This window comes from Paraburkholderia rhizosphaerae, from assembly GCF_004366595.1.
Lineage (GTDB): Bacteria > Pseudomonadota > Gammaproteobacteria > Burkholderiales > Burkholderiaceae > Paraburkholderia > Paraburkholderia rhizosphaerae.
The window spans coordinates 173,015-230,397 of record NZ_SORE01000001.1 but is presented as its reverse complement, the minus strand read 5'-3'; the positions used below and the strand labels follow the sequence as shown (position 1 = coordinate 230,397).

General features: G+C 62.3%; 49 protein-coding genes and 1 pseudogene (2 of these 50 running past the window's edge). 35 read left to right on the top strand and 15 right to left on the bottom strand.

Annotated elements, in window-relative coordinates:
* On the top strand, window positions 1–1,353 hold the 3' portion of the coding sequence (locus BX592_RS00955; protein ID WP_166676283.1) for a GAF domain-containing sensor histidine kinase. Its footprint begins 249 nt before the window's first position; 1,353 of the gene's 1,602 nt are visible here — the last part of the coding sequence; its start codon lies beyond the left edge, outside the window; the stop codon is at window positions 1,351–1,353.
* Between the two features lie 48 nt (window positions 1,354–1,401).
* Window positions 1,402–1,524: pseudogene (locus BX592_RS35095) on the top strand (helix-turn-helix transcriptional regulator); the annotation flags it as partial.
* Between the two features lie 41 nt (window positions 1,525–1,565).
* Here the strand turns inward: BX592_RS35095 and BX592_RS00945 are convergent.
* Window positions 1,566–3,155, bottom strand: a complete 1,590-nt coding sequence (locus BX592_RS00945; RefSeq protein WP_134189764.1) for a phospholipase D family protein — start codon at window positions 3,153–3,155, stop codon at window positions 1,566–1,568.
* Window positions 3,156–3,482: 327 nt separating this feature from the next.
* Between BX592_RS00945 and BX592_RS00940 the strand changes: the two genes are divergently transcribed.
* The 5 genes from BX592_RS00940 (at window position 3,483) to BX592_RS00920 (ending at window position 5,574) form a co-directional block, all read left to right on the top strand.
* Complete coding sequence (locus BX592_RS00940; protein ID WP_134189763.1) at window positions 3,483–3,680, top strand: YqaE/Pmp3 family membrane protein; 198 nt, start codon at window positions 3,483–3,485, stop codon at window positions 3,678–3,680.
* Between the two features lie 144 nt (window positions 3,681–3,824).
* Window positions 3,825–4,100, top strand: a complete 276-nt coding sequence (locus tag BX592_RS00935; RefSeq protein ID WP_134189762.1) for a DUF4148 domain-containing protein — start codon at window positions 3,825–3,827, stop codon at window positions 4,098–4,100.
* 185 nt (window positions 4,101–4,285) lie between these two features.
* The gene (locus BX592_RS00930) at window positions 4,286–4,489 is read left to right on the top strand and encodes a DUF2970 domain-containing protein (RefSeq protein WP_134189761.1); all 204 of its coding nucleotides are present in this window, start codon (window positions 4,286–4,288) and stop codon (window positions 4,487–4,489) included.
* A gap of 71 nt (window positions 4,490–4,560) precedes the next feature.
* The gene (locus BX592_RS00925; RefSeq protein ID WP_134189760.1) at window positions 4,561–5,064 is read left to right on the top strand and encodes a hypothetical protein; all 504 of its coding nucleotides are present in this window, start codon (window positions 4,561–4,563) and stop codon (window positions 5,062–5,064) included.
* A 54-nt stretch (window positions 5,065–5,118) separates the two neighbouring features.
* Window positions 5,119–5,574 carry an MgtC/SapB family protein gene (locus tag BX592_RS00920; protein ID WP_134189994.1) on the top strand — a complete coding sequence of 152 codons (456 nt, stop codon included), beginning with the start codon at window positions 5,119–5,121 and terminating at the stop codon, window positions 5,572–5,574.
* A 58-nt stretch (window positions 5,575–5,632) separates the two neighbouring features.
* Here BX592_RS00920 and BX592_RS00915 read toward each other — a convergent pair whose 3' ends face one another.
* A complete protein-coding gene (locus BX592_RS00915) occupies window positions 5,633–7,405 on the bottom strand; it encodes a phospholipase D-like domain-containing protein (RefSeq protein WP_134189759.1) in 1,773 nt (590 codons plus the stop codon).
* Between the two features lie 158 nt (window positions 7,406–7,563).
* The gene (locus tag BX592_RS00910; RefSeq protein ID WP_134189993.1) at window positions 7,564–8,610 is read right to left on the bottom strand and encodes a transporter; all 1,047 of its coding nucleotides are present in this window, start codon (window positions 8,608–8,610) and stop codon (window positions 7,564–7,566) included.
* A 304-nt stretch (window positions 8,611–8,914) separates the two neighbouring features.
* Between BX592_RS00910 and BX592_RS00905 the strand changes: the two genes are divergently transcribed.
* From BX592_RS00905 to BX592_RS00885, 5 genes are all read left to right on the top strand, one after another.
* Entirely contained in the window at window positions 8,915–11,353 is a 2,439-nt protein-coding gene (locus tag BX592_RS00905; protein ID WP_134189758.1) for a HAMP domain-containing protein, read from the top strand.
* A gap of 19 nt (window positions 11,354–11,372) precedes the next feature.
* Complete coding sequence (locus BX592_RS00900; protein ID WP_208327830.1) at window positions 11,373–12,095, top strand: methyl-accepting chemotaxis protein; 723 nt, start codon at window positions 11,373–11,375, stop codon at window positions 12,093–12,095.
* 9 nt (window positions 12,096–12,104) lie between these two features.
* Window positions 12,105–12,650 (top strand): hypothetical protein, encoded by a 546-nt coding sequence (locus BX592_RS00895; protein WP_134189756.1) that lies wholly within the window; start codon window positions 12,105–12,107, stop codon window positions 12,648–12,650.
* 117 nt (window positions 12,651–12,767) lie between these two features.
* Window positions 12,768–13,727, top strand: a complete 960-nt coding sequence (locus BX592_RS00890; RefSeq protein WP_134189755.1) for a chemotaxis protein CheX — start codon at window positions 12,768–12,770, stop codon at window positions 13,725–13,727.
* Window positions 13,728–13,749: 22 nt separating this feature from the next.
* A complete protein-coding gene (locus BX592_RS00885; protein WP_075159281.1) occupies window positions 13,750–14,115 on the top strand; it encodes a response regulator in 366 nt (121 codons plus the stop codon).
* Window positions 14,116–14,200: 85 nt separating this feature from the next.
* Here BX592_RS00885 and BX592_RS00880 read toward each other — a convergent pair whose 3' ends face one another.
* Window positions 14,201–14,656 (bottom strand): hypothetical protein, encoded by a 456-nt coding sequence (locus BX592_RS00880; protein WP_134189754.1) that lies wholly within the window; start codon window positions 14,654–14,656, stop codon window positions 14,201–14,203.
* A 468-nt stretch (window positions 14,657–15,124) separates the two neighbouring features.
* On the opposite strand from BX592_RS00880, the gene BX592_RS00875 reads away from it, so the two are divergent.
* Window positions 15,125–15,958, top strand: a complete 834-nt coding sequence (locus tag BX592_RS00875) for a hypothetical protein (protein ID WP_134189753.1) — start codon at window positions 15,125–15,127, stop codon at window positions 15,956–15,958.
* 81 nt (window positions 15,959–16,039) lie between these two features.
* Window positions 16,040–17,149, top strand: coding sequence for a glycosyltransferase family protein (locus BX592_RS00870; protein ID WP_134189752.1), 1,110 nt, complete (start codon window positions 16,040–16,042; stop codon window positions 17,147–17,149).
* Window positions 17,150–17,279: 130 nt separating this feature from the next.
* Here the strand turns inward: BX592_RS00870 and BX592_RS00865 are convergent, their stop codons facing one another.
* Window positions 17,280–17,948, bottom strand: a complete 669-nt coding sequence (locus BX592_RS00865) for a hypothetical protein (RefSeq protein WP_134189751.1) — start codon at window positions 17,946–17,948, stop codon at window positions 17,280–17,282.
* Window positions 17,949–17,976: 28 nt separating this feature from the next.
* Complete coding sequence (locus BX592_RS00860) at window positions 17,977–19,371, bottom strand: selenium-binding family protein (protein WP_134189750.1); 1,395 nt, start codon at window positions 19,369–19,371, stop codon at window positions 17,977–17,979.
* Between the two features lie 488 nt (window positions 19,372–19,859).
* Between BX592_RS00860 and BX592_RS00855 the strand changes: the two genes are divergently transcribed.
* From BX592_RS00855 to BX592_RS00845, 3 genes are all read left to right on the top strand, one after another.
* Complete coding sequence (locus BX592_RS00855) at window positions 19,860–22,640, top strand: PAS domain S-box protein (protein ID WP_134189749.1); 2,781 nt, start codon at window positions 19,860–19,862, stop codon at window positions 22,638–22,640.
* On the top strand, window positions 22,637–24,514 hold the full coding sequence (locus BX592_RS00850; protein WP_134189748.1) for a sigma-54-dependent Fis family transcriptional regulator: 1,878 nt from the start codon (window positions 22,637–22,639) through the stop codon (window positions 24,512–24,514). Before BX592_RS00855 ends, BX592_RS00850 begins: the two co-directional genes overlap by 4 nt.
* Window positions 24,515–25,181: 667 nt before the next feature.
* Entirely contained in the window at window positions 25,182–25,406 is a 225-nt protein-coding gene (locus tag BX592_RS00845; RefSeq protein WP_134189747.1) for a hypothetical protein, read from the top strand.
* A 39-nt stretch (window positions 25,407–25,445) separates the two neighbouring features.
* Here BX592_RS00845 and BX592_RS00840 read toward each other — a convergent pair whose 3' ends face one another.
* The gene (locus BX592_RS00840; RefSeq protein WP_134189746.1) at window positions 25,446–26,162 is read right to left on the bottom strand and encodes a hypothetical protein; all 717 of its coding nucleotides are present in this window, start codon (window positions 26,160–26,162) and stop codon (window positions 25,446–25,448) included.
* A 479-nt stretch (window positions 26,163–26,641) separates the two neighbouring features.
* Between BX592_RS00840 and BX592_RS00835 the strand changes: the two genes are divergently transcribed.
* Window positions 26,642–27,628, top strand: a complete 987-nt coding sequence (locus BX592_RS00835) for a zinc-dependent alcohol dehydrogenase family protein (RefSeq protein WP_134189745.1) — start codon at window positions 26,642–26,644, stop codon at window positions 27,626–27,628.
* A gap of 56 nt (window positions 27,629–27,684) precedes the next feature.
* Here the strand turns inward: BX592_RS00835 and BX592_RS00830 are convergent, their stop codons facing one another.
* Window positions 27,685–28,797, bottom strand: coding sequence for a hypothetical protein (locus BX592_RS00830; RefSeq protein ID WP_134189744.1), 1,113 nt, complete (start codon window positions 28,795–28,797; stop codon window positions 27,685–27,687).
* 476 nt (window positions 28,798–29,273) lie between these two features.
* On the opposite strand from BX592_RS00830, the gene BX592_RS00825 reads away from it, so the two are divergent.
* Window positions 29,274–31,736, top strand: coding sequence for an EAL domain-containing protein (locus tag BX592_RS00825; protein WP_134189743.1), 2,463 nt, complete (start codon window positions 29,274–29,276; stop codon window positions 31,734–31,736).
* A 103-nt stretch (window positions 31,737–31,839) separates the two neighbouring features.
* On the opposite strand, the gene BX592_RS00820 is transcribed toward BX592_RS00825, so the two are convergent.
* Window positions 31,840–32,715, bottom strand: a complete 876-nt coding sequence (locus BX592_RS00820) for an aldo/keto reductase (protein ID WP_377681580.1) — start codon at window positions 32,713–32,715, stop codon at window positions 31,840–31,842.
* Between the two features lie 185 nt (window positions 32,716–32,900).
* Window positions 32,901–33,302 (bottom strand): RidA family protein, encoded by a 402-nt coding sequence (locus BX592_RS00815; protein ID WP_134189741.1) that lies wholly within the window; start codon window positions 33,300–33,302, stop codon window positions 32,901–32,903.
* Window positions 33,303–33,685: 383 nt separating this feature from the next.
* On the opposite strand from BX592_RS00815, the gene BX592_RS00810 reads away from it, so the two are divergent.
* A complete protein-coding gene (locus tag BX592_RS00810; RefSeq protein WP_134189740.1) occupies window positions 33,686–34,225 on the top strand; it encodes a carboxymuconolactone decarboxylase family protein in 540 nt (179 codons plus the stop codon).
* Between the two features lie 521 nt (window positions 34,226–34,746).
* Entirely contained in the window at window positions 34,747–35,994 is a 1,248-nt protein-coding gene (locus BX592_RS00805) for an MFS transporter (RefSeq protein WP_134189739.1), read from the top strand.
* Window positions 35,995–36,016: 22 nt separating this feature from the next.
* Here the strand turns inward: BX592_RS00805 and BX592_RS00800 are convergent, their stop codons facing one another.
* Entirely contained in the window at window positions 36,017–37,141 is a 1,125-nt protein-coding gene (locus tag BX592_RS00800; protein ID WP_166676282.1) for a lysylphosphatidylglycerol synthase transmembrane domain-containing protein, read from the bottom strand.
* A gap of 481 nt (window positions 37,142–37,622) precedes the next feature.
* Here BX592_RS00800 and BX592_RS00795 point away from each other — a divergent pair, with 481 nt between their 5' ends.
* On the top strand, window positions 37,623–37,928 hold the full coding sequence (locus tag BX592_RS00795; protein ID WP_134189737.1) for a hypothetical protein: 306 nt from the start codon (window positions 37,623–37,625) through the stop codon (window positions 37,926–37,928).
* 245 nt (window positions 37,929–38,173) lie between these two features.
* Here the strand turns inward: BX592_RS00795 and BX592_RS00790 are convergent, their stop codons facing one another.
* Complete coding sequence (locus BX592_RS00790; RefSeq protein ID WP_134189736.1) at window positions 38,174–38,944, bottom strand: DeoR/GlpR family DNA-binding transcription regulator; 771 nt, start codon at window positions 38,942–38,944, stop codon at window positions 38,174–38,176.
* Window positions 38,945–39,331: 387 nt separating this feature from the next.
* Between BX592_RS00790 and BX592_RS00785 the strand changes: the two genes are divergently transcribed.
* The 4 genes from BX592_RS00785 (at window position 39,332) to BX592_RS00770 (ending at window position 44,321) form a co-directional block, all read left to right on the top strand.
* Entirely contained in the window at window positions 39,332–40,318 is a 987-nt protein-coding gene (locus BX592_RS00785) for a 2-keto-3-deoxygluconate permease (protein WP_134189735.1), read from the top strand.
* The gene (locus BX592_RS00780) at window positions 40,315–41,721 is read left to right on the top strand and encodes a four-carbon acid sugar kinase family protein (RefSeq protein WP_134189734.1); all 1,407 of its coding nucleotides are present in this window, start codon (window positions 40,315–40,317) and stop codon (window positions 41,719–41,721) included. Before BX592_RS00785 ends, BX592_RS00780 begins: the two co-directional genes overlap by 4 nt.
* Before the next feature lie 14 nt (window positions 41,722–41,735).
* Window positions 41,736–42,737 (top strand): 4-hydroxythreonine-4-phosphate dehydrogenase PdxA, encoded by a 1,002-nt coding sequence (pdxA, locus tag BX592_RS00775; RefSeq protein WP_134189733.1) that lies wholly within the window; start codon window positions 41,736–41,738, stop codon window positions 42,735–42,737.
* A 291-nt stretch (window positions 42,738–43,028) separates the two neighbouring features.
* On the top strand, window positions 43,029–44,321 hold the full coding sequence (locus tag BX592_RS00770) for an MFS transporter (RefSeq protein ID WP_134189732.1): 1,293 nt from the start codon (window positions 43,029–43,031) through the stop codon (window positions 44,319–44,321).
* A 64-nt stretch (window positions 44,322–44,385) separates the two neighbouring features.
* Here the strand turns inward: BX592_RS00770 and BX592_RS00765 are convergent, their stop codons facing one another.
* Window positions 44,386–45,138 carry an SDR family NAD(P)-dependent oxidoreductase gene (locus tag BX592_RS00765; RefSeq protein WP_134189731.1) on the bottom strand — a complete coding sequence of 251 codons (753 nt, stop codon included), beginning with the start codon at window positions 45,136–45,138 and terminating at the stop codon, window positions 44,386–44,388.
* A 140-nt stretch (window positions 45,139–45,278) separates the two neighbouring features.
* Between BX592_RS00765 and BX592_RS00760 the strand changes: the two genes are divergently transcribed.
* Complete coding sequence (locus BX592_RS00760; RefSeq protein ID WP_134189730.1) at window positions 45,279–45,749, top strand: Lrp/AsnC family transcriptional regulator; 471 nt, start codon at window positions 45,279–45,281, stop codon at window positions 45,747–45,749.
* Window positions 45,750–45,778: 29 nt separating this feature from the next.
* Here BX592_RS00760 and BX592_RS00755 read toward each other — a convergent pair whose 3' ends face one another.
* A complete protein-coding gene (locus tag BX592_RS00755; protein WP_134189729.1) occupies window positions 45,779–47,068 on the bottom strand; it encodes a calcium-binding protein in 1,290 nt (429 codons plus the stop codon).
* Window positions 47,069–47,396: 328 nt separating this feature from the next.
* On the opposite strand from BX592_RS00755, the gene BX592_RS00750 reads away from it, so the two are divergent.
* From BX592_RS00750 to BX592_RS00730, 5 genes are all read left to right on the top strand, one after another.
* Window positions 47,397–48,818, top strand: coding sequence for an MFS transporter (locus BX592_RS00750; RefSeq protein WP_134189728.1), 1,422 nt, complete (start codon window positions 47,397–47,399; stop codon window positions 48,816–48,818).
* An 85-nt stretch (window positions 48,819–48,903) separates the two neighbouring features.
* On the top strand, window positions 48,904–50,019 hold the full coding sequence (locus tag BX592_RS00745; RefSeq protein ID WP_134189727.1) for a succinylglutamate desuccinylase/aspartoacylase family protein: 1,116 nt from the start codon (window positions 48,904–48,906) through the stop codon (window positions 50,017–50,019).
* A 252-nt stretch (window positions 50,020–50,271) separates the two neighbouring features.
* Window positions 50,272–53,220 carry a molybdopterin oxidoreductase family protein gene (locus BX592_RS00740; RefSeq protein ID WP_134189726.1) on the top strand — a complete coding sequence of 983 codons (2,949 nt, stop codon included), beginning with the start codon at window positions 50,272–50,274 and terminating at the stop codon, window positions 53,218–53,220.
* Window positions 53,221–53,230: 10 nt separating this feature from the next.
* Entirely contained in the window at window positions 53,231–53,968 is a 738-nt protein-coding gene (locus tag BX592_RS00735) for a 4Fe-4S dicluster domain-containing protein (RefSeq protein WP_134189725.1), read from the top strand.
* Between the two features lie 56 nt (window positions 53,969–54,024).
* Window positions 54,025–54,975 carry a dimethyl sulfoxide reductase anchor subunit family protein gene (locus BX592_RS00730; RefSeq protein WP_134189724.1) on the top strand — a complete coding sequence of 317 codons (951 nt, stop codon included), beginning with the start codon at window positions 54,025–54,027 and terminating at the stop codon, window positions 54,973–54,975.
* Window positions 54,976–55,089: 114 nt separating this feature from the next.
* Here the strand turns inward: BX592_RS00730 and BX592_RS00725 are convergent, their stop codons facing one another.
* Entirely contained in the window at window positions 55,090–55,344 is a 255-nt protein-coding gene (locus BX592_RS00725) for a hypothetical protein (protein ID WP_134189723.1), read from the bottom strand.
* Window positions 55,345–55,398: 54 nt separating this feature from the next.
* Here BX592_RS00725 and BX592_RS00720 point away from each other — a divergent pair, with 54 nt between their 5' ends.
* The 3 genes from BX592_RS00720 to BX592_RS00710 form a co-directional block, all read left to right on the top strand.
* Window positions 55,399–56,247, top strand: coding sequence for an ATP-binding protein (locus BX592_RS00720; RefSeq protein ID WP_134189722.1), 849 nt, complete (start codon window positions 55,399–55,401; stop codon window positions 56,245–56,247).
* Between the two features lie 133 nt (window positions 56,248–56,380).
* Window positions 56,381–57,124, top strand: a complete 744-nt coding sequence (locus BX592_RS00715) for a succinate dehydrogenase/fumarate reductase iron-sulfur subunit (RefSeq protein ID WP_377681571.1) — start codon at window positions 56,381–56,383, stop codon at window positions 57,122–57,124.
* Window positions 57,121–57,383, top strand: partial view of a succinate dehydrogenase/fumarate reductase transmembrane subunit gene (locus BX592_RS00710; protein WP_134189721.1) — the 5' portion only. The gene runs 79 nt beyond the window's last position; only the first 263 of its 342 coding nucleotides appear in the window; it begins with the start codon at window positions 57,121–57,123; its stop codon lies beyond the right edge, outside the window. Before BX592_RS00715 ends, BX592_RS00710 begins: the two co-directional genes overlap by 4 nt.

The following is a 57,383-nucleotide window of genomic DNA, read 5'->3' as shown; positions in this document are numbered from 1 at the left end:
CTTCAGGATGACGCGTGGAAATCAAACCCCGATATCAAACTGGGGATGATTTCGTATCTTGGCGTTCCGGTCAGCTGGCCTGATGGACAGATCTTCGGCACGATCTGCGTGCTCGACAGCAAACGCAACGCATACAGCGATCTTTTCTTCAGACTTCTGCTTAAATGGCGCGATGTGCTGGAAGCGGACTTGAAGCTGTTTGACATGCTGGACAAACAGCTCAAGGAGCGCGAAGCGAAGATTCAGCGTCTGGTCGACGCCGACATCATTGGCGTCTTCATGTGGACTGGAACTCGCATCATTGACGCCAATGACACGTTTTTGCGCATCCTCGGCTACGAGCGCGATGATCTCGACTCGGGCCGTGTCCGCCTGACTGAATTGACGCCGCCGGAATGGCGCGAGCGCGATGTCGAGCATTGGCTGCTGGAACTCAAACAGACAGGCACCCTGCAGCCCTTCGAGAAGGAATATTTCCGAAAGGACGGTAGCCGGGTGCCGGTGCTGGTCGGCGTCGCGGCCTTCGAAAAAGGCGGCAACGAGGGTGTTTCGTTCGTGCTTGATCTGACGGAGCGTAAGCGCGCGGAGGCCGAAGCGCGCGAAAGCGAGCGGCGTTACGGCGAAATTCAGGCGGCACTCGCGCACGCCAACCGCGTGACGACGATGGGGCAACTCGTCGCGTCTATCAGCCACGAAGTGAAGCAGCCGATCGGCGCGTGCGTGACGAATGCGCAGGCAGGTCTGCGCTGGCTGAGCGCCCGGTCGCCGGACCCGGGTGAGGTCCGCCTGGCATTCGAAAGGATCATTAAGGAAGCCACGCGCGCCTGCGACGTGATGAATCATATTCGCGACCTCGTAAAGCGATCGCCGATGCATACGGAGCGGGTGCAGATCAATGACGCAATTCGCGAAGTCGTGACGCTGACATCTAGCGAGGCCATGAAACACAGCGTCTCGGTGCGAATGGAGCTCGACGACGGTTTACCCCTTGTCCTGGGGGAGCGCGTGCAGCTTCAACAGGTGGTGCTGAATCTGATCATCAACGCGATTGAAGCGATGAGCGACGTCGACGATCGACAAAGAGTGCTTACGATCGAAACGAGCCAAGACGAATCTACCGGCATCCATGTAATGGTGCGCGATTCGGGGCCTGGCATTGCGCCCGACGACATCGCGCGTCTGTTCGAACCGTTCTATACGACCAAGCATGAAGGAATGGGCATGGGGTTGTCGATCTGCCGATCGATCGTCGAAGGGCACAAAGGGCGGCTGACAGTGAGCGTAAACTCGCCGCAGGGGGTTACGTTCCTGATGCAGTTGCCGGGCTGCGAGAAAAACATACCCGGACCTTGAAGCTGTAGGCCTGTTGTGCGCCCGGCAGCATGGTGAGAACTACGCCTCGAACATGCGGCGCGGCAGCTGCGCGCTGACTCGTCGCACGGCGCGGTCAAGGCGATCGCGTTTCAGTGCGGCTTTACGAATCACGCGCACTTCAGCCGTGCATTCAAGTCCCGTTACGATTGACACCGCGCGAGTATGCGGCCAGTCACAAAAGGCTCGCCGCATTACAGGAGCCATTCGATCGGCAGGATGGAGAAGACCGTAACGGTTAGTCGATCGAACCATGTTGAGTTTGGCTCGGTGTCGTAGCGGATGGTCTCGCCGCCGTACTGCCGGGTCCAATACAACTTGTCGTTACTGTCAATTTTCACCTCGTAGGCCAGCTTCGGCACCAGCTGCCAGAATATGGACTCGATGCGTATGGCGAGTTCCGGACTGTCGATCACCAGTCCCAGCTCGGTGTTCAGATTCGCGGAACGCGGATCGAGATTCAGCGAACCGACGAATACACGCTCGGAATCGACAGCAAAGGTCTTCGCGTGGAGGCTTGAGCCGCCTGAACTACCGAAGATGCCGGTGCTGAAATGCTTATGAGCCGTAGCGCCCGCAGTGCGACGCAGTTCGTACAGTTGAACATCCCCGTGAAGCAACGCCACACGTCTTTTGGCGTAACCGGAGTGGACCGGCACGACATCCGTCGCTTCGAGCGAATTGGTCAGCACCCGAACGGTGATTCCCGAGCTAGCGAGCTCCGTCAGGTAGCGTGTGCCGTCTTCACCCGGCACGAAATACGGGGAAATCAGATCGAATTCATGTGTCGGTCTGCCCAGCTTCGCTAGCAGTTGAGGCAACACCAGCGATTCCGGCGGTGCCGTGCCGAGCGCTTTGGTCGGGTCATCGCTGACGAGGCGCGCGCGGGCCCAATCGAGCGGTAGCGTACCATCGACAAGGCGCCGCACGTCGGTCGTCTTCTGGAGTGATTCCACGTAAGCAGCGGCCGCCGGGTCTCGATGTACCGCACGCGCAGACTCATCGAGTTCGTGAAGTTCGTCGGGCTTCGCGCGTGGAAGGATCTGTTCGGCGGGGTAGGCCAATGCACTGGCCCAGTACCGGTCGAAGTCGTTTTCCACCTCTCTCGCCGCGGGGCCGATTGCCAGCACGTCGAGGTCCGCGAACACCACGCCGTCAGTCGCACCGAAATACTCGTCGCCGATATTTCGTCCGCCGATGATGGTTGCGATGCCGTCGGCCGTCATCGACTTGTTGTGCATGCGTCTGTTTAGCCGCGAGAAGTCGGTGACGAAACCGACGAACTTCGGCTTTCGCCAAACAAACGGATTGAACAGGCGCACCTCGATGTTGGGTTGAGCGGCTAGCGCGGCGAGGATATCGTCCATTGACGATGGGATGCCGTTGTCATCCAGCAGGAGCCGTACGCGCACGCCACGACTCGCGGCCTCCTGCAGTTCTTCAAGCAGCAAGGTGCCGGTGAGGTCGTTACGCCATATGTAGTATTGAACATCGAGCGTCCGTTCGGCCGTTCGCGCCAGGTCGACTCGCGCGGCAAAGGACTCTAAGGGATCTGCGAGGGGATCGATGCCGGTGAGCCCCGGATGGTCGTTCAGGTCCTTCTCTGTCACCCGGCCAAGCCGGGTGGTTACCACTTCGTCAGTTGACAGGGCTGTGGACGGCTTCCGGTCGCCGAGCGGCGGAAGACTGCAGGCCACGAGCAAAGTGGCGCTCAGCGCGCAGAACACCGCCGTGCCGCATCGGGTCGCGATACTAGAGGCGATTGAAACGCTCAGGAGTTTCATGATCGACGCATAGGGCAACACATCGTGACGGGTCGGGCGCGCCCGCGCGCGTGCAGGAAGCCACATCCTCCACCAGTTGCGACGGCTGCGCAACAAGGACGCACGCACGTGGCACACCAGTGGTCCGATTGCGTCAGTCAATTCGCATCGGAGTGCATGAAAGTGCTGCCATACCGGGTTGGGTGGGTCGTTTAGCCCGATCAAAAAAGCGGCGGTCATCTCTTGTGTTACCGTCCCGGTGCCGTCAAGTTGGTGTTGACGCGCGCGTGCGCGCCACGCACCGCGCCGGCCGGTTGCCCGGTACACAGCCTGTTTTCGAGGAACTGTATGCGCTTGCTGCTTGCCCTGCTTCTTCCGTGGTTCCAGTTTTTCACGATCGGCCGGCCAATCGCCGGTGTTGTCTGTCTGGTCCTGCAACTCACCATCATCGGTTGGCTGCCGGCTGCAATCTGGTCGGTCTACGCGTTGGGCCAATACAAGACAGACAGGAAAATCGAACGCGCACTCGCGGGTCGCGGCAGCTGAAGCGTTTTCGCTGCCATCGCCCGTTGCATGCCGCGGGAGCCAATCCAGCGAATTTGTCATCCGCCGATCATCGAAACGCACCGTCGGCTGCGCAAACTGAAGACACGATCAGCCACCCCGGCGATCATCTTCAGGAGATTGGCCATGAGTTCCGCAAAACTTTCTCTGCTGGCGGTCACCGCGTCGCTGTGCGCCGCATTCGCCACCGAAGCCGCGCTCGCACAAGGCAAGACGCGCGAACAGGTGCAGCAGGAACTTGCGCAGGCGCGTCATGACGGCATGCTTCCGGTCAGTAAGACCAGCTATCCGCCGACCGACGAGCAGATCGCACGCAACAAGCAACTGCATGCGATCGCGAAGCATCCGGGCGAAGCGAGCCCGAGCGTCGATTACCACGACGGCAAGATCGCCGCGCGCTAATCGCGGCGCTTTCCACCACGCTCGTCACCACGCACGCCGGGAACGGTTCAACGGTCCCGGCGGTGCGCCATGCCGCTGCGACAAATTGCCACCCGTGCTTACCTCATTTCACGCGCATCTGCTGCTGTTTGCGATTCCTGACTGGTTCGATGATGGAGCCAATCTCGTTCGTCAGGAGCATCGCCATGGATTTCCTCCGCCTCGTGCGCATCGTTCTTTCGAGCTTCTTCGGTGTGCGTAAGCGCGCATCGCATGAAGCCGACTTCGCTAACATCAACCTTGTTCTACTGCCGTTTGTCGCCGTATTCATGGCAGCGTGCATTGGTGCAGTGATCTATGGCGTCGTGAGCCTGATCGCGCAATCAACGAGTACGCTGCAGGGGTTCTGATCCGTTGCTTTTCAGGCATCCCGCGTCAGTCGGTCTAAAATGATGGGCCTGACTGACAGGCGGAACATGTGATGAAAGACGCGTTTGAACGTCGGGCACTGCTGTTGCATCTCGGTGCAGTGCTCGATGCGATGGACAAGCTGCTCGCCTACTCAGGCGACAGATCGGTTACGGTGCTCGAGTTGGTGTCCGAGCATCGCGCCCTCGCCAGTTTGCCGCTTTTGCCACTCGCACCTGCCGAAATGACCGTGCATGGATTCACCCAGCGCGTGAGCGCAGCGTTCGCCGTGTGGCCAGCTGAATTGCTCGAAGCCGAACTGAATCGCCAACGTCTCGCAGCTGTGGTGCGCGACGCGTTGTTCGTCGCCGATATCGACGGCTGGCACGCATACGTCGATACGCTGAAACAGGACGTGCACTGGTTCGGCGACGGATTACCGCCATTGCCCACTGAAGCGGCCATAACATCGAAGGCAGCGCATCGCGCCGGCCAGTCGCGTGGCAAGCAAGCCGAAGCAGCATCGTCCGAGTCCGACCCAGGCGGTTTCTACCCGTCCTGGCCGTGGAAGCCATAGAGCCGAGCGCCCGCCGTGCTACCCGATCCAATTTTCAAGGAAGCGTTGTTGCGGATGGCGATCGCGATGCTGCTGGGCTGCATCGTCGGCGTCGATCGCAACATGCGCGGCAAGCCGACCGGCGTGAAAACGCTGGGCCTTGTGGCACTCGGTTCGTGTCTGGTGACGATGGCGGGGGCGGGTTTTGCACTGCATGGCATAGCCGGCAACGATGCGACGTCGCGAGCGATTCAAGGCATCGTGACGGGCATCGGTTTTCTCGGCGCCGGTGTCATCGTGCAGAACGTCGACGGGGACAAGATTCGCGGTCTCACTACCGCGGCGTCAATCTGGGTAACTGCGGCGCTAGGCATTGTGTGTGGCGTAGGCGCATGGTCGGTCGCAGTGATCGCGACGATTCTGTTCATCCTGCTGCTGGTAATTGGCCGCGTCGCCGAGCACGCATTGCATCGGCATTGGCTTGCTAAGCCGCAGGAGCATCGGGATGCGATGCTGGACAACGAAGAGTAGGGCGGGACGCGCATCACCTGTAGCGCGCCCGCGTTGAAGCCTGCACTGGCCGCGTAGATCAGCTCGCGTTATGCGCAAGAGCGACTCGCGCCTTCTCTTCCGGGCTCCCGTCGACAAAATACTTATCAGCCCATTTCCCATCGGGCTGCAGCACCAGCCGCTGATGTTTCTGGCCGCGTTGCTGCTCGCTGATCGCAATAGCCCGCGCGCGATAGTGCTCATACAGACGCAAGAACTCCGCGAGATAAATGCCCGCGATGCGTTTGCCGCGAAGCTCGAGCACATTCTCGTCGTTGAAATGCTCGGAATTGTTGCTCATGTTCGCGGAGCCCGTGTAGACAATCGGGTTATCGCCTTCCGCATCGATCACGAGAAACTTGTGGTGGATGATCACCGGCGCAAAGGGCGGCGCATGCTCGCCGGGGAAGAGCTGCATTTCCGGCACAAAACCTTCGGGCACCGTCGCCGGTGAGAAGAATGCCGCGTCGATCACGTCTTTCTGCTCCTTGCTGCGATGGTACAGCTCGAGGTTCGCAAGCTCGGTGGTGTTGAGCGTCTTGCCATCCTGTTGTGCGTCGTCGGCCGCCTGTGCCGATTTTTCGCTGATGTGATTGACGAGGCCGAACATCATCAGCCCCTTGTCGCCTGCTGCGAAGCACGCGTCGCGCAGCGGCGCGTCGGTCGGCATGAACAGGCAGAACATCACCGAATGTTTCGCAGCGCCAATGGCTTCGACAATCGTGTCGATTTGCGTGCGCGCGCTCTTGGGCTCGGGCGAGAAGCACACGCGCACCTTCGTGTCGCCAACCGTTACCGAGTCTGACCACCCGTCCGCGAGTTTCGCGGTCTCGGCGATCGTCGGATTCTTCGCGAGGCTCGCGGCCCGGTCGTTATATAACTGCGCGAGCGCGGACGACTCGAACAGATGCAGCACGTTCGCCTGCTCGGTGAGGCCTTCGGTCGTGAAGTTCGCCGAACCCGTCAGCAGTCGCGCGGGACGTGTGTGGCCGTTGCCTTCGTCGGCAACGATGAACTTGTCGTGCATGATGTGCGTTTTGTCGCGCGGCGATAGCATTGCGAAGCCCTCCAGCGCATTGACGGCCGGCTGGTTCGGCGACGGCAGCGTCTTGCCCTTTTCGCGTACCTGATGCGAGTCGTACACGAGCGCAAGCGCTGCCTTGCCTTGCGCTTTACCGAACGCGACGAATGCCGGTAGCGCCCACAGCGTATCGGTCAGGTGATACACCGCGGCGGCGGCGCGTCGCGCGTCCGCGAAGATCGTCTTGAAGGTATCTTCGATGTCGTTCGCAAGCCACGTTCTGAGCCGCAGCGCCTGTTGCGGCGATGGCGCTTCGCCCGGTTGCAGATGCAACGCGTTGACCATCCGCGCAAACGCTTGCGAACTGACCACTGCGCGATTGAACCAGCTGCCGAACCCGTGCTCGATATGAGCCGGCAACGTGATGCGGCAAGTGCCGACCTCAGCTTCCTGCAATTGAGGCGACGCGGGCGTACCGGTGACCGGATACACCTGATACTCGAAGTGCTGCTGACGGTCCGGCGGGTCGATGCGCGCATCCCACCACATGAACTTCTGGATCGGCGCGACATTGGAAGGCGCGTCGCGCTGCGTATCGGGCACCGGGCCGTCGAACGTGACGCGGTTCGGCAGCCAGCTGCCCGATTCGCGCGTGTCGCCCGAAGCGTCGACAAAACCTGGCGTCCGCTTGATCGCGAAGCCGAGAAAATCATCCCGGCCTTTGCCTTGCGGCCAGTCGAATGCCAGCAGCACGAGCGTGGGGGACAGATAAGCGCGCACGACGACAGCCATGTGAGGCCTCCTCGACGATGAAGTCTGAAAAGGCCAGTCTGGCTAACGCGGCTATTGAATAGATGAATTTTGTATGGCGTTTTCGAGTCAGCGCGCCGACGTGGTGCATGCCGTGCGTAGTCGGTGTGCTTTCAGCGGCGAAGCTCGAGCACGGTGAACTACAAGCGGTCCGACGGCCGACCTCTGCGCCGGAACACCCACCAGCCCGCGAGCGCGGTCGACCCGACGACGGTCAGCACCATTACCCAGAATCCGTGATGATTCTCCGCGAGCGGAATGCCGCCGACGTTCATCCCGAACAGACCCGCGATGATGTTGATCGGCAGCGCGAGCACCGTGACGAGCGTCAGCGTAAACAGCGTGCGGTTAGTTTGTTCGTCGAGGCGTGCGGCAATTTCTTCCTGCAGCAGCTTGATCCGTTCGGCCAGCCCCGACAGATCGCCGAGTACCAGCGAAAATTCTTCGGTCGAATCGCGCAAATGCTGAACGTCCTGTTCCGACAGCCATGCGGGCGGACGCACGAGCAGCCGGAAGATCGACCCCGGTTCCGGCGCGAGCACGCGCTGCAGGCGCACCAGCACGCGCCGCATCGCGCCGAGATCGCGGCGGCTTTCCACCGCGAGCTTCGACAGGAATTGATCTTCGATCCGGTCGACTTCGATACTGCTGCTGCGCACGATCTGCACGAGCAGATCAGCCTGATCGCGCATCAGGTGAATCAGCAATTCCGCCGGCGTGCTGAAAATTTCGCCATCGCGCACCGCGGCGCGCAGGCGGTCCACCGAGCGCAACTGCTTGAGCCGCGCGGTGACCATGATGTTCTTGTGCGTGTAGACCCACAGCGTTGCAATGTCGGACGGCGTCTTCTCGAAGTCGAAGATCACGTCGTTGACCACTGCAAGCAGCGCACCGTGCTGATGCTCGATGCGCGTCGAGTGCGAGCCTTCGCGCAGCGCCTCGTAATATTCATCTGGCAGATTCAGGTTCGCGCGCATCCAGCGCTCGCTGGCGACGTGCGCGAGGTTGAAGTGCAACCAGAGAAACTCGCCGTCTACCCGCGTCGGATTCGCTCGATGTTCGGCGAGCCAGGCATCGACCGACTCGGAGTCGATCGGTGCGCCCGGCTGACCGGACACGAACCGGAAGCTGCAAACCAGACCCAATGGGTCGGCTCCATAAGTGGAAGGCGCCAGGTTCAGTTTCATAGAGAGTGGAAATAGAAAACTGACGGACCGAGCGGGAACGGAATCAAATTCGGAGAACCGTGTTCGGTTACGCCGGATATTTTGACACATCCGTTTCATCGTCTGTGCACGGTCGGCATATATACGGCATTTTAAGGCCCGGTGCGGCGTGCCGCCGTATCCGATGTTGGGGTGATTCATCGTTCAGTCACATTCATCCCCAACAATCGACGCCGCCCGACAATCGGGCCATCGATATAAGGCGAGCAGCCCGCTACCACGATCGCGGGAAAGATACGCCGGCCAGACCTCGGGGAATCGCAACATGACTATCCGTCATCGCATTACGCTTTTAGTGATCTTGATGTTCGTCGCTCTGTCGGCCATCGGCGGTTACGCCGTGTACCAGACCAGAGGGAGCGCAAGCGAAGTCAGGAAGGTGACGGAAGGGGTCGTGCCGAGCGCGCTCGCGTCCGCCGATCTGGTGTCGCAAGTGAAGGACGTGCAGATTGCGACGATGACGCTCGTTTATTCGCCCGATGCGAATATGGTTTCGCAGGCGGAGGACGTGCTGAAGAAAAAGCGCGAAACCCTCAAGCAAGCCCTTGCCTTGCAGGCGAAAGACGCGGCGAGCCAGGCGCAAAAGGGCCTCGTCGTGCAGGCGCAAGATAGCCTCGCAAACTATTTCTCCGCGATCGACGACACGGCGAAGATGAAACTCGCCGGCAAGAACGAGATGGCGCAGGCCTATCTGTTCGCGAACGTCGCCGAGTATCGCGACGAGCTCGAAGGCATCGTCAACACGCTGCGCATCGAGAAGAACCGCCAGAAAGACGAAGCGATCGCCGCGCTGAACAACAAGCTTGCGACCACAACCACCGCGATTGCCGGCGTAACCGGCATTGCGGTGCTGCTGCTGACGGTGATCGGCGCGCTTCTCTACCGCCAGATCACGCGGCCGCTGTCCCGCATGCAGGCGATGATGAGCGAGATCGCCGCGAGCCAGGACTTCACGCGTCGCGTGCCGGTCGGACGCCTCGACGAAATCGGCCGCTCGATCGTCGCGTTCAACGGGATGATCGAAAAGATCCAGGAGAACTCGGCGCTGCTCAAGCAGAAGACCGCGGACATCCAGGCGATGCTGCAAAACATGCAGCAAGGCATTCTGACGGTGGTCGACGGCGCGGTGATCCACGCCGAGTACTCGGCTTATCTCGAAGCCATTTTCGAAACGAACGACATTGCCGGCCGTTCGCTGATGGATCTCGTGTTCGCCGATACTGACCTCGGCGCCGACGATATTTCGCAAATCGACGCGGCGACGCATGCGTGCCTCGGCGAAGATGCGATCAACTTCGAATTCAACCAGCATCTGCTGGTCGGCGAGATTGCGAAGCGCATGCCCGATGGCCGCGTGAAAACGCTCGACCTCAGCTGGTCCGCGATCACCGACGAAAACGACGTGATCGTGCGCCTGATGCTGTGCGTGCGCGACGTGACCGAACTGCGCAAGCTGGCGGCCGAAGCGGGCGAACAGAAGCGCCGTCTCGAGATGATCGGCGAAATTCTCGCCGTCAACGAAGAGAAGTTCCATCACTTCATCGATTCGGCAAGCGGCTTTGTCAGCGAGAACGAACGGATCATTCGCAAACACGATCAGGCAGATGGCCCCGCGATTGCCGAGTTGTTCCGCAATATGCATACGATCAAGGGCAATGCGCGCACGTACAACCTGCAGCATCTGACGAACGTCGTGCATGAAACCGAGCAGCGCTATGAGGAACTGCGCCGCGCCGACGCCGAGCGCGAGTGGGACCAGGAACAGTTGATGACCGAACTGGCCCGCGTGCGTGAAGCGATCGACAGCTACGCGAAGATCAACGAAGTGAACCTCGGCCGCAAACGCCTCGCGCGCCGCGGCGGTGCCGACGGCTATCTGATGGTCGCCAAGGAACATATCGCGCACAGCCTGCGTCTGCTCGAAACGGCCAATACGGGCGACGTCGATGCGCTCGTCACGATGCGCGATGCGTTGCATCGGACGCTGCGTGTGATCGGTACCGAAAGCGTCGCGGAAACACTGTCGGGCGTGCTCGACTCGCTGCCGTCGCTTGCCGCTGAACTCGGCAAGGACGCGCCGGTCGTGCGTATCGACGACAACGGCTACCGGGTGCGCAACCACGCCAGCACCACGCTGAAGAATGTGTTCATGCATCTGCTGCGCAACTCGATGGACCACGGTATCGAGCCCGCCGCCGCACGAACCGCGCAAGGCAAGCCGGCGGCGGGTGCGATCGACATTGAAGTCGGTGTCGATCACGACGTGCTGCAACTCACGCTGAGCGACGATGGCCGAGGACTCGCGTTGAGCAAGATTCGTTCGATCGCTATTGAGCGCGGCTGGATCGACACCGCGACCAAGGTGAGCGACGAAGAGATTGCCGAATTTATCTTCCGGCCGGGCTTCTCCACGGCTGAGCAGATCACCGAGGTGTCGGGGCGCGGCGTCGGTATGGATGCGGTGCGCGATTTCCTCGCGCGCGAGAACGGCAGCATCGAGTTGCGCTTTACCGACGATCACAAGGGTGCCGCTTTCCGCCAGTTCCAGACCATCGTCTGCCTGCCGGACAGCTTCGCGGTGGATAGCCTGGGCGCTGACGCGCGCGTAGAAGACGACAACGCACCGGTGCCACCGCTCGGTCATATGGCCAGCCAGGGCGGCGGCGACATCCGAGCCTCTTCAGAGGCTCGCGCTGTGTCATAGGAATGCTTGAAGGATGGATGTGATTCAACAGTATGGAGTAGCAGCGGTTGCGGCGGCTTTGATCACCGCCGTGTGCGCGTTCGTCGCGCACCGGCTGCACAGCGCAAAGGTAATCAGGCGTTTGCGTGCGCAAGCCGACGCGCGCATCGACGCGCTGACATGCGATGACGACCGTCATACGGCGCTGCTTGCGCAAGCCGAAGACGACAAGCGCGAACTGGAGGCGTCGCTCGCGCAGTTGCGCGACGCGCTCGCGCAGCAGACCGTGCTCGTCGACGAGACTCGCGTTGCGCTGCGCGAGGCCACCGAAAGCCGCGATCGATGGGTGCGCGACGCGCAGAAGATCGCGCATGAAGCGTCGCGTTTAAAGGGGCTCGCCGGGACCTTCGAACGCTGGCATGAACAGATGATCTCGCTGATGACGCAGAATCAGGATATGCACACGAAGAACCAGGAGCTGTCGTCGATTGTGCGGCATGTGGTGATCGTGTCGCTGAATGCGTCGATCGAGGCCGCGCGCGCGGGACAGGCGGGGCGAGGCTTCGCGGTGGTCGCAAGCGAAGTGCGCGCGCTTGCCGCGCGTTCGGAGGACCTGTCGAAGAGCTATCGCGACAGCCTGCATCGCAACGATCTGACGACGGCCGCGACGTTTCAGGACATCCAGGCCGGCGGCAAGATGATTGCCGCATCGCTCGCGAGTGTCGAATCGCTCGCGAACCAGTTTCAGACAAAGCTTCAGTAGGCGTCGGACGTGATTAGCGCACAAGCGAAGCAGAGCTTCGAGCGCATCCTTGAAAAGGCTGCGCAGACGAGGCTAACGGTGGACCCAGGCGACACATGCAGCATCGCGCCGCAGGCGCGGCACGCGGCGGAGCCGCTTGTGGGCGATCGATCGAACGTCGTGGTGCTGACGATTTCAGGAATCTCGTTCCGGTTGCTGCTGATCCTGCACGTGAACGAAGATACCGCGACGGTCGAGTACTTCACGAAGGACAGCGCCGAGCGGCCGTTTCGCGAGGTGTTCCAGGAAATATGCAATCTGTGTTGCGGCGCGATCAATCAGGAATTGCTGCGCTATTTTCCGGATCTCGGCATGTCCACGCCGTATATGTTGAGTGCGCGTTGTCTGCCGTATCTGGAAGGGCTGAAGCCTGAACTTCTGGAGACCTGGGCGGTGACAATCAACGGGTCGGTCGAACTCGCCGCGACGCTATGCGTATGCGCGCATGCGCCGATCGATTTCGCGGCGGAGGTCAGCGTGGCCGAAGACACGAGCGGCGAACTCGAGCTGTTCTGAACGGCATGACTTGGGTTCTTGCTGAGACGCGATCTCAGGCGCCGACCCGGCGACAGCCGCGGCGCAGTCGCAGACCATTCGCAAACCACGCGGTAGCCACGCCCGCAGGAAAAGACGATGAACTTCAACAAACCGGTCAGCAAGGTGCTGGTGCTCGACGAGAGCCCGCTGCACATGGACACGATCAAGCGCTTTTGCGATGAAAACAATCTCGTCGGCGTGAAGGTGCGCAAGAGCCGTCTGCTATCGGTGCTGCGGGCGAATATCGATCTGGGCGCGATCCTGATCGACGAGCACTACGGCGGCTCGCTCGACGAGAGTGCGGCGATTGCGAACCGCGTGTACGCGGTGCGACCTGAGTTGCCGATCATCATGCGGCGCGAATCGCGCGCCACGCTTGACGATTTGCCCGAAAGCCTGCGGCAGATTCTCTGCGCGGCCTATGTCGCGTCGGATATGGCGCCGCTGCGCGAGGTGATCGACCGCTATATTTTCAGCCTCGATTACCCGAACGCATTGGTGCGCGGCATCTCCGACATCAGCGAAACGATGCTTGCCACGCTGTTCAAGGACTTCACGATCACCTGTGAAACGCCGAGCATCGTGCGCGACCGCATCATCTTCGGCGAGGTGTTCAGCCTGATCGCGCTCGAAAGCGCGTGGTGCCGCGGCTACATGATGATTCAGGCTGAAGAGGAGCCGCTGCTCGCGCTGCTCGATCAGCGCGGCACCGGTGACCACACAGCCGACTTCCGCGATCTCAACGATCTGCTCGGCGAGTTGACCAATATGGTCTGGGGCGCGTTCAAGAACCGCTATCTGGGTGATGCGGACACGCTCGCGCGTGCGCAGGTGCAAGTGCCGCTACTCGTCAACCACCGGCAGAAATACATTTCGTTCGGCTCCGAAAACCCGCAACTGTGCTTCGTGTACACGATCACGGATGACGTATCGGGCCGTTCGGTGAAGTTGCATCAACGTTTCGTGTTCAGCCTGAGCTGGTCGCCGGAGGATTTCAAGGAAGTCAGCGAACCGCTGGGCGCGACAGTCGAAGCGGGCGAACTCGATCTCTTCTGATAGGCGTTACGGAGTAACCAACATGGCAAAAATTCTGGTAGTGGACGACTCGAGCACGGTGCGTGACGAAGTGGCCGGCTTTCTGAAAAAGAACGGGCTCGACGTCGATACCGCGGTGGACGGCAAGGATGGGCTCGCGAAACTGAAGGCGAGCCCCGGCACGAAGCTGGTGATCAGCGACGTGAACATGCCGAATATGGACGGCCTGACAATGGTCGAAAAGATTCGCGGCGAACTGGGCAACGCGACGGTCAACGTGATCATGCTGACCACCGAGAGCAGCCCGGCCATGAAGGAGCGTGGCAAGGCGGCCGGCGTGAAGGGCTGGATCGTCAAGCCGTTCAAGGGCGAAGCGGTGCTTGAGACGTTCCGCAAGCTGGCCGGCTGATGCGGCATTCAAGCGGGAACGATTGAAAACCGGCAGGTGACAACGCGCGTGCACGATTGCCGCCGCGCGTGTTTCGGATTGTTGCTTACGACTTCGCGGGGCGGCCCGTCTTTACCGTATCCAACGCGGAAACGGCTGCAATAAGCCGCTTCGGCGGCACGGCGGCCAGCAGGGTAAGCCCCGCGCGCAACAGTTCGCTCTTCTTCACCGACACGCCGCCATCGAGGCAGCGCTGCTTCAGTTCCGCCAACTTCGCATAGTCGGACTTCGGCATCGTGAAGCTGTCGCGCACGACCTTGTCCTTCTTCACACGGCGAGCCTTTTCGTCCTTCGTCGTCTTGGCGCCTGCTTCCTTGACATTCTTGACGTCTTTGGCGACGTTCGCTGCGTTGGCGACCTTTTCGGCCGGCTGTACCTGCGCCGCTTTCGGCGTCTTCGCGGCCGGTTGTTTCGTTTTGGCCGATGTGCTCGCCGTCTTCGCCGTCTTGCCGGCGCTGGAATTGCCCTTAGCGGGCGCCGCTTTTTCCGTTGCTGCCTTCATATCCGATCTCCTGGTGAACCGTATAAACGATATAAATAGTATATACGGTTTATGCGGCGGCCGATTTTACGGCTATGTCGACGTCATGTCCGAACCGAAATATGTCGTTTGCATTGAGCGATGACATTTAGGGAAAGCCGAACGTAACACGACGTAATCGTTTGCCGTTTCGCGTGTAATGCTTGTAACACTTCGTCGCACTAGACTGTCGTCCACTCGGTGCGCCAGTCCCAGCGCGCTGCTGGGAGTCCCACTATGCTTGTAGTCGACCGGGCGGCATCATTGCACGATGTCGCTGCCGGAGTGCCCGAGGCATGCGCCTATGCGTGGCCGCGGCGAACACGGCGGTTCTCCGCCACACTCTTCAAGCTCCTCTACCGCTGGACGCACTCGCGTGCGTATCGGCACAACGAACGTCTATGGCGCGCGGTTTCGATCAAGCGCGACTTTGACGGATGCATCACCGATATGCGCATAGGCCGTTACCGGCTAACCATCGAGAATGCGTCCGTGCTGCCGGCATCGCGCACCGGTGCTTGCCACCTGATTGCAGCGGGCCCGTCGATCAACGATATCAACTACAGTGCGCTCGATCTCGAGCATGTGATGGGCGTGAATGGCGCCGTCGCGCTGCAGGACAGGTACGACGTTCGATTCGACTATTACTGCATCGTCGACGCGGGTTTTGCGCGCAACCGGCCGGATCTGGTCGCGCGTATCGTGCAGCAGTCGCTCATTCTGTTCGCGACGCCGCTCGTGATGTGGTACATCGCTCAATATTTTCCGCTCGACCAGATGCGTTGCCGCATCTTCGTGATCGAAGACGTGCAATACCCGGCGGGCCAACGCGCGCTAAGCGGCCGCGATCTGCACACGGCTCATACGTGTGCCGACGACCTCGTGCTATTCGATGAAGAGCGTGTGCTCGGCTTTAGCCTCGATATGCGGCAAGGCGTGTTCGATGGTCGCACGGTTGCGTATGTCGGGTTGCAGGTGCTGAATTCGCTTGGCTTCGACACGGTGTTCTTGCATGGCGTCGATCTGCGCGACGCATCACGTACGCCGCGCTTCTACGAAACCAGCACGGATAGGCAGCCGAGTACGCTTGACCGGCATTTTGACGCGTTTATCGAGCCATCATTCAGGCAGGCGGCTGCACTGCTGAGGCGGCGCGGCGTGCGCGTGGTCAACCTGTCGGTGAACAGCGCGCTCGATGTCGATATCTTCGAGAAGCGAAGCTGGCGCTCGCTAACCGGCGTGCGCGCGGATATCGCGCACCCGATGCGCCATAGCGCTGCATAACCGCGGGAAACGGGGCTGCCCGATAACAGCAAAAATTCGTTCCCGCGAGCGTCACGATCGCGGACACCACAGTCGTACCCGATGAAAGTCGTCCATCTTTCCAACACGCCGGTCGCGGGCAGCCCCGGCAATATCGTGTCGGCGCTAAATCGGCTGACCGACATTCAAGCCCGCCACGTTGTGTTCAATGCAGCCGCGTATCGCACGCGCACGTTCGCGATCGACATCGACTGGCAGACGCAACAGCAGCAGGCGCTCGATGCGATCGCCGAGGCGGATGTGATGCACATTCACCAATACTTCTCGCTCGACGAAACCTTCGGTGCCGGGTTTCAGAAGCGCTTCGGCGATAAAAAGCTGATCCGTCAGTACCATTCGGCCCCCGACTTGTGGGCGAACGGCGATCCGAGCCTGATCGAGCGGATCGTGCGCGACGGCGCGCCGCAGCTCGTGATCGCGCAAGGTCCCGAACGTTTCTATCCTTTGGCGCGCGTGGTGCCGAATGTCGTGCCGATCGACGATCCGCGCTACCGGCCGCATCCCGAAGCGGACGGCGTACCGATCGTCACGTTCTCGCCGAGCGGGCGCGCGTCGGCATGGAAAAAGCGCTGGGAGACGAAAGGCGTACCGCAGACGCTCGCGCTGCTGCGCAGACTCGAACGCGACGGACTGTGCCGCTTGCAGCTGATCGTCGATACGCCTCACGACGAATGCTTACGCGCGAAACAACAGGCCGCAGTCGCAATCGACGAATGCGTGACCGGCAACTACCACTTGAGCGGACTCGAAGCGCTGTCGCAAGGCAAGCCGACGCTGGGTTTTCTCGACGCGCGCGTGCAGTCGCAATTGCGCAAGCTGACCGGCGCGGTCGATCTGCCGTGGGTCGACGTGCGTCTCGAAGAGGCGCAAGCGCCGTTGCGTGCGCTGCTCGAAGATCGTTCGTTGCGCGCGGAAATCGGCGGGGCGTCGCGGCGCTGGATGGAGGCGCACTACGCGGAGCCCATGATGATCGAGCACTACCGGCGTGCGTATCTCGATCTGTTCGAAGCACCCGAACGGTTCGGCGTGCCGCGCTTCACCGGCGATGCGCAAAAGTGGCTTGCTGTCGCTTGCCCCGACTACAACTGGACCGCACGCTGGCGTCAGCATGCGAGCTTGCGCGACAAACTTCGCGCGTGGCTCAAGCGCTGATCATTTGAATCGCGAAAGCCGATCCGGCACGATGGTGAGCCGATTCGGGAGCTGCGAAACGGTCGATGATCGATAGGTGAGGCTTTTCGGGAGTACGCGACCCGGGCTCGAGCATCGACAGCCCGGTGCTTCATGCGGTGACGATCAGCAGTCCACCGGTTAGCGCGAGCGCGGCGCACCAGAGCCAGTCGAAGTTGATCCAGCCTCTGCGCAACATACCCAAACCAAGGTACTCGTACGCCGCGAACGCGATCGCACCGCCAGTGACCAGCGTGACGACCGTATGCAGCGCAGTCATCTGGCCGATCATCTGCAACGAAGCAGGCAGTGAAGCGGGCAGCGCACCGGCGGCCACGCCTTGTGCGCCGGCCGCGCCGCAGATCGGCATGAGCGCGGGGATCAGCATCAGGCCGGCGCCGTGCATCGTCGCCATCGCGGCAGACCACAGCGCAAGCCCGATGAAGCCCGCGGTCATGCCGACCCGCACGCGATGCCGGTGCCCGTACAAATGGTGGTACAGCGCCCAGCCGATCAGCACCGCACCCATCGCGACGCGCAGGTGGGCAGTCTGCGCGAGCATGCCAAACGCGACCGCCGACGTCGTCACGAGCAGCACCGATACGGCATGGCCAAGCGCGATCGGCGGCAACGCCCATAGCATCGCTTTGCGGCTGCCGCGCTGCATGCCAAGCGCGGCAGCGAACAGCCACCCCATCGCCGGATTAGCGCCGTGAAAAACGCCGCTGCCGATGACCGTCGCCCACGTCGACGCGAAGCTGCCTGCGAACAGGTCGTTCATATCGAGCTCGACAATTCCGCGCTGCGCGTTACGGATAGCAGTACGAGTCGGACGAACCGTCGCCACCTTCAAGGCGAATCTGATGCGGACGATGCGTGCTCGGCCATTGAAGGAAGAAGGTCGGCTCGAACGCGAGGCCGCCGTTCGGCGCGGCATCGAGTTTGACCATCCAGCCGTTGAGTCCGTCCGTATAGAACTGATCGTCGATTGCACCGTATAGCGAGTTCGTGAAGTACACACGTTTGCCGTCGCGGCTCACTTCGACCATTTGCGGGCCGCCGTTCAACGGCTGGCCGTTCGCGCCCGCGTGCGTCGCGCGCGCCGCGATGCCGCCGATGCGCACCTTGCCGGTCAGCTCCGGATGAAACGGGTCCGACACATCGTATTGACGCAAGTCACCCGTGCCCCAGCACGACACATACAGGTAGCGATCGTCGAGCGATAGCGCGATATCGGTGACGAGCGGCGGAACCGCGCCGAAGCCCTTCAGCATCGGCGGCAGCGCGTGCGCATCGGCCGGTTCGGCGGGAATCTCGATCACCTTGCGCACCGCCCACTGATTGCCTTCGCGGTACCACGTCCAGATCGACGCGGACAAGTCCTTCAGGCTGATCACCGAGTTGACGAAACCGTGCGCCATTGTCGGGTTATGCGCGGGTCGCAGCTCGAAGACGAGCTGGTTTTCCGCGCCGAAATCGATCACCTGCTTGTGCTTGCGCGTATTGATGTCCCAGAAGTGCAGACGGTGCCCGTATTTGCCGCCGAGCAGCACTTCAGGCACGAGCCCATTCTCGAAGGTCGCCGGCAGTCCCCATTCGCTGGTGACGAGCGTGTCGTAGCCGAGGTGCCACCATACGTCGTACGAGAGTTCCTGCGGCCCGCGATCGATTTCCCAGCGGCCGCGGATATCGAAGGTTTCATGATCCATCAGAAAGATGCCGCCGGGCGCTTCGCCCTGCGCGTTTGCCAGCGATGCGACATAAATGCCGGCCGGCCCGCAGTGGACAGTATGCGGACGCGTATAGCCGGCCTTCGATGCGACTTCGTCGGGCTCCAGTACGCGCACGATCTTCGGGTTTCGGCCGTCGGGCTTCGTATCGATGATATGGATGCGCGACGAACGTAGTCCCGGCACGACCAGATAACGCCGTTCGGAATGCGGGTGCGGCGCGTTCGGGCATAGACACGAACTGCATGCGTTCCAGCCGAAATGGTGTAACTCGTCGCCGACGTTCGGCATCGTGACGCGGTTGACGATCTTTCCGTAGTCCTTCGACCCGGGAGCGACGTCGACCACGGCGATATCGTCGGGCATCTGCCGCGACGGATCGAAGCTCGCGACATACGCGAGGGTTTCCTTGGGCGCGTCGGCTGCGAGACGGGCCGACGGATAGAAGGTCGGATCGGGTTTCCACGTCGCCATGACAGTCTCCTCCGAAGTGGCCGCGTTCGTCCGCACGCGTATCGCCTGCGGACCGGGCCGGAACGTGATGCATGTTGCGTGGCGAGCGATGCTGCGTCGCGCGCAACGTGCGGTTCTGGTTGCCAGAGTTTTTAATCGTAGGCAATTAAACGGCAGAGCGTGGCGCGTCGACGCGTCAGACTGTGATCGATGACGAAGCGATGCGTGATGCCAGGACCGTGCGCGAAGCGCAAGCAAAACCGATGCCGTCGCAAAGGTGAGCGTTTCCGGGACGCTCCAGCATCGCGAGGAATGCTCAAGCGTCGTGATCGATGGCGATGACGAATGCTTACTTCACACGAATCGAGTCGAGGCGACAGCGGATACGAAACAGTCTGTCAAACGCTGAAGGCCAGGTGTAAAGTGGCCGCTATCCGCATTGCATTCGCACCAGCGGCCGAATGAGCAGTGCCCCGTAGTTAACCCTGCGGTTAAGCCTGAGGAAGAACATGGTGACGACTTCCGGGCGGTCCTCCTCTCCAGGTATCAGGCGCGAAGGCTTGCTCGAGCAGCAGGCCGCGCTTGCTGCGCTATCGCGCATCGACGTATCGCACGGCGAACATCTCGAAGAAACCCTGCGCTTCATTACCGAAACGGCAGCCCGCCTCATGAGCGTCGCGCGCGTCAGCCTGTGGCGCTACGACCCCGCCCATCAGGCCATTCATTGCATCGACCTTTACGAATGCGATGCGAAACGGCATAGCGAAGGCGCGCAGTTGCGCGCCGATTCGTTTCCCGCCTATTTCGCGGCGCTCGCGACGAGCGAAGCGATCGTCGCCAACGATGCGCACCACGATCCGCGCACCTGCGAATTCGGCGACAGTTATCTGACGCCGCTCGGCGTGACCGCGATGCTCGACATTCCGATTCGCGTGCAGGGCAACCTCGATGGTGTGTTGTGCCTCGAACAGGTCGGGCCGCCGCTCGCGTGGACCACCGAAGACCGCCTGTTCGGTATCGCGCTCGCCAATCTGATCGCGCTTGCCGTCGAGCGGCACGAACGCGAGCGCGCGGAAAAAGCGCTGCGCGCAAGCGAGCAGCGCCTGTCGACGATGCTCGCGTACGCGCCCGATGCGATCACGCTGCTCGATGTCGACACGTTGCGCTTTATCGAAGTCAACGATCAGGCGACCCGTTTGTACGGCTACGACCGGCCCGCGCTGCTGTCGATCGGACCAGTCGAACTGAGCCCCGAGCGGCAGCCCGACGGGCGACTGTCGAGTGAAGCGGCGCGCGAAAAGATTCACGACGCGTTGAACGGCGGCGTGCCGGTGTTCGAATGGACGCATGTGACCCCGGACGGCGTGTTGTTTCCGTGCGAAGTGAGGCTGGTCCGGCTGCCTGATCCGACACGCCGGCTGGTGCGCGGCAGCGTGATCGGCATCGGTGAGCGCAAACGGGCCGAGGCCGCGCTACGCGAAAACGAAGCCCGGATGCGCGGCATTCTCGATGCGTCGATGGACTGCATCATCAGCATCGATAGCGATGGCCGCATCGTGGAATTCAATCCGGCATCCGAGCGGACCTTCGGCCTTTGCCGTGCGGACGCGCTGGGCCGCCACATCGCGGAACTGATTATCCCGCCCGCCACGCGCGATGCGCATGGAGGCGAGCTGGCCTGTTATCTGGAGAACGGCGGCGGCACGGTAGTCGGCACACGCATCGAAGTACAGGCAATGCGCGCGGACGGTAGCGAATTTCCCGCGGAGATTTCGGTCACGCCGGTACAAGGCGAACCCGGGCGCGTCACCGCGACGGTGCGCGATATCACCGGACGCAAGCGCGCGCAAGCGGAATTGCGTCAGGCGAAAGAAGCGGCCGAAGCCGCAAACCGCGCGAAATCCGAGTTTCTCGCGAGCATGAGCCACGAATTGCGCACGCCGCTCAATGCGATGCTCGGCTACGCGCAGCTGCTGCGGCGCGAAGCGGATCTGTCCGAACGGCAATGCAAGTCGCTGAACGTGATCCGGCAATCCGGCGAACATCTGCTCGGGCTGATCGACGAAATCCTCGACATGGCGAAAATCGAGGCCGGCACGCTCGATGTAATCGCGGATTGCTTCGATCTGCCGACGATGCTCGTCAGCATCGCATCGATCATGCGCAGCCGTAGCCAGGCGAAAGGGCTCGCGTTCACCTGTGCGCAGTGGTCGGACATTCCACCGGTCGTGCGCGCGGACGAGCGCCGCTTGCGCCAGGTGCTGATGAACCTGCTTGATAACGCGATCAAATACACCCAGCGCGGCGGCATCGTGCTGAAAACCGGCATGCACGACGGCCGCGTGTGCTTCGTCGTCGAGGACACGGGCGTGGGTATCGAACCCGAGCATTTGTCCGAGATTTTCGATGTCTTTCATCAGGTGCGCGGCCCGCTGACGGTCGGCGAAGGCACCGGCCTCGGCCTTGCGATCAGCAAGCGGCTCGTGCGGTTGATGGGGGGCGATCTGAAGGTCGAAAGCATCCCGCATGAAGGCAGCCGCTTCTGGTTCGAGCTTGACCTGCCGGCAGTCGCCGTGCCGCTCGCCACGGCGGAACAGCGCCTGCTGACCGCGGTTGAAGGCGAACGACGCACGGTGCTCGTCGTCGACGACGAAGAGGATGGGCGCAGCCTGCTGCGCGACGTGCTCGAACCGCTTGGCTTTCACGTGCATGAGGCGGCCGATGGCGAGTCCGCGGTGAGCGAAGCCGTGCGCCTGCGCCCGCATGCGATTCTGATGGATATGCGTATGCCGCGCGTCGACGGCCTGGCGGCGACGCGGCGCATTCGCGCGATGGCCGAACTGGCAGGAACGGTGATTTTTGCGATTTCCGCCAGTGCGTTCGAACACAACCGCGCGCGGTGTCTCGAAGCGGGCGCGGACGCATTCATTCCAAAGCCATTCCGGCAGGAGCGTTTGCTCGAACTGTTGTGCTCGCATCTTTCATTGAGTCCTGTTTATGCGCCGGGCGGCGACGAAACGGGAGCCGCAGCTCGAGAAGATGAAGCCGACGCGGCGGCCATGCCCGAAGCGTTGGATGCGCCGCTCGTCGCGCCGCCGGCGGAGGCATTGCACACGTTCGTCGAACTGGCTGCGCGCGGCGATATCACGCAATTGCTTGCCGAAGCGGCTCGGCTCGAGCAAACCGACCGCACCTATGCGCCGTTCGCCGCACAGCTGCGGGTATTGGGCGGCGCATACCGGATGCAGGCGCTGCGCCGCTGGCTGGCGGGTTTCGCGGGGGCGCAATGAGCGCCGCATGCGCCACCGGCGACGGCCGGCCGCTGATACTCGTCGTCGAGGACGCGCCGGCGAACCTGTCGATCCTGCTCGAATTGCTGAGCACGCATGGTTTCGCGGTGTCGGTTGCCGAAGACGGCGAGAGCGCGCTTGAACAGCTCGACCATATGCGTCCCGACCTGATTCTGCTCGACGTATTGATGCCGAAGCTCGACGGCTTCGCGACCTGCGCGCAACTCAAGGCGAATCCGGTGACGCGCGAAATTCCGGTCATCTTCATGAGTGGCCTGAGCGAAACGGTCGACAAGATCAAAGGCTTCGCGCTCGGCGCGGTCGACTACATCACGAAGCCGATCCAGCACGACGAAGTGCTCGCGCGCGTGAGCACACACCTCGAATTGCAGCGTCTGCGGCATTGTCTGCTTGAAAACGAAGCGCGCTTGTCCGGCATCGTCGAATCGATGATGGATGCGGTCGTCGCGCTCGATCGCACAGGGAGCATTACGTTTTTCAATCGCGCGGCCGAACGGGTATTTCGCTGCGACGCGCAAGCGGCGCTCGGCTCGCCGTGCCGGCGCTTCCTCGCGGAACCGCTGTGCCGGCTGCTCAGCGACTACCTGCGCGCGGAACCCGGCGCCGCGCCGATGTGGGTGCCCGAAGGGCACAACGCAGTGCGCGCGGACGGCACGGCCTTCCCGATCGAAGCGAGCCTCTCGTATGCGGAAGCGCAAGGCGATGCGATTTATACGCTGATCCTGCGCGACATTGCCGAACGGCGTAAAGCGCAGGCCGAAGTCGGCCAGTTGCGCGGCCTGAACCGCTACCTCGAAGACGAACTGCGCGAGGCAAGCGAATACGAGCGAATCGTCGGCGCGACCGGTCTCGACCAGGTGATGCAGCAGGTGCAGCAAGTCGCCGCCACTGACGCGACGGTGCTCGTCAGCGGCGAGACCGGCACCGGCAAGGAGCTGATCGCGCAGGAGGTACACCGGTTGAGCCGGCGGCATGGCAAACCGCTCGTCAAGCTGAACTGTGCGGCGCTGCCCGCGAATCTGATCGAAAGCGAGCTGTTCGGTCACGAGAAGGGCGCGTTTACCGGCGCGCTGTCGCGCAAGCCGGGCCGCTTTGAACTGGCCGACGGCAGCACATTGTTTCTCGATGAAGTTGGCGAGCTCGCGCTCGATCTGCAAGCGAAGCTACTGCGCGTGTTGCAGGAAGGCGAGTTCGAGCGGCTGGGCGGCGTGCGCACACAGAAAGTCGATGTGCGGATCGTCGCGGCGACGAACCGCAGTCTGGCCGATGAAGCCGCGGCGGGACGGTTTCGCGCCGACCTGTACTACCGGCTCAATGTATTTCCAATCTCGCTGCCGCCGCTGCGCGAGCGGCCCGAAGATGTTGCGCCGTTGGCCGCGCATTTCGTGCGCCGCTACGCGGCGAAGTACGGCAAGCACATCGAAGCGCTGACGCCCGCGCAACTCGCGACGCTGGCTCGCTACCGATGGCCCGGCAATGTGCGCGAGCTGCAGCATGTGATCGAACGCGCGGTGATTCTTTCGCCGGGATCGCAACTGGCGCTCGGCGACTGGTTTGGCGAGGCTGCGGCGCCTGCTGCGGGCTCGGCCGCTTTAGTCACCTCTGCCCGTTCGGACGCTGCGGTTCCGGTCTCCGCGGTCTGCGCGATTGCGGCCGCGCCGTCCAACGCCAACGTGGCGGCGACCTGCGTCGCGCCGACGCTCGAGGAAAACGAGCGCGCGTTCATCCTCAGCGTGCTCGAACAGACCAACTGGCGCGTGAGCGGCAAAGCGGGCGCGGCCGAGCGGCTCGGTCTCAAACCGACGACGCTCGAGTCGCGAATGAAACGGCTCGCAATCGTACGCAAAAGCTGAATTCGGCGTTTCCTTCACGATATTTCGTGAAACTCACGAAGTCCGGTCGTGAGTACCGGACTTATCGTGAAGCGCGGCAGTGTGTCGCGAGCGCAGGCGGTTTGACGCGGCGGCCTTGTGCAGCAAGCCGCGACGGCTCGATACGAAAGCCCGGACGTCAGCTGGCACGTCTTTCGCACTGAAGGCGCCCGCAAGGCGCGACCACGCTGGTTCAAGGCGACAGAGGCGAGCCCGGATGACATCTGGGCATTTCGCCGTTTCGGCTGCTTCTTGCATCCGATGTGTCAATCTGAATCCGGAAGTCCAACATGAAATCGCTTTATCGCATTGACGGCGCGCAGGCGCCGTTCGACGTTTGCTTCATTTCCGTTTCCCCTCTGTCGCTCGTCACGGTGCCATGCACGCCGTCGACGTTGCATACGTAGCTAGCGCGTAAGCGCTTGACCGGATGCGCACCGCGCATCTGTCTACGTCGCTTCAGGTCAAACAGAGGGGATTCCATCATGCAGTTGACGCAACGCCATGCCGGCCTCGGCAGGGCGAGGGCATCGCTCGACTTTGCAAGCGGTGCATATCTCGGCCTGGCCGTGCTTTGCCATTTATCTCGCGACTCGCTCCTGAGCGAACCACGTCGTGCAACCCCGAAGCCCCGGACGGAGCTCGCGCGATGAACTGGTTCGACTTTCACGAGTTCACAAAATGGGCGCCATTACCGGGCGGGTATCGGCTGTTTCTGCCGACGCGGGCGGATTTCGAACTGTTCGCCGCTTTCGTCCGCTTATGGTTTCCCGATGTCGGCGTCGGCGCAGCTAGCTGTCCGACGTGGGTCCTCGATGCCTGCAGGAACGCTTATGACGCGTTGTGCGCAAGATGGCTCGGGCGCGACGTATGACAGCCCGCGCGCGGCCGGACTCAGTCGTCCGCGTTTGCACTACTTGGGATCGCTTCCGGCAATAAGGAATAGCGGTAACGGCGGTTCAGGCGGTACAAGGTCGGGAAGCGGCACGAGCGTCGCTGGCCCACCGCGCTGATCCCGCAGTCTGAACGCCTGGATGCTATCGGGGCGCACGTCGAATCCGGCTTCATCGAAGGCGGTATCGAGGTAGCCGGAAAATGCGCGTGCCCAATCGCGCGCGTTCGGGTAGACAAAGGCGCCATTGTTCGGATCAAAGGTGGTGAAGCTATTGTCCGGATTGTGCTGGACCAGCAGCGCATGACCGCCTTGAAAACCAGACATCACGCCGGTTTGGTGCAGCCCCAACCCGACGATCGCGAGGTCGCCCGGCCGGCTTAGACGCTCATTCAGACGATCCATCATCGTGTTGACTTGTGTGGTGTGGTCCGGTGTCTGGTCGTAATCGAATCGTATCGCCGGGCGCTGATCGAAACGCGTCAGTTGCAGCGCGGCCCGATTGCTCTGGAAGTTCTCGATTCTGTCGAACATCTGGTCAGCGAGACTGATACCGCCATTGGCCTCCGTGCGCATATGCGTCACGGCTTCCAGCAGATTGTTCGCGTCGTTCCGGTCGATGCGGCGCATCGCCTCCCGGACGATCCCTTCGCACGTGCCTTTTCCGTCCGCGCCGTTACGTGTGCGGCGGTAGTCCATCTGATCGAACTTGATATGCGTGCTTGCGCCCTCATCCAACGCGTCGCCGCCCCGGCACTCGCGGAATTCGGAGCCTCCCCCGCACGTGCCCAGTACCCCGCCGCGCTTGGTTCGTTCATGCGAATCCTGCGCATCGGTTCGAATGGGTGGAAGAGTGGTCCTGGTCGCCCGGACATCGCCTTCGGGGCGCGTGGCTGCAAGGCGGCCTTGGTCCGACCCACTGCACGTCTGCGCTGTCGCGAGCTGTCGACGCGTAATCGGTTCCGGTTGAGGCGGGTCCCAGTGGGCGCCGGCCCACGTTCTATTTGGTGTAGTTTCCATATCGCTCGAAAAATGGGTCAACAGGCGCGCATTCGATGCCGCGTGTGAAGCGATAGGGTTATTCAGCATGAGTCGGCTGTGGGGCTGAATAGTCGCTACGGTGCGACCGATGAGCGCGCGGGCTTGCGTCGCCCGCGTCGAAAACTATGCTGGTGATATCTCTTCCGATATCGCAATCGCGGAACAGGAGTCCATCCATGCACGCGATGCTGTTCGACGGCACTGCGCCGCGGCTACGCGCATCCGAACTTCCCGACCCGCTGCCGGCCGCGGGCCAGTTGCTGATCGAGGTGCACGCGTGCGGCGTATGCCGCACCGACCTGCATGTGGTTGACGGTGAACTCGAGCATCCGAAACGGCCAGTCATTCCGGGGCACGAAATTGTCGGCACGGTGGCGGCGCTCGGTGCCGGCGCAACCGGATTTGCACTCGGCGAGCGCGTCGGTGTGCCGTGGCTGGGCAGCACCTGCGGCCATTGCCGCTATTGCGTGGCAGACCGGGAAAACCTGTGCGATACGCCCGGCTTCACTGGCTATACGATTGACGGAGGCTACGCGCAGCGCACGGTTGCCGATAGCCACTACTGCCTGCACTTGCCCGAACGTTACACCGATACCGAAGCCGCACCGCTGCTGTGCGCGGGGCTGATCGGTTACCGCACGCTCAGCATGGCGGGCGACGCTGAACATATCGGTATTTATGGCTTCGGTGCGGCCGCGCATATCGTTGCGCAGGTCGCACGACATCAAGGTCGTCGCGTTTACGCGTTCACTCGCAATGGCGATTGCGCCGCACAGCAACTCGCGTTGCGTCTCGGCGCTGCGTGGGCTGGCGGCAGCGATGAAACACCGCCGCATACGCTCGATGCCGCGCTGCTATTCGCGCCGGTCGGCGCGCTCGTGCCGCGTGCGTTACAGGCGGTCGTGAAAGGCGGCATCGTCGTGTGCGGCGGCATCCATATGAGCGATATTCCCTCGTTTCCGTATGCGTTGTTGTGGGGCGAGCGGCGCGTGGTGTCGGTGGCGAATTTGACGCGCGAGGACGGCGCCGCGTTTATGCGCATCGCGAACGACGTGCCGTTGAAGATCGAAACAACCGCTTATCCGCTAGCCGATGCGAACCGCGCGCTCGATGACCTGCGTGGCGGCCGCGTGTCGGGTGCCGCCGTGTTGACGATGCGTTGAATCTTCATCGACGCGCACCGGCTGGTTAAACAGCGCGTGATGTCACCTACGGCCGCCTAGCGCCACGGCTCCGAAATCGCTGCTGCGAGCGCGAGTTTTTCGCGCACCAGCGCGGCGACATCGGGCGTGTGCGCCGATTGCGCGGATTGCTCGGATTGTGGCGAAGCGACGTGCGCCTCGATGAACTTGACGACCGCGTTATGCACGGTGCGCATCGACCATCCGTCAATGCCCGCGATACGTGCCGGCGTACGCTTGAGTTCGTCGACAAGGTCGCGCGCGTCGTCAAAACGGGGGGTGACACCGCTGCGTGCAGCGAACCCGGCAGCGCTTTCTGCCGCATACGCAGGCTCGTTACCCAGCCGGTCGATGTCGAGCACGATGTCCGCCGCGTTCGCGATGCGCAACGCGCAAAGCGCCCACAACGCGATAAATGCGCGGTACGCGTGGGCGCCTTCAATTGTGCGTGCGTACTGTTCGCAGACCGCGGCATACGCGTCTTCCGATGCGCTTGAGTCGTCTGGTAGCCGCACTTCGCAGGCGTCGATCACGGCCTTCACGATCGGCTCGCGCCGGTTCAGCCCCAGCACACGCAATGGCGCGGCAACGAAAAACGTATTGCGCCATTCCTGCTGCAACAGCCAACCCGACGCGAATTGCGAAGCGGGATTGCGCATCACGGCGACGTGGAGCGCGGCCGGAAACGCTTGCTTGAGCCACGGCAGTCTCCCCGACGAACGACAGAATTTGAATACCGGCATCTTGCCCGCGTCGAGTGTGCGTACGGTGAGTTCGTGCAGATACGCATGGAGCGCCGGAAACTCCATGTCCGGCGTGTCGCCGAAACGATCGATGCTAAAACGCCTGCGATAGCCCGGCACGCCGCGTGCGCCTTCGCGCATGAACGGGCGGTATTCGGCGAAGTAAGGTGCGTTGAGAGCGGGATGGCCTGAGTTGAAGGTGGGCTTGAGCGCGGCGAGATCGGCGAGCTTCAGGTCGGCAATCACATTGCTGAGCGGTTCATAAAACGCGGTAACCGAATCGAGCGCGCGGAATCGTGACCATACCCACGTGCCTGCGCTGCGCCAACCCGTATGCAGGAAAACGCCGCGCGACTGATGCGCTGCGTCGTCGTTTAGAGGAAACGGACTAGTACCTGGCATCGACATCGGTGGCCTTCCTTGCATGCATGCGGAATGGAGCGTGCCGATTATAGCCAACGCGGCTAACGCCTGACTGACGCGGCGTTGGCCGTCCCGCTTGCTGCACGGCATGGGTTTGCATGATGCACGTTGGGCAACCGCCTATTCGCCGGGCATCGTCGAGATGACTAACGAATTCGCCGTCCGGGAATACCCCGGATTGCCGCGTCGCGGCCGACCCCATAGAGTCTGAGCGGATTAATACAAACAACTCAAAACCGCATAACAATGAAGCTGCCCGTCAGCGCAATCGATCCTGGGCCGGATCGGAAGTTGCGCGGCCGACGTCCGGCGCGCGACACGGGGTTGCACCGGTACCCGCACCCGCACGATCGCAGCGGCACGAGCCGCGCACAAAGATCGCGTCGCGCTGTAGCGAGACGGAATAACGCGATATTCGCCACGTATGTAGCGATGCGCGATGTCACGAATGCTGCGCTTCGATGAAGCCGGCCGCGCGTAACGAACGAAGCCGCATACGGCGCGTCGATCGTACGACCGCCGCGCTGCTATCCGTGTGGCTGGTCGCCGCCGTGGTGACGATCTTCGCGTGGGTGAGCATCACGGTGATGTCGGTATTGCTCGCGTACATCGCGGGTCAGAATCAATGGTCGAGAGCGCAAAAGGATGCGGTGCGCGCGCTCGAGCGCTTCGCGCACACGCGCGCCGAAAGCGACTATCAGGCGTTTCTCGGTCATATCGTCGTGCCGCTCGCGGATCGGGTCGGCAAGCTCGAACTGAACAAGCCCGTCCCGGATCACGACAAAGTGATCGACGCACTACTGAACGGGCGGGTCGAGCGCGACGATATCGACGGAATGGTATGGCTGTATCGCAACTTCAGACACGCGCCGCTCTTTCGCGAGGCAATCACCTACTGGGACCGCGGCGACCAGTCCATTTTGCAGTTGCGCGAGATCGGCACGCGGTTGCATGCGGTGGTCCGTTCGAGCAGCTCGCCCGAGCTGGCAATACCGGTGGCGATCGAAGAGATCGAAGCGGTCGACCAGCAGGTGACGCTTGCCGAAGAAGGCTATTCGCGCTCGTTGAATAAAGCGTCGCATGTCACGCGTAACGTGCTGATCTTCGCGTTGACCTCGTCGGCGCTGTTGTTGCTGACGGTCGTCACGCTGTTCGTGCGGCGCTCGTTTGCGCGCGGCGAACGTCTCGAAGATGAACTACGCAACAGCGAGAAGCTTGCCGAAGTGACACTTGCGTCGATCGGCGACGCGGTGATTCGCACGGACGAAGCAGCGCGCGTGACCTATTGCAACGCGATTGCCGAACGCATGCTCGGGCGCCCGCTGGCGCAGATGAAACTGCAGCCGTTCGACGCAATCTGCGAACTGCGCGATGAAGGGACCGGCACGCGCATCGCGCACGGCGCCGAATGCACGCGCGTGCAGTGCACGCAAGCGCACGACGGCGCGCAACCCGCGTATTACATCGTGCGGCCGGACGGCAGCCGGGTCGAGGTCGACTATGCGGCAACCACGTTGCGCGATGGAGACGGCAACGCGATCGGCATGGTCACCGTGCTGTATGACGCCAGCGCCGAACGCAAGCATGCGGCGCAACTCCTGTATCAGGCGACGCACGATGAGTTGACCGATCTGCTGAACCGCCGCGAGTTCGAGCGCCGGCTGGCGAACGTGCTCGCGCACGGCACGGATGGCGTGGCCGGCTATGCGGTGATGTTTCTCGACCTCGATCAGTTCAAGATCGTCAACGACACGTGCGGGCATGCGGCCGGCGATGAACTGATTCGCCACGTCGGCGCAACGCTGCGTACCTGTCTGTCGGATCAGGATGTGCTCGCGCGTCTGGGCGGCGACGAGTTCGGCGTCGTACTGCCGCACTGCGCGATCGCGGATGCGCTGCAAATCGCAAACCGGCTGTGTGACGCGATTGCGACGATACGCATGCCTTGGTCCGAGCGGACGCTGACCACCGGTGCGAGCATCGGGCTTGTCAGCTCGTGCGCGCGGCTTGCATCGCTGAAGGAAGTGATGAAAGCCGCGGACGTCGCCTGCTACATGGCGAAGGAAAACGGCCGCAACCGCGTCCATTTGTTCAGCCTCGACGATCAGGCGCTGTCCGCGACCAATACGCAGATGGAGTGGGTCGCGCGCGTGAAAGCGGCGCTCGACGAAGAATTGCTGTGCCTTTACGCGCAGCGTATCGACCCGGTGCTACACGGCACGGAAGCTGACGCGCAACGCGCGCACGACACGCATATCGAAGTGCTGTTGCGGATGAAAGACGCATCGGGGGCACTGGTGCCGCCCGCCGGATTCGTCGAAGCGGCGGAACGGTTCAACCTGATGCCGGCGGTCGACCGCTGGGTGATCGCGCACGCGTTCGCCGCGCTCGCGAATGGATGGCATGCGGCACGCACATGGTCGATCAATCTGTCCGGTGCGTCGCTCGTTGATGAGCATCTGTTCGATTACATCGTCGCGCAGCAGCGCTGTCATGGCATTTCATTCGACCGCGTGTGCTTCGAGATCACCGAAACGGCGGCGATTACCAACTTGCAGAAAGCGACCGCGCTGATCGGCAGGTTGCGTGCGCTCGGTTGCCGCTTCGCGCTCGACGATTTCGGCACCGGGATGTCGTCATTCGAATATCTGAAGCATTTGCATGTCGACTATCTGAAGATAGACGGCAGCTTTATTCAGGACATCTTGCACAGCGCTCCGGACCGCGCGATTGTGCAGTCGATCAATCAGGTCGCGCATGCAACCGGCAAACGCACGATCGCTGAGTTCGCAGACGGGCTCGCGATTGTCGAGTGTCTGGCCGACATCGGCGTCGATTTTGTGCAAGGTTACGGAATCGGTGTGCCCGAACCGCTTGAACCGCTCGAAGCATCGGGGCGGCAGCATGATGCGCTGATGGCCTGAGCGGGTCGCCTGAATACGGCAATCGACCGTTGCAACGAACGATACGAGTACCGCGGCGAGAGCCGCTATCGGCGGCGCGAAGATGCGATGCGCGAGCGCGTCGTCACGCATTGACGGCGTCGGCGATCTGCTTGCAAAGCGCTTTGTCCGGATACGGGCCGACACCCGCATGCACATTGTCGATCATGTATTCGGGCCGCCCAGTGCCAGGAATCACGACGGTGACCGCAGGTTGCGCGAGCACGAATTTGAGCAGCACTTGTGCCCATGTCGTGCAGCCGATTTGCGCAGCCCATGTGGGCAGTGGCCGCTTGCTGATGCGAGAAATCAGACCGCCGCCGCCGAATGGCTGATTGATCACGACGCCGATACCGAGGTCCGCCGCGAGCGGCAGAATGCGTTGCTCGGCGTCGCGGTCGTCCGCGGCATAGTTGATTTGCACGAAGTCCGGTTTCTCGCTGCGCATCACAGCTTCCACTTCGGGAAACGCGCTCGACGTGTAGTGCGTGATGCCGAAATAACGAATCTTGCCGCGCGCTTTCCAGTCGCGCAGTGTCGCGAGCTGCGTGCGCCAGTCGACCAGGTTATGCACTTGCATCAGATCGATACGTGGCTGCTGGAGCCGGCGCATCGATTCTTCCATCTGTGCGATGCCGGCCTCGCGGCCTTCGGTCCAGACTTTGGTCGCGACAAACGCCTTGCCGTGCGCATCGAGCCTGGTTAGCAGTGTGCCCGCGACCGCTTCGGATGTGCCGTACATCGGCGATGAATCGATGGTCGAGCCGCCCGCTTCGAATAGCACTTGCAGCACGCGTGCAAGCCGCGCCTGCGCATTCGCATCGTCGCCGACGTCGAACGTGCGCCACGTGCCGCAGCCGATCACCGGCAGCGGTTCACCGGTGGATGGAATCGGGCGGCGCGTCATGCGCGGCAGCGGCGCGGCGTCACCTTGCGCGCGCGCAAGCTGTTGCAAGGACATCGAGAGCGGCAAGCCGAGTGTGACGCCACTCGCGGCACGCAGAAAGCGGCGGCGTCCGCCGGGCTGGGCAGGTTGCTGCATGAGCGGTGCTCCTGCATCGCAAAGGGGTGACTGCACGATACGTCATTTCGTCGGAGCACGGGCAAAGCTCAACCCGGAGGTCGACCGGGAGGCCGACTGCGGGATCAACCTGGTCGCCGCGCGATGAAATCGATCTCGACGAGCGCGTCGCGCGCGAGCCCGGTCACGCCGATGCAGGTGCGCGCAGGCAACTTGCCCGGCGGGAAGTAAGCGGAGTAGACCGCGTTTAGCGTCGCGTAGTCGCGCTTGAATTCGGTGAGAAACACACGCGCGTTGACCACGTGCTCGAGGCCCAGGCCGACTCCTTTCAGCACGATGATCAGGTTGTCCATCACGCGCTTGGTTTGCGCGGCGACGCCTTCGGGCAGCGGCGCGGCATCGTCGTCGGGCGAGGTCGGCATCTGGCCGGTGATGAATACCCAACCGCCGGATTCGGCGGCGTGCGAGAAAGGTGCGACGGGCGTTGGCGCATCCGGGACCATCCAGAACTGCGTTGTTTCAGACATATGACATCACTCCGCGAAAGGCGTGCAGCGACTGCAAAAGTAGGCGTTTGCGCAAGAAGATCAACCGGCGGTACCCGATTGTCTTAAGAACACGGGACAGTTGGGCGCCCGCTGTCGGGCGCCAATGCGCAGTGTCGCACTACAAAAAAATTCGCGTGCCGTGGCGCGCAACCGGGCCGCATTCACGCGCTGTATTCAGGCGCCGCGATTGCGCGATATCGCTGCGTGCCTGGCGGGAATGACAGTTATGACCGTCGCCCGGCTAGTTCTGACGCGTTAGATCGATCACATTAACGACAACGAAAAGCGCAGTCGCGCAGTAAAGCGCCGCGCCGTCGCCCATTCTGTTTCATCGCTTCTGTTCACCTCAAGGAGAAACCAGCATGACCACGATCAACGTTCCGACTCGCGACGAAGTGTCCGCGTCCAATCAGGCGATTTTCGACAAGCTGAAGAGCAGCCTCGGCACCGTGCCGAATCTGTACGCGACGCTTGCGCATTCGGAGCACGCGCTCGGCAACTACCTCGCGTTTCAGAACGGCAAGAGCAGCATCACGGGCAAGGCGCGCGAAGTGGTGAACCTGGTGGTCAGCGAAGTGAATGGCTGCGAGTATTGTCTCGCTGCGCACACGATGATCGGCAAGTCGCTCGGCTTCACCGATCAGCAGATTCTCGAGATCCGCGGCGGCAAGGCCAGCTTCGATGCGAAGCTCGATGCGCTTGCGCGCGTCACGCGCAACATCGCGGTTAATCGCGGGCATGCGGACGACGCAGTCGTCGATGCGTTCTTTGCGGCCGGCTGGACCAAGGCGAATCTGGTTGATGCGATTGTCGTGATCGGAGACAAAACGGTGACGAACTATCTGCACGGGACTACGCACGTGCCGGTGGACTTCCCCGCCGCGCCGAAGCTTGCGGCCTGATTCGGGTTACCGCAACGCGCGTTTTCAAACGCTTTCCAATGGGTCGACATGCGGGCAGTTGTGCCACTGCCGGTGTCGGCCTTTCTTTTTCTTTTTCGGCTCGCGCGATTTCGCATGCCGCAACGCGCTGATCCATGCTCAGCAAAACTTCTGACGCGGTGGTATGTTGTCGCCTTGCTCGCGCGCGGCAAGGGACCATACCGGGCGCGGCGGCACGTGTGATCGCGCAATACCGTCATGCGGTTCGCGTTCGCGCCCACGGTGTTTCTCTTTACTGTCACTCAATTCTTATAGGGTTCGGCGTCGCGGCTAACACCGCTGCGTGACGCACCCCCGTATCGAAAGACTGTTCCGGAGACAGGGTTTATTGGTTGACGCGCATGCCGTCAAAGGCAATATCGCGCGCGTCAAACCTGCGATATCGCAGCGATAAAAGAAACGCAGCTCATGCAGCGATAACGAAAAGGCAGCGCCCGGACCGGCACGCCCGGATGTTCGTTCCAATCAACACCAGCCTTAACATGATGATCGAAAGCAATAATCCGGCAAGCAATGGCTCGCCGGGAAATGAGGACTCGTCCCCGCTGCGCGCGTGGCTCGCGGTCGCTTCGGTGACCATCGGCGCGTTTGCGTTCGTGACCACTGAATTCTTGCCAGTCGGCCTGTTGCCGCAGATCGCGCGCGATCTCGGCGTGATGCCCGGCACCGCCGGCCTGATGGTGACGACACCCGGCGTGATCGCGGCGCTTTCCGCGCCGGGCATGATGCTCGGCGCGGGCCGTATCGACCGCCGTTACATTCTGATCGCGCTATCGATCATGCTGCTCGCGTCGAATCTGATTTCCGCGTTCGCGCCGACTTTTACGTTGATGCTGGTGGGCCGTGCGTTGCTTGGTGCGAGCCTCGGCGGCTTCTGGACGCTCGCGCTCGCGGCGGCGGGGCGACTTGTGAAACTGCACGAGGCCGCGCGCGCGACTGCGGCGATTCTCGCGGGCGTGACCTGCGCGACGGTGATCGGTGTACCGCTTGGCACGCTGATTTCGGAGCTTGCGTCGTGGCGCGCATCGTTTATGGCGTCCGGCGTGCTGGTTGCGGTTGCACTGATTGCGCAAATCGCGCTCGTGCCGTCGCTGCCGTCGAGCGCGGCATTGCGTTTCGCGGACCTGGTCGAACTCGTGCGGCGCGCGCATCCGCGCAGAAGTTTATTGATGGTCTCGCTCGTTTTTGGTGCGCACTTCTCGTCCTACACGTATATCGCGCCGTTCCTGTTGCGCGATGCGGGCTTTAGCGTATCGAGCATTACGTGGGTGCTGCTCGGCTTCGGCATTATTGGGTTCGTGTCGAATTTCGCGGTGTCGACGGTGGTCGGGCGCAATCTGAAAGGCGCGCTGCTGACGATGGCCGTATTGCTCCTCGCCGCGCTGTTGACCATGCCGTTGCTCAAGCAATCCGCGTTTGCCGTGACGGCGATGGTGATGGCATGGGGCGTCGCGTTCGGCGCGATCCCGTTGTGCATGAGCGTGTGGATCCAGCGTGCGACGCCCGATCTGCCGGAAGCGGGGTCGGCGATGTTTGTCGCGATTATTCAGGTCGCGATTGCGGTCGGGTCGTCGGTCGGCGGGACGATTGTCGATCGCGTGGGCATTCCGAGCGACTTCTGGTTTGGCGCGGTGCTGGCGGTGCTCGGTATCGTGGCGATCTCGAGTCTTCGCGCGCCGGGCACCCGCGCGGATGTGGCCGAACTCAGCGAGCGGGTTGGCGCGGAGTAATGTCCGCTCGCTTTGGAGCTGGTTATTCGGTGGCGGGCATTGCCGCGCGCCGCCGCCAGGCAAGCGCGAAGAAGGCCGCGGCACCGAGCATCAGTGGGAAATAAAGCGTGGCGAAGCGCCAAAGGACCAGCGCAGTCGCCATTGCATCTTGCGGAACCCAGTTGGCAAATGCTGCCGCGAGCGCCAGGTCGCCAGCGGCGCCGCCGGCTGGGATCCCTGTCCAAAGGGCGGCATGCAGAACCACAGCCTGCACCGCCATCACGAAACCGAGCGGTAACCGGTAACCGAGTTCGACCAGCACGAACCACAGCACGCCATAGCGCGGCAGCCATTGCAGCGTGGTAAACAGCAGCAAGCCGGCAACCCGGTGGCGAGACCCTGACATCAGCAGCTTCGCTTGCTGATGCACGCTGTCGCGGAACTTGTCCCAGCGGGATCGCAGTGCGCCGAGCCATTGTATGCGGTCGCACGCGGCATCTAGCGCGCTCGAGATTTTCCGGCGACACGTCCATAACGTGACAATAAGGATCGCGACAGTTACCAGCATTTCGACGACGACAGCGATGTCCGGCCGCGGCACGACCTGAGCTAGCGGACCGAGAGCGAACGCCATCGCGAGCGGCACCGTCACCGACAAGAAAGCCAGATCGAGCGCCTGGTCCGCACCGACGACCGTCGTGGCAGTCGCCCACGAGGCTCCGGCGCGCTGAAGCAAGCCGATATTGACGCCATATCCCGCTGCACCGAGCGGCGAGGCGAGGAAGGCAGAGTCGGTGACCAGCGCGATTCCATACGTGCGCATGAAAGGCAGGCGCAATCCTAGCGCCGATTGCATCAGGTACTGCTTGCCGGCCTTACCCAGCGCGCTTGCAGCGGCGCTTGACGCTAACACCAGGAAGATGTGCAGCGAGAGGGTTCGCAGGCCGGCAAACGACTGGTGCGAACCCAGAACAAAAGGCGCGCCCGCGGCCAGACCGACGCCGAGCACAGCCAGCAACGTCGCCGTGTGGCGTTTGAGAGATTTGCTCAAGAGCGTCGCTCCTGAACTGGCAGGAGGGCAGCGGGCCTGAGTGCGCGCGAGTGGCGCTGCGCTGCGGCGAGCGGACGGATATTCATGCGGCGATAGGGATCGTTCCAGCAGCGTCACTACCTGGCATGAGCGCGACGCGAGACAACTCGACGCTGGACAGCAGCGCCGACGGTTCGCGATCGTACCAGCTTTCGCACCGCGGCGATGGGCAGGTTGCTGGGAATAATCACGTCCGAAAACCGATTCTACGTGTCGGTGTGCCAGCGATATGCCGTTGCGTTCCGTGCATTTCTTGAATCGGCAGTTGTGACTGGCCGTCAGCAGGCTCTCGGTAATTGACCTATACTATGGTGGAAGTGCTTAAGACAATCAGACCCTATTAGGTGTTTTGCATAGGCCTTGGTATCGAGCGATCAAGTTGCCGCGGCCGCCAGTCAGGACAGCGGCGGATTCTGCCGGGCGCAGACGAAATGCTCTCCGCGACGCGCATCGTGTCAATGCGGATAAGAGCACGGGCGGTGGCGGATTGCTCAATACGTGGTCGCGCAAATGGCGATCGGCTGCGTCTATTTCAGCCCAATCATGGAGGAGCGAATCTATGAACAAGGTAATCGGCACATCAATCGCGGCAGTCGCCGCACTCGCGCTGTCGGGCGGCGCTTTTGCACAGAACAATACGCTGGCGACGCCGAGCGTGGTGTCGCCGGTGGCTGCGGCTGCGCCTGCTGCTAATGCGACGAACGGCTATGGCACGCCGGGCGCTACCGGCTCGGATAGCGGCACTAGCGGGGGGGCGTCGAATTCGGGGGCGCAGAAGAGTGCGAATGGTGCGGCGCCGGCTGCTACTGCGTACGGGGTGAATAACACGCTGGCGCGGCCGAGTACTGCGTCGCCGGTGCAGTAACAGCAGTTAACAATGACAGCCCGGCGCAAATGGGCGTAAGCGCGGAGCGGATAAGCGCTTCAATTGCGTAGAGCGCCGTTGTTGCAGACCCACATCGTCCCATGCTGTCAAGTTCCGCCGAAAGGCCGCTGTCTTTACGGGCAGCGGCCTTCTCTTGAGAACCTATGAGAACAGTCTTCCCCTCGCGCCGTATTTATTTCCCGCTGCACCCGACAATAGCGGGCTGCGTTAACTCCGCGTTGCACTTACTCCGCGCCCGCACTTAACACCGTCACCTCGCTATGGCGACCAAAACTCGCCAGCACCGGCGCATCGCGCGTCGCATCGGTAACAAGCGTCCACGCCCGCTCCAGCGGCGTCCAATGCTGCTGACTCGCATGATCGAGCTTATTCGACGTCACCAGTACAAACACGCTAGCCGCCTGGCGAATCACGCACTCCTTCAAATAAGCCTGCTCCGTGCTCGCCTCACATAGCCCGCGTCCGGCCACCACGCCGTCCGCACCCAGAAACGCCTTATCCACCGAAACCCGGCTTAGCGCGAGCTGCGCGATCGGCCCAAGCGTACTCATACTCGACGGCCTGACATCTCCGCCGATCAGCGTCACCGCAATATCACTCGCCGCAAGCACGCCGATCACGAGCAGATTATTCGTCACGACCCGCAAATCGCGCCGGCCAGCCAGCAACCGCGCCATCGCCGCGGTAGTGGTGCCGCCATCGAGAAAAATCGTATCCCCGTCCTGCACCTGAGCCGCCGCCACGCGCGCGATCGCTTCCTTCTGTTCGCGAAAGCTCTGGCGGCGCGTCTCCAGCGATTCTTCCGGTTCATGCATACCCACCGGCGCGGCCGCACCGCCATAAGTACGCACGATGCGGTGGTCTTCGGCGAGTGCGCGCAAGTCGCGCCGCACCGTCGCCTCCGACATGCCAAAGTGCTCGCACAGCGCGCCGACATCGGTCATACCCGACAGCACGGCTTTAAGCATTGCCTCACGACGGTTTGCTACTTTCATGGTGCTCCGTGATCAAGGACGTCTGCGGCACGGCCATTGCGCGAAGGCCGCGTAGTTTAGCGAAGCGCGGGCGCGGACACGCAAACCGCATCGCAGGCGATACTGCGAGGCGCCGCCCCAGCTAAGCATGGCGCGCAAACCCTGCCGCCAATTTTGCGCGAATCGATCATTTTGAGGGCAAGGCCGCGCGTGCTGCGCGAGCGCTCCGAGGTGCGCCGCGGATTCGTCGATGTCACCGACAAAACCCTGAAGAAACATGCCTAAGCGTAAACCCTCGGCGCGCTCAAGGTTGCACGATCCGTCAGCACGCCTTAAACTTCAAATTGATCGAATCAGTCAAAATAATGATCGAATCGCTAAGCCTTAGTCAATCCGGAGACACCTCAAATGGCTCAAATTCGTATCAAGCGCGCAATCGAGCGCGTGCCCGGCGGGATGATGATCGTACCGCTGCTGCTCGGCGCGCTGGTCGCGACATTCGTGCCGGACATGCCGAAGTTCTTCGGTTCGTTCACCAATGCGCTGTTCACCGGCGCACTGCCGATTCTCGCGGTGTTCTACGTCTGCATGGGCGCGAGCATCGACGTGAAGGCGACGCCATATATCGTGAAGAAGGGCGGTGCGCTGTTTGCCGCGAAGGTCGGCACGGCGATCGTCGTCGGTGTCGTGCTCGGCCACTTCCTCGGTGAACGGCCGATCACATCCGGTCTTTTCGCCGGACTATCGACGCTCGCGGTCGTCGCCGCGATGAACGACACGAACGGCGGCCTGTATATGGCGCTGATGGGTCAGTACGGCCGCTCCGAAGACGTCGGCGCGTATTCGATCATGTCGCTCGAATCCGGTCCGTTCCTGACGATGGTCACGCTCGGCGTCGCCGGGCTGTCCGCATTTCCGTGGCAAACACTGGTAGGCAGCATCCTGCCGCTCGCGTTGGGCATGCTGCTCGGCAACCTCGACCGCGAGATGCGCGAGTTCCTCGGCCGCGCGGTGCCGGTGATGATCCCGTTCTTCGCGCTCGCACTCGGTGCCGGTCTCGATCTGCACAAGGTCTGGCAAGCCGGCCTGCTCGGCATCGGCCTTGGTTTCGCCGTGGTGATCGTGACCGGCATTCCGCTCTACTTCATCGATCGTCTGACGAACGGCACTGGCGTGGCCGGCATCTCGGCGGCCAATACCGCGGGTAACGCGGCGGCGGTGCCCGCGCTGATCGCCGCGGCCAACCCGGTGTACGCGGACGCCGCGAAGAGTGCGACGCTGCTCGTCGCCGCGTGCGTGGTGGTGACCGCGATCGTGTGCCCGATCCTGACCGCGGCAGTCGCGAAGCGCAAGGCTGGGCAGCGCGTCGAACGCAACCGGGAGGCGGTGCAGTGAGCATGTTGATCGTCGCGGACGACCTGTCCGGTGCCGCCGATTGCGCAATCGGCTTTGCCAACGCCGGGCGTCGCACGGTCGTCGCGCTCGGCGCGGACGAAGCAGTGCAGGCCGCGCATGATGCGGCGGCCGGCCGCGCCGCCGTGATCGCGCTCGATACCGATTCGCGCCGCCTCGCGCCCGCCGATGCCGCAACCCGTGCATCGCAAGCGTGGCGGGCGCTCGGTGGTACCGGTACAGAAGCGCAAGCGCAAGACGCAAGCGTGCGCACGTCGACACGCCGCCTGTACAAGAAGATCGATTCGACACTGCGTGGCAATTGGGTCGCCGAAGTCGCGGCACTGCAGCCGTTGGCGGGTCTGGCGATTGTCGCGCCGGCGTTCCCGGCCACCGGCCGCACGGTGCGCGACGGCCGCGTCTACGTGCGCGGCGTGCCGCTCGGCGAAACCGACACGTGGCAGCTCGAGCATGCGGGCCAGACCGCCGACTTGCAGCCGATGCTCGAAGCGGCCGGCTTGCGCACCGCGCAGCTCGCCGTCGATCGCCTGCGCAGCATGCAACCCGACGCACTCGCGCAGACGATTGCCGCGTACACCGATAACGGCGCGCACGCATTGATCGTCGACACGGAAAGCGAAGCGGACCTGAACCTGCTGGCGCGCGCAACGCTTGCGCTGCGCGAAGCGTTCTTCTGGGTCGGCTCCGGAGGCCTCGCGCGCGAACTCGCCGCGCTGCCCGCATTGTTTGACGTCGACGCGCCCGCACCCATTTCGCCGGTGCGTCGCGAGGGCCCGATTCTGACGTTAGTCGGCAGCCTGTCCGCCGTCTCTGGCGCGCAATGCGCGCTGCTGCGCGAGCGTACCGGCATGGCCGAATTGACTGTGCCGCCCGCGGTGCTGCGCGATGTGGCGAAGCATCCAGACAGCGCAGCCTGGCAGGCGAAGATCGGAGCGCCGCTCGCGGCCGGCGCCGATCTGCTGGTGCGGATCGGCCGCGACGACGCGTTCGACCCGGCCGAAGGCGCGCAATTGTCGACGGCACTCGCCACGCTCGTCGAACCGCACATCGGTCATATCGCGGGCCTGATTGCGACCGGCGGCGAAACCGCACGCGCGATGCTGGGCGCCGCTGGCATCGGCAGCCTCGAACTGCTGTCCGAAGTCGAGCCGGGCGTCGCGGTCGCGCAACCATCGGACGACGCACGGCGGCTCACGATCGTCACCAAGGCCGGCGCCTTCGGCAGCGAGCATGCGCTGTATGGCGCATGGCTGCATCTGCGCGGCATGCAGGAGCGCGCGCAGGCAACGGGTCACGGCGCGGGTCACAGCGCGTCCGGCAGTCAGCGTCATCACGAGCCGTGCCGTGAAGCCGCGACCGCAAACGAACATCCCTCTGAACATTGAAGCATCAGGAAGCCATGAGCCACTATCTCCCCGTAATCGGCATCACGATGGGCGACGCCGCCGGCGTGGGTGCCGAGATCATCGTCAAGAGCCTCGCGCATGAAACGGTTTATCAACAGTGCCGACCGCTTGTGATCGGCGACGCGAAACGGCTCGAGCGTGCGGCGGAAATCGTCGGCAGCCCCGCGAAGGTGCGTCGCATCGAGCGTGCGGCCGACGCGCACTATGAACTCGGCACGATCGACTGTATCGACCTGGGCCTGATTCCCGCCGATCTGCCGTTCGGCAAACTGTCGCCGGTCGCCGGCGACGCCGCGTACCAGTACATCGCGCGCGCAGTCGACCTCGCGGAGAGGAACGAGATCGACGCAATCTGTACCGCGCCGCTCAACAAGGAAGCGCTACATGCGGGCGGCCACAAGTTCCCCGGCCACACCGAGATGCTCGCGTACCTGACCGGCGTCGACGAAGTCTCGATGATGCTGGTCGCGCCTCAATTGCGCGTGATTCACGTGACCACGCACATTGGCATCATCGACGCGATTCGCAAGATCGAGCCAGGCCTCGTCAAGCGCACGATCGAGCGCGGCCACGCGACGCTCGTGAAAGCGGGCATTGCGAATCCGCGCATCGCCGTGTGCGGCATCAATCCGCACGCGGGCGAAAACGGTCTGTTCGGCTACGGCGAGGAAGAAGAGAAAATCGTGCCGGCGGTGCTCGAATTGCGCGAACGCGGCTGGAATATCGAAGGACCGCTGCCCGCGGATACGCTGTTTTTCCGCGCGGGGCGCGGCGATTTCGATCTGGTCGTGGCGATGTATCACGACCAGGGCCATGGGCCGGTGAAGGTGCTCGGCCTCGAAGCGGGCGTTAACGTGACGGTCGGGTTGCAGGTGGTGCGTACATCGGTCGATCACGGTACCGCGTTCGATATCGCGGGCAAAGGCATTGCGGACGAAGGCAGTCTGCTCGAAGCGCTGCGCCAGGGCGCGGAACTGGCGACGCGGCGCGCGTAAGCAGGCTCAATTGAAGGTCGCTGTATAGGCCCGGCCCTGCATTAGCGGCTCGATCGAACGCAGCGAAGGTTAGAACGGCGGACAGTCGGCAGACTGATTCGCCGTTTTTCTTTCGCGCTCCTTTCGATGGGCGATGACGTCTATCGGCTACGCACAGTCAAAAAACTGGCATGCAGGGAATAATGCCGCACGCAAGGTGTTGTCACTATCTGATGTCCTCTGTCTGCGGCTGGTTGGCGCGCGGGACGGCTGGACACCGATCGTGTCGTCATGCGGAAAAGCCCTTCAGCGATGAATACCCCTGAAACACAAGTCCCTTTTATTCCTCACCGTCCGTTGATGGGCAGCGACCATCGGACACTCGTGCTGGCCGCGCTCGGCGGCGCGCTCGAGTTCTACGATTTCGTGATCTACGTGTTTTTTGCGGCGGTCATCGGACAGCTTTTCTTTCCGCAATCGATCCCGGACTGGCTGCGCCAGGTGCAAACGTTCGGTATTTTCGCGGCCGGCTATATCGCGCGTCCGCTGGGCGGCATCATCATGGCGCACTTCGGTGACCTGATCGGGCGCAAGCGGATGTTCATGCTAAGCGTGCTGTTGATGGCGTTGCCCACGCTGTTAATGGGTCTGCTGCCAACCTACGACGTCGTGGGCCTCGTCGCGCCGGTGCTGCTGCTCGTGTGCCGCGTGTTGCAGGGCGCGGCGGTCGGCGGCGAAGTGCCGGGCGCGTGGGTGTTCGTGTCGGAGCATGTGCCGCAGCGCTATGTCGGTTATGCGTGCGGCACGCTCACGGCGGGATTGACCGCCGGCATTCTGCTCGGCTCGCTGATTGCGTCGGCGCTCACGCACCACTATGGGCATGATGAAATCGTTGCGTTCGCGTGGCGCATTCCGTTTCTGATCGGCGGCCTGTTCGGTCTGCTGGCTGCATTCATGCGCCGCTGGCTGCAGGAAACGCCGGTGTTTATCGACATGCAGCAGAGCAAGTCGCTCGCGGCCGAAGTGCCGTTGAAAGCGGTGATTCGCGACCATGGCGGCGTCGTGCTGGTCTCGATGATCCTCACGTGGACGCTGACCGCGGCGATCGTCGTCGTGATCCTGATGACGCCGACGCTGCTGCAAAAGCGTTTCCATCTCGATGCGTCGACCACGCTCGCGGCGAATTCGGTCGCGACCTTGTGCCTGACGTTCGGCTGTATCGTGTTCGGCTCGATCGCGGGGCGCTTCGGCGCGGCACGTACGATTTTCGTCGGTTGCCTGCTGCTCGCGGTGTCGTACTACCTGATGATGATGCACGTCGCGGCCGATCCGTCATCGCTGGTGCCTTACTACGGGGTGACCGGCTTTTTTGTCGGCGCGGTGGCGGCGATTCCGGTCGCGATGGTTAAAGCGTTTCCGCCGACGGTACGATTCTCAGGTATTTCGTTCTCTTACAACATTGCGTACGCGGTGTTCGGCGGGCTGACGCCTATCGCGGTGTCCTTGATGCTGAAGTCGAATCCGGACGCGCCGCAACTGTATGTGGCCGTGCTGTGTGTGGTGGGTGCACTGGTGGGCTTCGTGATGCGCGGTGCCCGTCAGTAAGAACGCGATGAACGCGCACCCGCAACCGCGGGCCGACCGCCCGCGCGCGGCAGCTCGTACGACGTCACGCGCTCGTGCCGCCGTCCACCTTGATGCTGGCACCCGTGACGAACGACGCTTCCGGGCTGACCAGCCACGCGACCATATTCGCGACATCCTCGGGGTCTCCATAATGGCCGAGCGCGATCGAGCCGCGAATGCGTTCCGCGAGCGGGCCGTTGGCGGGGTTCATATCGGTATCGATCCGCCCGGGCTGAACATTGTTGATCGTGATGCCGGCGCCGCCGAGGTCCCGCGCGAGCGCCCGCGTCATACTTGCTATCGCGCCTTTCGTACACGCATACAGCGAGGCGCCGGGAATCGGCACATAGTCGCTCGTGATGCTGCCAATGTTGATGATTCTGCCGCCTTTGCCCATGAATCGCAGCGCTTCCTTGATCGCCACCAGCGGGCCGCGCACGTTGACCGCGAGCATCTGGTCGATATCGTCGACTGGAATCTCGTCGATCACGCCCGTACGGAGTAGCCCCGCATTATTGACAAGTATGTCGAAACGCCCGAATTCGGTCGCGGTGGTCGATACTGCGGATTGCAGCGCCGCAACATCGCCGCTGTCCGCATGCAGCGCCATCGCGTGACCGCCGTCACGGTGTATTTCCTCGACGATCTGCCCGGCGTCCGCTTGCGACGCCGAGTAGGTAATCGCAACCTTTGCGCCTTCGGCGGCGAGCCGCTTCGCGATGGCCGCGCCAATACCACGTGAACCGCCCGTGATGAGCGCGGCTTTTCCATCAAGATTCTTTTTCGATAAGAGCATGCGAATTTCCTTTTTCGTTCAGGGAAGCATCAGCAAAATTCTAGCGAGCCGGCACGCTTGATTTGTGCCAAAGTTCGCGGGGAAATCAGCGCCGATTTAGCACAGTTCGACTTTTTCCGTACCACAGGACAATTTGCTCAATGAAACTGGACAAGACAGACGTGACGATTTTGCAGGCGCTGCAGCGCGACGCACATGCGAAAGCGTCTGAGCTGGCGGAGTCGCTCGCCCTTTCACCGTCGCCGATGTACCGGCGCATTCGCGTGATGGAAGAGGCGGGCGTGATCAAGCAATACGTGACGCTGCTGGATCAGGAGAAGGCCGGGTTTCCGATCAGCGCGTATGTGTCCGTGTCGCTGGAAAAAAGCGCCGACAGGCTGGCCGCATTCGAACGGGAGATCCTCGCCTGCGAACAGGTGATGGAGTGCTATCTGATGACCGGTGCATACGACTACGTGGTGCGCGTGGTCGCGAGCGACATCCCCGGTATTGAACGGTTCGTGATGACACGCCTCGCGACAATCGATGGCGTGCGCGACGTCAGCACGTCGATTACATTGCGATGCGTGCAATATAAAACCGAGTTGCCGGTGCGTATCGGCGAAGGATAAGACAGTGCGCGGTCTGGCCGGATCGGACGCTAGTCCGGAAAGGTCACTTCGACAAGCACCACATGGTCCGGCACATCGATCGTCATCTGCGCAACATTGCGTTGCGTAACAGTCGGCGCAGTACCCGCTAGCGGGTCATAGACGTTGACCACACGCGCGGTTTTGCCGAACTCCAGCGGCACCTTGACCGCCGGCGAATCGATCGGTTTGCCGGTTTCGCGGTTCCAGAATGGCACTTCGTTCCACATTGCGAGCACAAAGCGGCCGTCCTTCTTCTGCATCAGCATCCGTTGCGCGGAAACAGGCCAGCCCGATAGCGTGAACGACATGCGTCCATTCGCGGATTCGTTCACGGCGACCTTGTCGTTCGCTTTCAGGATCAGGATGAAATTTCGCAGCGCACGCGCCGACGCTTTCGGGCTGTGATCGAAATTGAACAGTCCGAAGTGCATGCCCATATCCCGATGCTGCGGGTCGGGCTTTTCGTCGAGCAGTTCATAGATATACGTGCGTGAGATGCCGGTGTTCACCGCATCGAGCAGACCGTTCAGCGTGCCCTTGGCCTGCGTCGCCTCATCGACGCCGATCACGTACCAGCCGCTTTGCGGCATCGTGAAGTAGCCGAACTCGGTCATCACCATCGGCAGCTTGAACTTGCGCACCTCTGCGAAGGCCCAGTCGATCCATACGCTGCCCCATTGATCGTAGTTCGGCTGCTGGCCGTTCTGCGGGTACGTATGACTGTTCGTGAAGTCGGCCGATCCGGCGCGCGTTTTGACCGGCTTCGGGTCGTAGCCGGTCAGGTCGTACACGGGCACTTGCGAAAGCGATGGTGTGCTGCGCACGCGCTCATAAATTGCCTTCTGTCCGGCGAGGCCCGCGTCCTGGCCCGTGAGCCCAGCGTATTTGACCGGCCAGTTGTTGATCTCGTTGAAGCCCTCGATCGCGACGACGCTGCCTCGCGCCTGCGCTTCGATCTGCCGGAATTTGTCGATCGAACCCACGACGTCGTCGTCGACGATAAACGTGAATTTGAAGCCGCGTCGAGCGAGATACACATAGGACGACAACGGCGTCGAATGCCCCGGCGTGTACTCGCGAATATGCGTGACGCCAAGCCATTGCAACCGGTCGCCGACCTTGCTGACATCGGCATACGCGCCGTCCGTGTAGTTGATATGCGTGTTGACGCCGATCGAATCGAGGATCTTCTCGGTGCTGAGCGCGACGACGCCGGTTGCGGTGACCGTGGAGGAAGACGCGGCAAGCGTGCCGCAACAGAAGGCGATCATGCAAATCGCAAGGGCGACGCGTTTCATTGGACGTTTCCGTTCGCAAAGGAGTGGCCAGCCGGCGGATTGTCGTGCTGATCGACGCTCCGGAAAAACCCTTGCGATTCTGGCATTGCACGTTGCTGCTGCATGCGCGGTAAAACACGTTACGCAGCAACTCGCACCCTTATGCACGCACGCTGCACCAAGGTGCGGCGTCGCCGCACCGGCGTGGTTAGCGGGCCGCATGTGCGGGAAAACCCCAGCGCGCCGATTGTCCTGGAACACCTGAGATTAATTTGGTGATCTGTATCGTGAATCACAGCCCGATGTCCTGTGCGGCACCGGCCGGTTCACGTTCTACGGATGACGATCAATGAGCTACGCGCAACCATTGATGGAAGATACCGCTCCACCGAAGCCTCGCTGTTCGCTGCGGCGTGCGATTGCCGCGTCGGCGATGGGCAATGCCACCGAGTGGTTCGATTACGGTATCTATAGCTACGGTTTGACCTATGTGTCGGCCGCACTTTTTCCTGGCAGTACGGCTCAAGCGACGTTGTTCGCGCTCGCGACGTTCGCCATTTCGTTCCTCGTGCGGCCGTTGGGCGGCCTGTTCTGGGGACCGGTAGGCGATCGCGTCGGGCGCAAGCACGTGCTGTCGCTGACCATCATCCTGATGTCGGTCGCCACGCTGTGCGTCGGCCTGCTGCCGTCATACGAGCGGATCGGCTGGTGGGCGCCGGCACTGCTGATCGTGCTGCGGATGATTCAAGGTTTTTCGACAGGTGGCGAGTACGGCGGCGCGGCAACCTTTATGGCCGAATATTCGCCGGACCACCGGCGCGGACTGTGCGGCAGCTTCCTTGAATTCGGCACGCTCGCGGGTTTCTCGCTAGGTGCGTTCCTGATGCTCGGCTGCTCGCTCGCGCTCGGCAGCGATACGATGCACGCATGGGGCTGGCGGTTGCCGTTCCTCGTGGCCGCGCCGCTCGGGATGATCGGGCTCTATCTGCGGATTCGCCTCGAAGATACGCCGGTGTTCCGCGAGGTCGCGGAAGCAGCGCATCACGAAGAGCGCACCGGTCTGCCGCTCAAGCAGCTGGTCGTGCAATTCTGGAAGCCGATGCTGCTGCTGGGCGGACTCGTGATCGCGCTGAACGTAGTCAACTACGTGCTGCTCGCGTACATGCCGACGTTCATGAAGACGCAACTGCATATGAGCGACAACATGTCGTTGCTCGTGCCGCTGATCGGCATGCTGTCGATGATGGTGCTGCTGCCGTTTTCGGGCGCACTGTCGGATCGCATCGGCCGCAAAAACGTATGGTGGATCTCGCTGGTTGGCCTGTTCGTATTCGCGGTGCCGATGTTTACGTTGATGTCGCATGGCACGACCGGTGCGCTGATCGGCTTCGCGGTGCTCGGCCTGTTGTACGTACCGCAACTGGCGAGCATTTCAGCGATGTTTCCCGCGATGTTCCCGACGCAGGCTCGCTATGCAGGGATGGCGATTGCATACAACGTATCGACGTCACTGTTCGGCGGCACCGCACCGATGGCCAGCGACTGGCTGATCGCGCACACCGGCATCACACTGATTCCCGCGTACTACATGATGGCCGCATGCGTGGTCGGGATGGTCGCACTGTTGTTCGTCAAGGAAACTGCCGGCTGCTCGCTGCGCGGCCGCGAGATTCCCGGCACCGTCGCGGCAAACCAGTCCGCTGGAGCTGCGGCGATCCGGCGGCGCGACGACGACGCAGGCGGCGCGTATCCGACGAAGGCAAACGCGTAACGGTGAGGCTTTTCGGGAAGCATCGTGACTTAATAGCGGAACCGCCGTAGCATGACGCCGACCTTTATCTGATCGGCAGCGCTACATGAACCAGCAATCGATTCCGCTTGTATCGTCTGCGATCGGCACGCGCCGTGAATTGACGGTGTTTCGTTTCGGACCGGCGCACAGCGACCAGAAAGTCTTCATTCAGGCGTCGTTGCATGCGGATGAAACGCCGGCGATGCTGACCGCGGTGTTACTGAAGCGCCGCCTGCTCGAACTGGAAGCGCAACACGCGCTCGCTGCGCAAGTCGTGCTCGTGCCGGTGGCCAATCCGATAGGACTCTCGCAATACGTGCTGGGTCAGTTCGTCGGCCGTTTCGAACTCGATAGCGGCAAGAACTTCAATCGCCATTTTTTGCCGTTCGATCGCGTGATCGATCGTGCGAAAGATGCGCTCGGCGCCGATCCGCTCGAAAACCGCCGCCTTGTCCGCCAATTGATGCGCGACGAGCTCGAATTCCGCACCCCGCGGAACGAGTTCGAATCGTTGCAGCATGAGTTGCTCAAACTGTCATACGATGCGGACCTCGTGATCGACCTGCATTGCTCGCAGGAGGCCGCGATGCATATCTATACGAACGAAACCGGCTGGCCTGAATTCGAGCCGCTTGCGCGCTATCTCGGCTCGCGCGCGTCGATGCTCGCGAACGATTCCGGCGGCCAGTCATTCGATGAAGCGCACAGTCTCTTCTGGCATCAATTGCAGCAGTCGTTGCCAGCCAGTAAGCCGGTCAGTATCGGCACCTTCGCGGTGACGGTCGAATGTCGCGGCCAGCGCGATGTGTCGTATGAAGTCGCGCAGCAGGACGCCGATGCACTAATCGACTACCTGATCTGGCGCCGCGCATTGCACGGCGATCCGAAGCCGTTGCCCGATTTGCCGATGCCCGCGACGCCGCTTGCGGGCAGCGAGCAACTGGTCGCCCCGGTAAGCGGAATTCTTGTGCATCGTGCCGAAGTTGGCGCGACGGTGCGCGCGGGCGATGCACTGTTCGATATCGTCGATCCGCTGACCGATGCGACCACAACGATCGTCAGCCGTAACGATGGCGTGCTGTATATGCGGCGCGCAATCCGTTTCGTAACGGCCGGCGCGGCGCTTGGCCGCGTGACGGGCACACAGCCGACACGCACGGGCTATTTGCTCAGCGCGTGACACGCGCTGCGAAACCATTCAAATTCCTTTCCATGCTTCGCGTCCGATCCTCGAAAAGGTGAGGATTTTCGGGGGTGATTCGCCCGTATCGGCTTGTCGGGTGGGCGTTTCAGGGCTTCGCTGAAAACTATCAGTCGCGTCGATACAATCGATTCGAAATAACGATTTTTCATTTGCTTATAACGCCTCTACGATGAAATTCAGACTCTCGTCTGGTATTTCGGATGGACATTGCGAGGTAATGAGGCAAGCATGGAACATCGCGCGCGTACGCAAAACGAGCAACTCGAAGTCAAGACCACGACCTGCTACATGTGCGCGTGCCGGTGCGGCATCCGCGTGCATCTGCGTGACGGCGAGGTTCGCTATATCGACGGCAACCCCGAGCATCCGCTGAATCAGGGTGTGATCTGCGCAAAGGGCTCGTCGGGCATCATGAAGCAGTATTCGCCGGCGCGCCTGACCCAGCCGCTGATGCGCAAGGCGAATGCGGAGCGCGGCACCGCGCAGTTCGAGCCGGTGTCGTGGGACGTCGCGTTGGCGACCCTCGAAAAGCGTCTTGCGCACTTGCGCGCGACCGATCCGAAGCAGTTCGCGCTATTCACCGGGCGCGACCAGATGCAAGCGCTGACCGGCCTCTTCGCAAAGCAGTACGGCACGCCGAACTACGCGGCGCACGGCGGCTTCTGCTCGGCCAACATGGCGGCCGGCATGATCTACACGATCGGCGGTTCGTTCTGGGAATTCGGCGGCCCCGACCTCGACCGCGCGAAGCTGTTCCTGATGATCGGCACCGCCGAAGATCACCATTCGAATCCGCTGAAGATCGCGATTTCGAAGTTCAAGCGCGCGGGCGGCCGTTTCATCGCGATCAATCCGGTGCGTACCGGCTATGCGGCGATTGCCGATGAGTGGGTGCCGATCCGCCCCGGCACCGATGGCGCACTCTTCATGGCGCTGATTCACGAACTGCTCGCGACCGACAGCTTCGATCGCGAGTTCGTCGCGCGCTATACGAACGCGGCCGAACTGCTGAACATGAATGAGCAAAGCGACGAATTCGGCCTGTTCGTGCACGACGGCGATGCACGCGAAAGCAATCCTCTGTTTCCGCAGAACCATCTGTGGTGGGATAACGCAAACCAGCGCGCGGTGCTGCACCACACGCCCGGCGCGACGCCCGCGCTCGATGGCCGCTATACGCTCGAAGATGGCACGCCGGTCACACCGTCGTTCGCGCTGCTGCGCGAACGCGCCGCGGAGTGCACGCCCGAGTGGGCGGCGCAAATTACTGGCATTTCCGCCGACACGATCCGGCGTCTTGCACGCGAGATGGCCGATACCGCGCGCGATCACAAGATCACGCTGCCGATTCGCTGGACCGACGCGTGGGGCGAAACGCACGACACCATGACCGGCAACCCGATCGCATTTCACGCCATGCGCGGTCTCGCTGCACATTCAAACGGGTTTCAGTCGATCCGCGCGCTGGCGGTGCTGATGTCGCTGCTCGGCACGATCGACCGGCCCGGCGGCTTTCGCCACAAGTCGCCGTTCCCGCGCGCGGTGCCGCCGTCCGCCAAACCGCCGAATACCCCGGACGCGGTCAAGCCGAACACGCCGCTCGCGACCGGACCGCTCGGCTGGCCGGCCGCGCCGGAAGACCTGTTCATCGACGAGAACGGCGCGCCGGTGCGTATCGACAAGGCGTTTTCGTGGGAGTACCCACTCGCGGTGCACGGCCTGATGCATAGCGTGATCACGAACGCGTGGCGCGGCGACCCGTACCCGATCGATACGCTGATGATCTTCATGGCCAACATGGCATGGAACTCGTCGATGAACACCGTCGAAGTGCGCAAGATGCTCGCCGACAAGCACGACAACGGCGAGTACAAGATTCCGTTTATCGTCGTGTGCGATGCATTCCAGTCGGAGATGACCGCGTTTGCGGATCTGATCCTGCCGGACACGACGTATCTCGAGCGCCACGATGCGATGTCGATGCTCGACCGGCCGATCTCCGAATTCGACGGACCGGTCGACTCGGTGCGCGTGCCCGTGGTACCGCCGACCGGCGAGTGCCGGCCGTTCCAGGAAGTGCTGATCGAACTCGGCAGCCGGCTCAAGTTGCCGGCGTTCACGAAGCCGGACGGCACGCGCAAGTATCGCGACTATCCGGAGTTCATCATCGGTCATGAAACGGCGCCCGGCTCGGGCGTCGGCTTCCTGATCGGCTGGCGAGGCGAGGATGGCACCGATGCGCTGGTCGGCAAGCCGAACCCGCGGCAATGGGACGAATACGCAAAACACAACTGCGTGTTCCACTACACGTTGCCCGAGACGCTGCAGTACATGCGCGGCCAGAACGGTCCGTATCTGCAATTCGCAGTCGAAAAGGGCTTTCGCAAGTTTCCGGAGCCGATTGTGATCGCGCTCTACTCGGATGTGATGCAGAAGTTCCGGCTTGCCGCGCAGGGCAAAACGAAAGGACGTCAACCGCCCGCGCATCTGCGCGCACGCGTCGAGCGCTACTTCGACCCGCTGCCGTTCTGGTACGAACCGCTCGAACGAGACACGACGGATCTCGCGCGCTATCCACTCGCGGCGGTTACGCAACGGCCGATGGCGATGTATCACTCGTGGGACTCGCAGAACGCGTGGCTGCGGCAGATTCACGGCGAAAACTATCTGTTCATGAATCCGCGCATGGCGAGCGAGCAGGGCATCGAGGACGGCGGCTGGATCTATGTCGAATCGCAATGGGGCAAGGTGCGCTGTATGGCGCGCTATAGCGAAGCGGTCGAGCCGGGCACGGTATGGACGTGGAATGCGATCGGTAAGGCGGCGGGCGCGTGGAATCTGGGCCTGGACGCGAACGAATCGCAGCGTGGCTTCCTGCTGAATCACCTGATCACCGACGAACTGCCGGACGCCAGTCGCGCGGCGGGCGCGCAGGGGCCCGCGCGTATCTCGAACTCCGATCCGATCACTGGCCAGGCCGCGTGGTACGACGTGCGCGTGCGCGTCTATCCGGCTGAGGCGGACGCGGATCACACACTGCCGCAGTTCGCGCCGATGCCACCGTTGCCCGGTTCGGTCGGCACATTGAAGCGCATCGTGCAGACCTATTTCGCGGGACGTGGCGAGTTCGCGGCACGTTTGCGCCGCTCGGCCAAGCCTTCGAAAGATATTGGATGAGGAACCCCCGATGACCCAGATGGCGCTCGTAATCGATCTGAACGTCTGCGTGGGATGCCACGCATGCGTGACGAGCTGCAAGGAATGGAACACGTCCGGCGAGGCGGGCAGCCTGTCGGATGCGCGACCGTATGACGCCGATCCGTCCGGCACATTCTTCAACCGTGTGCAGACGTTCGAGGCCGGCGAGTTTCCGCTCGCCGATACGATCCACTTTCCGAAGTCGTGCCTGCACTGCGAGGACCCGCCGTGCGTGCCCGTCTGTCCGACCGGGGCAAGCTACAAGCGCAAGGAAGACGGCCTCGTGCTGGTCGATTTCGACCGGTGCATCGGCTGCAAGTACTGCGCATGGGCGTGCCCATACGGCGCACGCGAGCTCGACGAAGACCGCAAGGAAATGACCAAATGCACACTGTGCGCGGACCGTATTCACAACGAGAACCTGTCTGAACGCGACCGCAAGCCGGCCTGCGTGCTTGCTTGCCCGACATCGGCGCGGCTCTTTGGCGATATTCACGATCCTGAGTCGGTGGTGTCGAAGGCGATCCGCGAACGCGGCGGGTATCAGCTGATGCCGGAGTGGGGCACGCGTCCGGCGAATCACTATCTGCCGCGGCAGAAGACGACTGCGTGCGGCAGCGGGTCGTGCTCGTGCGGCTCGGGTGACGCAAGCGTAGCCGACGGGACGCCTGCGGGGGCGCTCGAACAGGGGCTTGTCGATCTCGCGTCGATGGCGACGCGCGTGTAGTGGCTGAATGAGCGCGTGATGCAACACGCTAACAAAAGGATTGGGGGACCTGTACGATGAATCCAGCATTTTCAGTTGTATTTCTGACCACGTTGTGCGGCGCGGGCCAGGGCTTGATGATCGCGCTCTTTGGCGTCGAGCTTGCCGCCCACCTTGGGTTGATCGCGATGCCTGCGCAGCTGTTCTTTATCGTCGGCGCGGCGTTGTCGGTCGTGCTCGGCGTGCTTGGCCTGTTCGCATCGTTTTTCCACCTCGGGCATCCGGAGCGCGCGTGGCGCGCGATTGCGATGTGGCGCACATCATGGTTGTCGCGCGAATGTCTGGCGTTGCCAGTGTTTCTGGCCTGTGCGTTCGCGTATGGGCTCGCGCATGCGTTCGACGCGCCGTATTCGCTCGCGCTCGGCGCGCTGGGTGTGCTCGCAAGCGGCGTGCTATTCGTCTGCACGTCGATGATCTACGCGTGTTTGCGTTTCCTGCAGGAATGGGCGACGCCGCTGACGATGGTGAATTTTGTGCTGCTCGGTTGCGCGTCGGGCTTCACGCTGGCGAGTGCCAGCGCCGCGTGGTCCGCGCCGGCGCTGGTGCCGGGGCTGGCGGTGAGCGCCTGCGTATTGACGCTTGCGGGTGGGCTGGCGCGTATCGCGTCGCTCAGACGCAATGCGCGCCTGCGGCCGAAATCGACGGTGCAAAGCGCGACAGGCATTCGGGCGGCGAAGGTCGTGCAGAAATCGCGGGGCTTCACGGCGGGCGCGTTCAATCTGCGTGAGTTCTTCCATGGCAAGACGCCGCAAACGCTTCAGCGAATCAAATGGACTTTTCTGATCACCGCGTTCCCGGTGCCGTTCGTGCTGATCGCGCTGGGCGCCAGTGTGGGGCCCATTGCGCTGTCGGCCGTGCTGTTATGCGCGGCGTGTGCGATTCAGTATGCGGGGCTGGTTGCGGAGCGGTGGTTCTTCTTTGCCGAGGCACGTCACCCGCAGAATCTCTACTATCGGCAGGTGGCCTGAGCGGGCCACAGGCGACGCCGGTACGCCCGGAAGGACAGGGCATCCCGGCCCGACGCACCGGCAGGCGCCAGCTGCACTACACGAAATTATCGCTGGTCTGTATAATTACACAAGTCACTGATAATTTCGTGTAATCCCGTGAAACTGACTGAGCTGTGGCACTTCCCGCGCCCGGAACTCGCGCAGGCTTACCTGAGCGCGCTCAACTCGGGCATCCTGACATCGCTGACCATCTTTGCGCCGCGCCGCACCGGGAAAACGGTGTTTTTGCGTCAGGACCTGGCGCCAGCCGCTCAGCAGATGGGCTATCTGGTTGTCTATGCCGATCTTTGGCAAACACGACAAGCGCCGGGCGCCGCGCTGGTTCATGCACTACAGTCGCCGCAGGAGCCCGATACGCTTGCAACGAAGCTGAAAGCCCGGTTGATGCCGTCGGTCAAATCGTTAAAGGGCAAGGCGGAAATTGCCGGTACGTCGATCGAAGGCGCGATCGAGCTGAGCGACGACAAGAAGCTCGCGGCAGCCAACACGGCACTACAGCTCGACGAAATGCTCGGTCGACTCGCCCGGCGCAAGCCAGTGCTGCTGCTGGTGGACGAAGCTCAGTCTTTGGGGCGAAGCGAGGAAGGCGAAGACGTGGCGCGTGCGCTGCGCACGGCGCTAACGAAGCACAAGGACAAGCTCCGCGTTGTCTTCACCGGGTCCTCGCGCACGCAGCTCGGGCATGTGTTCACGGACACGCGCGCGCCGCTCTATTCCGCGGCTAACCCTTTACAGGACTTCCCGCTACTGGACGATGCGTTCGTGCAATTCGTTGCAGCCCGGTTTGCCGCGGCAACCTCGCGCAAACTCAATCTGCAAAAAGCCAAGGCCGCGTTTGCGCGCTTTCACTGCCGCCCGGAACCGCTGCTCGAAGTGGCGATCACGTTGATGATGCAGCCACGCATGTCCTTTGACGCTGCGGTGGCGCTTCAACTCGACAAGCTGGCCGGCGCAGAGGGCCACGAAACCACCTGGGATTCGTTAAGCGCGCTAGAACGCCTGCTGGTGCGGGAGATTGCGGGCAATCCGGCCTTCAGGCCGTTCTCGCGCGACAAGCTCAATGCGCTCAAGGAAAAACTGGGCGTCGGCGCACTAGGCGCGACTCAGGTCCAACGCGCGCTAGCGCGGCTCGCCGGGAAAAATATCGTCCTCAAGTCGCCCCGAGAGGCATACGAGTTCGAAAACGAGAATTTCGGCATCTGGGTACGCAATATGGCTGAGGCACCGTGATCGGATCACCTCTCCATTTGTGACGTCTCGCGTCGCCCCGAGCGAAACAATTCCTTATGCTCGCCGCAAAAATCTTTGGCTTTCAGTCATGGCGCACGCATCTTAGACTGGCTTCGCTATCACGCGAACCCGAATGGTCAGAATGCGAAGCGCGAGCCCCACACAACTCAAGGTGAACGTCTGGCGCGGTGCGGACGAAGGCGAGTTTCAGCGCTTTGACGTGCCCCGCATGGAGAGCCAGACGGTTCTCGACGTTGTCATTCATATTCAGCGACATCTCGACGCGACGCTGTCGTATCGATTCGCGTGTCGCGTCGGCATGTGCGGCTCATGCGCGATGACGGTCAATGGCCGCGCGCGCTGGACTTGCCGCACGCACGTGACCAAAGTGCTGCGCCACGCGGACGACGTGCTCGAGATCGCGCCGCTCAATCACTTGCCGGTGGTCAAGGATCTCGCCGTCGATATGACCGGCTTCTTCGACAAATGGCGCGACGCGAAGGGCTATTTCGCCGGCGCGCGCACGCGCGCCGAGCCGGTAACGCCTGTCGACCCGGCCTCCGCCGCACGCAGGGCCGCCGACGCAGGCATTGAATGCATCGGCTGCGGCGTGTGTTACGCGAGCTGCGATGTCGTCGCGTGGAATCCTGACTATCTCGGGCCGGCAGCGCTCAATCGCGCGTGGACGCTCGTCAACGACGTCCGCGATATCCAGCAGCACGCGCGGATCGCAGCGGTGTCGAACGATGCGGGTTGCCATTCGTGTCATACGCTCGGCTCGTGCACCGAACGCTGCCCGAAATCGCTTGCGCCGACCGCCAGCATCGCGGGCCTGAAGCGCCTGAACGGCAAGGCGCCGCAAGGAGCAGGCGAATGAAAGCGGCAATCAGCGGCTGGCGTGTGCAGCGCATTTCGGCGATGGTGCTCGCACTGTGCGTGAGCGTCCATCTGATCACGATGATCGTCGTCGCGCATGGCGGTCTGTCCGCGGGAGCCATTCTTGCGCGTCTGCATGGCAATGTAGTTTGGGCTCTGTTTTATGCGGTGTTCGTGCTGGCGGCCGCCGCGCATGTGCCGGTCGGCTTGCGGCGCATTGCCGAGGAGTGGCTCGGCTGGCGCGGTGCCAGTGTGTTCGC

What these genes read in the sequence shown, in the direction of transcription:
- BX592_RS00805 (WP_134189739.1), top strand. Translation starts at nt 34,747, where the DNA reads ATGATGATCGAAAGCAATAATCCGGCAAGCAATGGCTCGCCGGGAAAT.
- BX592_RS00715 (WP_377681571.1), top strand. Translation starts at nt 56,381, where the DNA reads ATGGTCAGAATGCGAAGCGCGAGCCCCACACAACTCAAGGTGAACGTC.
- BX592_RS00905 (WP_134189758.1), top strand. Translation starts at nt 8,915, where the DNA reads ATGACTATCCGTCATCGCATTACGCTTTTAGTGATCTTGATGTTCGTC.
- BX592_RS00755 (WP_134189729.1), bottom strand. Translation starts at nt 47,068, where the DNA reads ATGAAACGCGTCGCCCTTGCGATTTGCATGATCGCCTTCTGTTGCGGC.
- BX592_RS00825 (WP_134189743.1), top strand. Translation starts at nt 29,274, where the DNA reads ATGAAGCCGGCCGCGCGTAACGAACGAAGCCGCATACGGCGCGTCGAT.
- BX592_RS00810 (WP_134189740.1), top strand. Translation starts at nt 33,686, where the DNA reads ATGACCACGATCAACGTTCCGACTCGCGACGAAGTGTCCGCGTCCAAT.
- BX592_RS00850 (WP_134189748.1), top strand. Translation starts at nt 22,637, where the DNA reads ATGAGCGCCGCATGCGCCACCGGCGACGGCCGGCCGCTGATACTCGTC.
- BX592_RS00890 (WP_134189755.1), top strand. Translation starts at nt 12,768, where the DNA reads ATGAACTTCAACAAACCGGTCAGCAAGGTGCTGGTGCTCGACGAGAGC.
- BX592_RS00785 (WP_134189735.1), top strand. Translation starts at nt 39,332, where the DNA reads ATGGCTCAAATTCGTATCAAGCGCGCAATCGAGCGCGTGCCCGGCGGG.
- BX592_RS00745 (WP_134189727.1), top strand. Translation starts at nt 48,904, where the DNA reads ATGAACCAGCAATCGATTCCGCTTGTATCGTCTGCGATCGGCACGCGC.
- BX592_RS00875 (WP_134189753.1), top strand. Translation starts at nt 15,125, where the DNA reads ATGCGCATAGGCCGTTACCGGCTAACCATCGAGAATGCGTCCGTGCTG.
- BX592_RS00790 (WP_134189736.1), bottom strand. Translation starts at nt 38,944, where the DNA reads ATGAAAGTAGCAAACCGTCGTGAGGCAATGCTTAAAGCCGTGCTGTCG.
- BX592_RS00765 (WP_134189731.1), bottom strand. Translation starts at nt 45,138, where the DNA reads ATGCTCTTATCGAAAAAGAATCTTGATGGAAAAGCCGCGCTCATCACG.
- BX592_RS00915 (WP_134189759.1), bottom strand. Translation starts at nt 7,405, where the DNA reads ATGGCTGTCGTCGTGCGCGCTTATCTGTCCCCCACGCTCGTGCTGCTG.
- BX592_RS00880 (WP_134189754.1), bottom strand. Translation starts at nt 14,656, where the DNA reads ATGAAGGCAGCAACGGAAAAAGCGGCGCCCGCTAAGGGCAATTCCAGC.
- BX592_RS00815 (WP_134189741.1), bottom strand. Translation starts at nt 33,302, where the DNA reads ATGTCTGAAACAACGCAGTTCTGGATGGTCCCGGATGCGCCAACGCCC.
- BX592_RS00860 (WP_134189750.1), bottom strand. Translation starts at nt 19,371, where the DNA reads ATGGCGACGTGGAAACCCGATCCGACCTTCTATCCGTCGGCCCGTCTC.
- BX592_RS00935 (WP_134189762.1), top strand. Translation starts at nt 3,825, where the DNA reads ATGAGTTCCGCAAAACTTTCTCTGCTGGCGGTCACCGCGTCGCTGTGC.
- BX592_RS00730 (WP_134189724.1), top strand. Translation starts at nt 54,025, where the DNA reads ATGAATCCAGCATTTTCAGTTGTATTTCTGACCACGTTGTGCGGCGCG.
- BX592_RS00920 (WP_134189994.1), top strand. Translation starts at nt 5,119, where the DNA reads ATGGCGATCGCGATGCTGCTGGGCTGCATCGTCGGCGTCGATCGCAAC.
- BX592_RS00885 (WP_075159281.1), top strand. Translation starts at nt 13,750, where the DNA reads ATGGCAAAAATTCTGGTAGTGGACGACTCGAGCACGGTGCGTGACGAA.
- BX592_RS00820 (WP_377681580.1), bottom strand. Translation starts at nt 32,715, where the DNA reads ATGTCCTTGCAACAGCTTGCGCGCGCGCAAGGTGACGCCGCGCCGCTG.
- BX592_RS00855 (WP_134189749.1), top strand. Translation starts at nt 19,860, where the DNA reads ATGGTGACGACTTCCGGGCGGTCCTCCTCTCCAGGTATCAGGCGCGAA.
- BX592_RS00910 (WP_134189993.1), bottom strand. Translation starts at nt 8,610, where the DNA reads ATGAAACTGAACCTGGCGCCTTCCACTTATGGAGCCGACCCATTGGGT.
- BX592_RS00795 (WP_134189737.1), top strand. Translation starts at nt 37,623, where the DNA reads ATGAACAAGGTAATCGGCACATCAATCGCGGCAGTCGCCGCACTCGCG.
- BX592_RS00835 (WP_134189745.1), top strand. Translation starts at nt 26,642, where the DNA reads ATGCACGCGATGCTGTTCGACGGCACTGCGCCGCGGCTACGCGCATCC.
- BX592_RS00925 (WP_134189760.1), top strand. Translation starts at nt 4,561, where the DNA reads ATGAAAGACGCGTTTGAACGTCGGGCACTGCTGTTGCATCTCGGTGCA.
- BX592_RS00870 (WP_134189752.1), top strand. Translation starts at nt 16,040, where the DNA reads ATGAAAGTCGTCCATCTTTCCAACACGCCGGTCGCGGGCAGCCCCGGC.
- BX592_RS00930 (WP_134189761.1), top strand. Translation starts at nt 4,286, where the DNA reads ATGGATTTCCTCCGCCTCGTGCGCATCGTTCTTTCGAGCTTCTTCGGT.
- BX592_RS00940 (WP_134189763.1), top strand. Translation starts at nt 3,483, where the DNA reads ATGCGCTTGCTGCTTGCCCTGCTTCTTCCGTGGTTCCAGTTTTTCACG.
- BX592_RS00740 (WP_134189726.1), top strand. Translation starts at nt 50,272, where the DNA reads ATGGAACATCGCGCGCGTACGCAAAACGAGCAACTCGAAGTCAAGACC.
- BX592_RS00760 (WP_134189730.1), top strand. Translation starts at nt 45,279, where the DNA reads ATGAAACTGGACAAGACAGACGTGACGATTTTGCAGGCGCTGCAGCGC.
- BX592_RS00735 (WP_134189725.1), top strand. Translation starts at nt 53,231, where the DNA reads ATGACCCAGATGGCGCTCGTAATCGATCTGAACGTCTGCGTGGGATGC.
- BX592_RS00845 (WP_134189747.1), top strand. Translation starts at nt 25,182, where the DNA reads ATGAACTGGTTCGACTTTCACGAGTTCACAAAATGGGCGCCATTACCG.
- BX592_RS00945 (WP_134189764.1), bottom strand. Translation starts at nt 3,155, where the DNA reads ATGAAACTCCTGAGCGTTTCAATCGCCTCTAGTATCGCGACCCGATGC.
- BX592_RS00830 (WP_134189744.1), bottom strand. Translation starts at nt 28,797, where the DNA reads ATGTCGATGCCAGGTACTAGTCCGTTTCCTCTAAACGACGACGCAGCG.
- pdxA (WP_134189733.1), top strand. Translation starts at nt 41,736, where the DNA reads ATGAGCCACTATCTCCCCGTAATCGGCATCACGATGGGCGACGCCGCC.
- BX592_RS00770 (WP_134189732.1), top strand. Translation starts at nt 43,029, where the DNA reads ATGAATACCCCTGAAACACAAGTCCCTTTTATTCCTCACCGTCCGTTG.
- BX592_RS00750 (WP_134189728.1), top strand. Translation starts at nt 47,397, where the DNA reads ATGAGCTACGCGCAACCATTGATGGAAGATACCGCTCCACCGAAGCCT.
- BX592_RS00865 (WP_134189751.1), bottom strand. Translation starts at nt 17,948, where the DNA reads ATGAACGACCTGTTCGCAGGCAGCTTCGCGTCGACGTGGGCGACGGTC.
- BX592_RS00725 (WP_134189723.1), bottom strand. Translation starts at nt 55,344, where the DNA reads ATGAACCAGCGCGGCGCCCGGCGCTTGTCGTGTTTGCCAAAGATCGGC.